We start from the raw sequence: 55,450 nt of genomic DNA on the forward strand, positions 1-55,450 counted from the left end.
CGGCGTGTGGCGCAATACGGTGCAAATGGAGCGCCGCAGCCCGAGCGTGGGCGTCGCTTAACCTCTTTTTTTCATGACTATGCTTCCCCAATCACTTTCCGCGCCGCTCCCAACGGCTATCGCCCAGAAGAAGCTCTCGGGCCTCGACCGGGGGCTGACGCTCTGGATTTTTCTGGCCATGGCCCTGGGAGTAGGCCTGGGCTATTTCGTGCCCGGCATCAACGACGCCGTAAGTTACTTTTCGGTGGGCACGGTGAACGTGCCGCTGGCCCTGGGCCTGATTCTGATGATGTACCCGCCGCTGGCTAAGGTCAAGTACGAGCAACTGCCCACGGTCTTTAAAAACACGCGCATTATCGGGCTGTCGCTGGTGCTGAACTGGCTAGTGGGGCCGCTGCTCATGTTTTTCCTGGCTATCTGGCTGCTGCCCGACAAGCCCGAGTACATGATGGGGCTGATTCTCATTGGCATTGCCCGCTGCATTGCGATGGTACTCGTCTGGAACGACCTGGCCGACGGCAGCCGCGAGTACGCGGCCGGCCTGGTGGCCCTCAATTCTATCTTTCAGGTGCTGTTTTACGCCGTGCTGGCCTGGCTCTTTATCACGGTCCTACCCCCGCACTTCGGCCTGAGAGGCTACGCCGTGAACATCAGCATGGGTGACATTGCCCCGAGCGTGCTGATTTACCTGGGCATCCCCTTCGCGGCCGGGTTTCTCTCGCGCCTAGTGCTGCGCCGTCTCAAAGGCAACGAGTGGTATGAGCGGGTGTATATCCCGGCCATTAGCCCAATTACCTTGGTTGCCTTGCTATTAACCATCGTGGTCATGTTCAGCTTGAAAGGCGAAACCATCGTGCGGATTCCCCTCGACGTGCTGCGCATTGCCCTTCCGCTGGCCCTCTATTTCGGTATTATGTTCGTGCTCAGCTTCGCGGCCGGCAAGTACCTGGGGGCTGACTACGCTGAAAACGCCAGCATCGCCTTCACGGCCACCGGCAACAATTTTGAGTTGGCCATTGCCGTAGCCATTGGGGTCTTTGGGTTGAACTCAGGGCAAGCCTTTGCCGGCGTCATCGGTCCGTTGATTGAGGTGCCAGCCCTGATTGCCCTAGTAAACGTCGCCTTCTGGTTCCGCCGCCGCTGGTACACTAGCCAGTAGCTTCAACGCGCCGGGGCCCGACAGCAGAAGTTTACGCTTCCTGTCGGGCCCCATAGTATCTGCGTTTTAGACGCCACCAGCTACGGAACAGCCAAATAATCAGGTTTGGCCTTGGTCTTTATGGTCGTAGATGCCGGTAGGTTCAAGTCAAAGCCCCGCCGCATGACTTCCAGTAGTACGGCCGTCCGCGTAACTAATAAGTGACGCAGGCGGCCACGGCTACTCTTCACTTCCTCGGTGATGATGCCCGCCAGCTTTTTCTCCTGGGCCGGGTCGCGCAGCAGGTAGTTGCAGGTATCCCACACGCCGCCGCCGCTGACGCCTTCCAGTTCCGGGGTTTTGTGAGGGTTGGGGTTGGTAGCGGACACTACCAGGCCCGTAGCGTTGAGCACGAGGTGGGCAGCGCGTTGCAGACTTTTGCTAGCAAGGTTGAAGTCGGTTGCCTCCGGCGCTTGCAGAAAATAGGGCTTCGGATGCACCCCGCCGCCGTAGACCCTAGTCTTGGTGGCCGGATAGCCCACCAGCAGGTAGTTGCCGGTAAGGCTTTCCAGCTTCAGGGTCAGGTCATCCAGCGTCAGGAATCGGTAGGCCTGCTGCAACTCCGCTATTTGCGGCGCGTCGCTCAGCTCCAGCACGGCTAGGTCATTGACGATGGTGCTTGTGGAGCACCACCGGCCAGCCAGTTTCATTTCGTAGCCACCCAGCACCACGTAGGTGTTGGCGGTAGCACCCTTCATGACGTGGGCGGCCGTGGCCACGAAGTAGCGGCTCTCAACAGTCAGCAGCACGCCGCTGCCGAGCGCCTCAAACTGGTCGTCGGCGTTGTACCAGTAGAACTGGATGGTTGATTGCAGTATCGCATCGGTAGCGATACCAAGTCTTTGGGCTTTCTCTTGTAAAAGCCCCAGCATTTTTGGCGTAGTTGCCATAGGTAAAAGGGGTAAAAAATAAAGTTATTGATTGGGGCACCAAGAATCAGGTCCTGATAACCCCGCTCACCAATGAATACGAAATCCACCCCACCGCTTGGAAAAAGGCTAAAATTTATTTTCGAAGCCCTGCGGCATTATCAGGCAGTTACCAGCGACATGCTTATAAAATCACGTCACATACTTGCATAATTTTGCACTAAGTACTCACCCGACGCTTGGCGGCTGCCTCAGCAAAACGCCCTAGGGCACTCACGGAGGCCTTTTTACTCCTGCATCTCCATAAGCCTGACCTAGCTGCCGGAACCCTTTTGCGGCTTCGCGGGTAAGGAAGCAGCCCATTTCCTCTCGGGAGAAAACCTAATTTTGCGGCTGCTTAGCGCCCGTTATGTTCCGTAGCCTGTACCCTTTCCGCCGTTTGCTGGCGACGAGCTTCCTGCTCGTCTTCGTCAACGTGTTCGTGGGGCAGTGCTGGTGCGCGACGGTAAATCTTACCTTGCTGGCACCGCCGATGGCGGCCATGCGCCACCACGAAGCCCAGAAGCCGGCGCACCCCGGCTGCCACGGGCACGGCGCGGTAGCCGAGCACCAGGTCAAGCACGATGGCCACCCGGCCAAGTCGCCCCGCAGCCACGACTGCTGCAAGGATAAGTCGGCTTCGCTGCTGTCCTCGCTGACCACGCCCGCTCAGAAGCACCTGCTTATCCCTGCCCCGGCTGTGCTGCCGGCGGCAATCGAGTTTCATTTTCGGCCCCTGGCTGGCAAGTGGGACCGCACGGCTACCGTTGTCCTGGTTTCGCCCCGGCAGCTCAAGCCCAAAATACCTGACATCCGCATTTTCATCCAGTCGCTGACTGTCTGATTCTTCCGACGCGCTAAGGCTCGCGCCGGCATAGCTATGCTATGTCCGGGGCGGGCCTTTTCGTTTGCTCGTCCGCGTGGCTAGGCCGCGCCCCCTCCCCCCATTTTCCTGGTTTTTCCTCCTCCGCAATGAAGAGTTGCTGTCAGGAGGCCGGCGCGCTGCCCCCCCGTGGGCCGGGCCGCCGCTGGCTGTCCTACCTGCTCTACGCCGGGCTGGCTGCCGCGCTGGGCTTCGTGCTCTGGCAGCAGTGGCAGGCGTAGGCCCCAACGGCCTTTTCGGCCCCGCATTTCCCATCCCATACCCGTTTTCATGCATCGCATTCTTGTTCCGCTGCTGGCCGCTGCCAGCATTTTCGCCGTTGCCGGCTGCTCCTCGGATTCGTCCAGCAGCAGCGCCACCAACACCGTTACCACGCCCACCGGCACCGCGCCCGACAGCACCGCTGCCCACGCCGGGGGCCACACCTACGCCTGCCCCATGCACCCAGAGGTGACCAGTACCAAGCCCGGCGAGAAGTGCCCCAAGTGCGGCATGGAGCTAGTCCACAACGACCAGGTAAGCAATGGCAAAAGCTACCAGATGAAGTTCGAGCCCCAGCCTATGCAGCTGGTGGCCGGCCAGCCGGCGACGCTCACCTACACCCCGCAGGAACTCGGCAATGAAAAGGCTCCGGTACCGCTGGCCGTGGTGCACGAGAAGAAAATCCACCTCATCATCGTCCGCAAGGACCTCTCGGTGTTCGACCACGAGCACCCCGAGTTCACGGCCGCTGGCAACTACAAGGCCGCCTTCACTTTCCCCAAGGGCGGCGACTACGTGCTGTTTCAGGACTACACGCCCGCTGGCAGCGGCCACCAGCTCGGCCGCCAGGTGGTGAGCGTGCAGGGCCCCAAGTACACACCCGTCAAGTTCAGCAAAGACCAGATGCAGTGGCGCCAGGATGGCTACCAGGCCACCCTCTCCTTTGACAAGGCGCTGAAAGTCGGGCAGCTGCTGGGCATGAAAATCAGCCTTAGCAAGAACGGCCAGCCCGTGACGGACCTCGACAAGTACCTAGGGGCGCTGGGCCACGTCGTGGTCATCAGCGAGGACACCGAGCGCTACCTGCACGTGCACCCCAACGACCAAGCCGACAAGGGCCCCGTCATCGGCTTCAATACCAACTTCGAAAAGCCCGGCCTCTACCGCGTGTTCCTGCAATTCAACCACGGCGGGCAGATTCACACCAGCGACTTCACCATTAACGTGCAGGCCTAACCGGCATCGTCACCCCCCCCCTTTTTTACCACCACCTCTTACCCAAACCCCATGAACAAGTCCGCTTTTTTCCTCGCCGCCCTGTGCTCGGGCACCCTGCTGCTAGGCAGCTGCAACGCCGATAAATCAGCTGATAACACGGCTACCGAAACGAGTTCGGCCAAGGCCGATACCACTGCTGCCGCTGGCGATATGGCCGGCATGGACCACTCCAAAATGGCGGATGGCGCGGCCGGCACCTCCCCCCTGATGGCGTCTATGAACGACATGATGGCCAAGATGAACGCCATGAAGATGAAGGGCAACACCGACCACGACTTTGCCCACATGATGCTGGAGCACCACAAGGGGGCGGTGGCCATGGCCGACATCGAGCTGCGCGACGGCAAGGATGCCACCATGCGCCAGATGGCCGAAAAAATCAAGGCCGACCAGCAGAAGGAAATCGGCGAGCTGGAGCCCATCGCCGAGCGCCTGGACTCGGCCCCGACCAACTACAAGCCCCAGGACCCGGCCGACCCTTTCACTGCCCAGATGAAGGCCTCGATGGATGGCATGATGAAAAACATGCCCCAGCTGGTGGCCGACCCGGACATGAACTTCAATATGATGATGACGGTGCACCACCAGAGCGCCGTGGACATGGCCAAAGCGGAGCTGGCCCACGGCAAGGATACCAAGCTCAAGGAGATGGCCAAAATGATGATTGATGCCCAGCAGCAGGAAATCCAGCAGTTCAAGGACTGGCACGCCAAGAACGAGGGCAAAATGAAGACGACCGCCGCCGCCTACGTGTGCCCGATGAACGACGGGGGCCAGGGCGACGCGCCCGGCAAATGCCCGAAGTGCGGCATGGACCTGAAAAAGGCTTAATCCTGCTCCTACCCCCTCTAGCTCAGCCCTTCCCAATGCTTCGCACCTTCCTCGCCGCGCTGGCCCTGCTGGCCGCCGCGCCTCTTGCCCACGCCCAGCACGCTGAGATGGCGGCGGGTGAAACCCACGCCCACGTCGCCCCCCACGGCGGCGTGGTGCGCTCGGCCAGCCCCTACCACCTCGAACTGGTCGCCCAGCCCACCGAGCTGGCTTTCTACCTGCTTGGAGCCAAGATGAGCGCCGTGCCCAACAAGGGCATGAGTGGCTCGGTGCTGGTGCAGCTGACTACCAACGCGACCGTAACCGTGCCGCTCGCCCCGGCCGGTGAGGACCACCTCACGGCCAAGCTGCCCGCCGGGGCCAAGGTGCGCACGGCCATCGTGACGCTGAACACGGCCGACGGCAAAGCCCTGACCGTGCGCTTCGACAAACTGGACGAGGCCCATCCCCACAAGACGGTGGGCGCAGCCTTCGCCTGCCCCATGCACCCGGCAGTAGCCGCCACCGAGCCCGGCAAATGCCCGCAGTGCGGCATGGCGCTGGTCAAGAAATCCTAGCTGCTGGTGGTCCGCGTTCGGGCCGCCCCTGTGTACCGCTCCCCTCCGCTGGCCGCTGCCGGCGGAGGGGACAAGCGGCCTAACCAATGCCTATGAATCACCTTCCCATTTTCCATCGCCTGCCCGGGCTCTTGCTGCTGCTGTTGCTGGCGGCCGGGCCGGCGGGCGCGCAGCAGGTCGTGGTGCGCCTGGATAGCGCCGAGCAGCAGGCCCTGCGCCGGCACCCGCGCCTGCGCCAGTCGGCGCAGGAAATCGCGGAGCAGCGCGCCCTGAAGCGCGGCAGCTTTTCGCCCACCAACCCAGACTTTCTGTTTTCCGCGCCCACGGGCGAGCGGTGGGCGCCGGGCGTGGTGCAAACCATCGACTTCCCCACCGTGTACCGCCGGCAGGCGCAGGCCGCGCAGGCCGGCATCACCCTGGCCGAGCGGGGCCTCGACGTGAACCGGGCCACCGTGCGCCGCGATGTGCGCCAGGCCTTTTTGAGCCTGCAATTTGCGGAAGCGCAGGTGCGGCAGCTCACCTACCAGGACAGCTTGTTTCAGACGCTGCAAGTGGCTACCGACCGCCTGTTTAAGGCCGGCGAGGTAACGGCCTTGCAGCGGGTGAGCACCGAGGCCGAAGCCCGGCAGGTGCGCAACCAGCTCGACCAGGCCGTGGTAGACCAGCGCTCGGCCCAGCGGCGGCTGGGGCTCTTAGTAGGAGCGCCCGAGGCCAACCTGACGGCCGACACCGACCTGCGCCAGACTGGCCCCGAGCTGGCCCGCGCTGGTGCGGAGCTGCTGGGCACGCTGCCCACCCAGGACAGCGCCGCCGTGGCCCTGAGCCCCACCCTGGCCTACTACGGCCAGAGCGTGGCCCTGAGCCAGTCGGGCATTAGCCTGGTGCGCGCCCGGCGCACCCCGGCCCTGACGGTAGGCTACCAGAACCAGGCTTACGGCGACTCGCCCACCCGGTACCGCTTCCAGTTTGGCGCGTCGATACCCATCTGGTTCTGGACCTACCGCGCCCAGCTGCAAGCGGCCACGGCGCGCAGCAAGGCCGCCCAGGCCCAGCTGCAAGTGCAGCGCCTCGACCTGGGCACCCAGTACCAGCAGGCCCTGGCCGACACGCGCAAGTTTGCCGCCTCGCTCACCTACTACGAGCAGACGGGCCTTCCCCAGTCGCGGGCCATTATCAGCCAGTCGCAGCGCCTGTTCAAGGCCGGTGAAATCAGCTACCTGGTGCTGATTCAGAGCCTCAACCAGGCCTTTACCATTCAGAATACCTACCTGACGACCATCCGCGACTACCGTCAGGCCATCGTGGCACTTAACTACCTGCGGGGACAATAATGAAGAACCTTCTCCTGCTTTTGCTGGCCCTGCTGCTGGCCACCGGAGCCCGCGCCCACGGCGGCGAAGACCACGGCGACGCGGCCAAGCCCTCGGCCGGGGCGGTAGCTACCACGTTTTCGGTGGCCGCGCTCTCCGAGAGCTTTGAGCTGCTGCTGCGCTTCGAGCCCCTGACCAAGGGCAAAGACGCGGACATGCGCCTTTTTATCTCGGACTACGCTACTAACGCGCCCATCAAGGGGGCTAAGCTGACCGTGACCTGCCCGGAAGCGGCCGACCTGAAGTTTGCCGTCAGCGAAAAGTCGCCGGGGGCCTACCTGGTCGAGGGCGTGTTTCCGGCCAATAAGAAATACAGCCTGGCCGTGAACATCGTGGCCGGCGACAAGGCCGATTTGATGCTGCTCTCGGGCATCGAAGTCGGCAAGCTGCTGCCCGTGGCGGCGGCCCCGGCCGCCTCGGCTCCCGCCCTCATCAGCTCCTGGAAAACCGTGCTGCTCCTCTTCGGAGCCTTCGCGCTGGGCATCGCCGCCACCGCTTTGGTTATGCGCCGCCGTCGCCCAGTAGCGGCCGTCCCCACTTCAACGCCCGCTGTTTATGAAAACCACGCATAAGTTTCTCGCCGCCACGGCCGCCCTCAGCCTATCCTTTTCCGTGCTGCTGCCCCCGCCCGCCGCGCTGTGGGCCCACGGCGGCGAAGACCACGGCGGAGCCGCACCGGCTTCGACCGGTGTGGCCCTGACCGATGCCGTAGCTCTGCCCAAGGAAAGCCAGTTCCTGTTTGGGGTGCGCACGGCCCTGGCCGGCTACTCCGACACCTACAACCGCCTCACGCTCTACGGTACCGTATCGGCGGCGGCGGGCGGTGAGGGCCGGGTAGTAGTGCCCCAGACCGGGCGCATCGTGAGTCTGGCGGCCAAAGTGGGCCAAGTGGTGCGCGCCGGGCAGGCCCTGGCCGTCATCGACCAGACGCTCGACGCCACCCAGCAGATTGGCCTCAGCACCGAGCGGGCCAACGCCCAGGCCGAGCTGCGCGCCGCCCAGCAGGACTACGCCCGCCTGCAAACCATCGCCGACATCGCCGCCCGCAAGGACGTAGTGGCCGCCGAGCTGCGCCTACGCCAGGCCCGTCAGAACGCCGGCATTCTCAACGGGCAGGCCCGCACCCGCCGCGTCACGATTACCTCGCCCATCAGCGGCACGGTGGACGTGTTTACCCTCGCCGTGGGCCAGCAGGTGAGCCAGGGCGACGAGCTATTCCGGGTGCTCAACCCCGGCAAGCTGCGGGTCGAAGCCCAGGTGTTCGCCCAGGATTTGGACAAGATTCCGGCCGGGGCCCAGTTTCAGGTCGAAGGCCTGCAGGGGCAGACCGGCAGCGCCCCGGCCCGGCTGGTGGTATTCAGCAACGTGGTGAACCCGGTGAACCAGGCCCGCCAATTAGTACTTGAACTCGACAACACGGGCACCAACCTGTTCCGCGCCGGTCAGGCCGTGAACGTGCAGGTGCTGGGCCGCAGCGGCGGCAAGAAGCAGCTGGTCATTCCTACCTCGGCCCTGACCGATTTGAATGGCAAGCCGGTGGTCTTCGTGCACACCGACCCCGAAACCTTTAAAATCCACTACGTGCAGCCGGGTTCGGCCAACGGCGAGCAGACGGTGCTGCTGGGTGGCGACGTGAACGAGAACGACCGGGTGGTGAGCGTGGGCACCTACCAGCTCAAATCCATCTACCTCAACCAATAGCGGATGCTCGATAAAATCATTCGTTTTGCCCTGCAAAACCGCCTGCTCATGCTGGCCTTTGCCGTGGGCCTGCTCATCGCCGGCACCTACACGGCGCGCCAGCTGCCCGTGGACGTGCTGCCCGACCTGGACCGACCCCGCGTGACCGTGTTCCTGGAGGCCGCCGGCATGGCCCCCGAAGAAGTGGAAGCCCTGGTGACGCTGCCCGTGGAAACGGCCCTGAACGGGGCCACCGGCGTGGCGGCCGTGCGCTCCAACTCGGCCATCGGCCTGGGCATGGTATTCGTGGAGTTCGACTACGGTACCGACATCTTCACCGCCCGCCAGATTGTGGCCGAAAAGCTGCAAACCGTCAGCGGGCAGCTGCCCACCGGCATCACGCCCGTGCTGGGGCCAATTTCCTCGGTCATGGGCCAGATAATGCTGGTGGGCCTCTCGGGGGGCAGCCAGACCAACGCGGCCGACCTGCGCACGCTGGCCAATTACACCGTGCGCCAGCGCCTGCTCAGCATTCCCGGCGTGGCGCAGGTCATTCCCATCGGCGGTGATAACCTACAGTACCAGGTGCTGCTGGACATGCCCCGGCTGAACGCCACGGGCCTGACGGTGACGCAGGTAGAGGAGGCGCTGCGCCGCTCCAACCTCAACACCACCGGCAACTTCTTCGACCGCAACGGCTCGGAGGTACTCATTCGCAACCTGGGCCGCCTGCGCTCGGTGGCTGACATCGAGAACATCATCGTCGGCTACCGCGAGGGCTCGCCCATCAGCGTCAAGCAGGTAGCCAACGTGGCCTTCGGGGCCCGCTTCAAGCGCGGCGACGGTAGCGTAAACGGCAAGCCCGCCGTCATTCTGAGCATCGAAAAGCAGCCCGGCACCGCCACCGTGGGCCTGACCCAGGCCGTGGAAAAAGCACTGGTCGAGTTGAAGCCCTCGCTGCCCAAGGATGTGCAGGTGAACACCCGCCTGTTCAAGCAGGCCGACTTCATCGAGTCGTCGATTACCAACGTCGAAGAGGCCCTGCGCGACGGGGCCATCCTGGTGGTCATCGTGCTGTTTGCCTTTCTGCTGAACGTGCGTACCACCTTTATTTCGCTGGTGGCCATCCCACTATCGCTACTGGTCACGGCGCTGGTGTTCCGCTTCGCGGGCATTTCCATCAATACTATGACCCTAGGGGGGCTAGCCATCGCCATCGGCGAGCTGGTCGATGACGCCATTGTGGACGTGGAAAACGTGTTCCGACGACTGCGTGAAAATCAGCACTCCCCGAACCCTAAGCCAGCCTTGCAGGTGATTTACGCCGCCTCTTCGGAAGTGCGCAACTCGATTGTGTACGCCACGATTATTGTCGTGCTGGTCTTTCTGCCGCTGTTCGCGCTCGAAGGCATGGAGGGGCGCATTTTCGCGCCGCTGGGCATCGCCTACATCACCAGCATCGTGGCCTCGCTGTTCGTGTCGCTCACCGTGACGCCGGTACTGTGCTACTACCTGCTGCCCAAGATGAAGCAGATTCGGGCCGCCGAGCAGGAGGGTGGCCTCGTGCGCTGGCTCAAGCGCAAGGACACGGGCCTGCTCAACTGGGGCCTGACCCACCCGAAAGTAGTGCTCACGGTCACCGGGCTGCTGTTTGCGCTGGCGGCCTCGCTGGTGCCCTTCTTCGGCACTGAGTTTCTGCCGCCCTTCAACGAGGGCTCGCTCACGGTCAATTTCTCAGCCCCGGCCGGCACCTCGCTCACCGAGTCCAATAAGCTGAGCACCCTGGGAGAGGAGCAGATTTTGCAGCTGCCGGAAGTGGCCTACACGGCCCGCCGCACCGGCCGCGCCGAGCTGGACGAGCACGCTGAGTCGGTGAACAACTCCGAAATCGAGGTGGCCTTCAAAACGGAGGCTGAGTTGAAACAAGTGGGAAAAAAGATGCGCAGCCGGGAGGAAATCCTCTCCGACCTGCGCCAGCGCCTGGCCCTGATTACGGGCGTTAACGTCAATATCGGCCAGCCCATCAGCCACCGCCTCGACCACCTGCTGAGCGGCGTGCGGGCGCAGGTAGCGATTAAAGTATTTGGTAACGATTTGCTGGAATTGCGCCGCTACGCCAACGAAATCCGCACGGCCGCCGGCGCGGTGCCTGGTGTAGTAGACCTGCAGGTCGAAAAGCAGGTCCAGATTCCGCAGCTGCTGGTGCGTCCCCGCGACGCCGCCCTGCGGGCCTACGGTCTGGAGCGCGGCCAGGTGGTGGCCACGCTGGAAACGCTGTTTCAGGGCGACGTGGTGTCGCAGATGCTCGACGGCCAGAAGCGCTTCGACCTCATCGTAAAGCTGCCCGAAGCCCAGCGCAACGACATCGCCACCATCGCCCAGACCCGCATCGAAACGCCCTCGGGGGCCCTGATTCCGGTAAGTCAGGTCGCTGACGTGAGCTACGAGCCCGGCCCAAACACCGTCAACCACGAAAACACCCAGCGCCGCATTACCATCTCGATGAACGTGGCCGGGCGCGACCTGGGCAGTACGGTGAAGGAAGTACAGGCCCGCATCAACCAGCAGGTGAAGCTGCCGGCGGGCTACTACTTGACCTACGGCGGGCAGTTCGAAAGCCAGCAGTCGGCCTCGCAGAAGATACTTTGGCTGAGCCTATTCTCGCTGGCCGGCATCTTCCTGGTGCTGTACGCGCACTTCAAGTCGGGGCTGCTGGTGGGCCAGATTATGCTCAACATTCCGCTGGCCCTCATCGGCTCGGTGGTGGCGGTCCTGCTCACGGGCGGCACGTTCAGCATTGCCTCGCTGGTGGGCTTCATCACGCTCACCGGCATTGCCTCGCGCAACGGCATCATGATGATTTCGCACTACATTCACTTAGTAGAGCACGAAGGGGAGCAGTTCAGCAAGGAAATGATTATCCGGGGCTCGCTCGAACGGCTGGTGCCGGTGCTGATGACGGCCCTGGTGGCGGCCCTAGCCCTGGTGCCGCTCACGCTGGCCAAAGACGCGCCGGGCAAGGAAATCCTCTACCCGGTGGCCACCGTCATCCTCGGCGGCCTGCTCAGCTCCACTTTCCTCGACATCGTGGTGACGCCGGTCGTGTTCTGGCTTTTCGGCGCTAGGGCCCTGGCCCAGTACCAGCGCGGCCACCACGAGGTCAGCCTCGAGGCCCACCCGCCGGAGCTGGATGCCCAGCCCCTGACGCCGCCCGCCGACCTGAGCCCAGTAGGCCGGACTTATTAAGCTATTAGCCAACCCTTCACGCTCACTACTATGTCCACGTCGAATGCGCAGCAGCACTGGGAAACGGTGTATGCCACTAAACAGCCCGACCAGGTTAGCTGGACCCAACCCGTGCCGGCTACCTCGTTGGAATTCATTCACTCGTTCCCACTTGACAAGCAGGCCCGGATTATTGACGTGGGCGGTGGCGACAGTTGCTTGGTGGACTTTTTAGTAGCGGAGGGCTACCAGAATATTACCGTGCTGGACATCTCAGCCACGGCCCTGGCCAAAGCGCGCCGACGCCTAGGGGCCCGCGCCCAGCAGGTAACGTGGGTGGTATCGGATGTGCTGGCCTTTACCCCCAGCGTGCCGTTCGATGTGTGGCACGACCGGGCGACGTTCCATTTTCTGACGACGGCCGACCAAATCGCCCGTTACCTCTCCCTGGCTCAGGCGGCTATCCGGCCGAATGGCTACCTGACCATTGGCACTTTCTCGACGGCGGGCCCCACGAAGTGCAGCGGCCTGGAGGTGCACCAATACGACGAGCAGGAGCTGGCAGCGACGCTAGCACGCGGATTTACGAAAATCCGATGCCGGACCGAGGACCATGTTACGCCTTTTGAAACGACCCAAAACTTCCTTTTCTGCTCCTTCCGGCGGCTTGTATCGCGCCTGGCAGCTTAGCCCATCCGATACTATGCGGCTTCCCTTATCCACCCTTCCTGAAGATGCCGGCTGTGTGCTCTACATCAAGCACATGGTCTGCGCGCGGGGTATTCGGGTAGTACGGCGGGAGCTGGAAAGCCTGGGGCTGCAGGTAGTGGAGGTGCGGCTGGGCGCCGCAATGGTTATGGGCCCAGCCGAGCAGCTCGACTGGGCCCGCATTCGCCAGGCGCTGGCCACGGCTGGCTTTGCCCTGCTGGAAAGCCCCACGCAGGCGCTGGTTGACCGGGTGAAGCTGGCCGTGGCCCAGCTGCTGCGGCAATCCGGCAACACGCTGCGGCACCGCGAGTTCATTCCCGCCCTGGCCCTGGAAATAGGCCTCAGCCGCCGCCGCCTGCATACGGCCTTTGCCCAGCTGCCCGGCCACGAAAGCCTCCTCAGCTACATCACCTGCCAACGGCTGGCCTATGCCCAGGAATTGCTGGCGACTTCCCGGCTCGACATCGGGCGCATAGCCCGGCAGCTGGGCTACGGCAGCCTGGCGCACTTTTCCGGGCAGTTCCGGCGGTTTGCGCAGTGTGCTCCGTCAGCCTACCGCCAGCAGGTGGCAGTCGGCCTCCAGCCCGAAACCGAAGCCCCAGCGCTAAATGATGCAAGCCTTGAGGCAATTGATATAAAACCAGGCCAAGCACGGCGGGTATAAGCAAGAATAGCTGCGGCTTACCCTGCTCCACTTTAACGTTTTTACTCATGCACGCTCAAAACCAATCTCTCCTCGACGCCCTCAACGCTTGCATTGCCGCCTGCGAGCACTGCGCTACCGCTTGCCTGCAGGAAGACGATGTAAAGATGATGGCCCGCTGTATCAGCCTCGACCGTGACTGCGCCGACGTGTGCGCCCTGACGGCCCGGCTAGTGGCCCGCGGTTCGGAGCACGCTGCTCATTTGCTGCGCGAGTGCGCCGAAGTGTGCAAGGCCTGCGGCGACGAGTGCGCCCAGCACACCCACATGCCGCACTGCCAGGCGTGCGCCGAAGCCTGCCGCCGCTGCGAAGAAGCCTGCCGCCAGGGGCTGCAAGCGGCCTAGGCTGGTGATAGTGGCGAACGGCCGCCGGAAATCATGCAAGCCAGGAGCGCAATTCTACACCCTTTGAGGGCCACTTTGGCCACCGCTTTGCGTGTTGTATTGCCATGGGCCCGGTTCGGGTACCCTCACCCCACTTCGTCATGAAAACCCTGCGCTTCACCACCAATATCAATTGCGGCGGCTGCCTCAAGGCCGTTACGCCGGCTCTTAACCAGCAGGTCGGAACCGGCAACTGGCAGGTCGATACGGCTAACCCCAGTAAGATTCTAACCATTACCTCGGCTACGCTCACGCCAGAGGAAGTAGTGCACGCCGTCGAGCAGGCCGGTTTCCGGATTCAAGCTGCGTAAGCTTGGCACCTAGTTCATTACCGCGCCCGGCAGCATTTTGCCGGGCGCTTTTATTTCCAGCACCGATGAAGAAAAGCAGCTATACCACCTTTTTCCTGATGCTGGCCGCCTCCTTCGTGGTCATGCACGTCATCACGTACCTGAACACCTACGAGTGGGACCATATCTACCCCAGTATCAACCGCTTCTACATGACCACACTCATGGTGTCGGCAATGGGGCTGCTAATGCTGGGCTTTATGCGGCACATGTACCTGGAACCGGGCAAAAATCGGCTCATTGCCGCTGGCTGCGTGGCCGTATTCCTGGGTACGCTGGCCCTGCTGCGCAGTCAAGCGCTGGTCAATGACACGCGCTTTATGGAATCCATGATTCCGCACCATTCCATTGCCATCCTGGTCAGTAAGCGCGCTACCATCCAAGACCCCGAAGTACGTACGCTGGCCGACAGCATCATCAGCGCCCAGCAACGCGAAATTGGCCAAATGAAGCGTATGTTGGCCCGGTTAAAGCACAAGCAGTAGCATCGTGCAGGTAAGCCCCCAATAACATCGAAGCAGTCGGGCCGGAACCCGTCGAGCTACCAGGCCCAGGCCATGGAGAAGAGATGAACAGCTCCCCGTACACGGCGTAGGTTTTGCCAAACGAGGTGGGCTGCCAGGTAGCCACGCCGCCTATCACCGAGCGCCAGCCCGCCGTTTGAGGGGGCTAGCTACTGATTACAGACGATGAGTCGCCGAGAAGTAGAGCGAGCGATTTGTAATGTTTTGCAGTAAAAAAACTTTACACCTTTGCTATCTTTACCGGCCGCGACCAATGCCAGAGCCAACCAGACCGACAACTGCCCGCCAGAAGATGCTCAACCGCTTGCAACAGCTTGCGCCGGGCTCGCTCGTGCGCTATAGTGACTTTGCCGGCCTGGGTATTGCGCCGGGCACCGTCGCCGTGAATCTGAGCCGGCTGCGCCAGCAAGGGGTGGTGCAACAGGTTACTAAGGGTACCTATCGCCTACCCCTGCAAAGCCGGTTCGGACCGGTGCCGGTTTCCGAGCAGCAGGTGCTGCAAGTACTCCTGCAAGCGTCCAACAAGAAACTACGGGGCTACCCGACCGGGGTAGCCGCCTTTAATCGATTGGGCTTGACTACGCAGGTGACCCAGGAAATCGAAATCGCTACTTCCCGGCCGGGCCGACCCAAAAAAGTCGGGAACGTGCGCGTGCGCTTTGTGCAGAGTCGGGGCGAGGTGAAGCTGGAGGAAGTGACGCTGCGCCAGCTGCTCGACGCCCTGCGGCAGCTCAAACGCCTACCCGACACCTCGCCGGCGACGGCCCTGCCACGCCTGCGCGAGCAGGTAAACCAGCTGCCCCCAGCTGACAAAACCAAGGTGGTTCGCCTGGCGCAGGGCTATAACCCCGCCACTCGAGCCATACTGGGCGCGCTGCTGGAAGGGCTGGGCGAAAACAAGCTGGCCACCAAGCTAAAAGCTGGTTTAAATCCCCTAACCTCCTACAAGCTTGGCCTGTCTGAGCAGGTATTACCTAACCGTGCGCCATGGCGAATCCAATGACCCTGCATACCCAAGAGCAGGACTTTCGCAACCTGATTACCATTACCGCGACGGCGCGGGGCATGCGGCAAAGCTTTATTGAGAAAGACTACTGGGTGACGTGGGTGCTGCGCAACCTTGCCGATTCGACCGTTGCCGAGCAGGTCGTGTTCAAGGGCGGCACGTCGCTTTCCAAGGCCTATGGGCTAATCGAGCGGTTCTCGGAAGACGTAGATTTGGCCGTCATCCTACAGGAGCAGCAACGTGACGGCGCGTTGAAAAAGCTCATCCGAGAAATTCATAAAACCGCAGCCGGCGACCTGCCGGAAGTGGAGCTAGCCGGCTTGACCAGCAAACGCGGCCACAACCGGCTGGTGTATCACCAGTATCCGCACCTGTTCACCGACCCGGTGCCGACCACTACGGAGCACATCTTGCTGGAGATAACGGCCTTCGGCGAGCCCGAGCCGCACAGCAAGCGCCCGCTGCTATCTTACCTGGGGCAGTACCTGCTCGACCAGGGGCAACCGGAAGCCGTGCGGGAATACGGCCTGGAAGCATTCGATTTCAACGTACTAAGCCTCGCGCGCACGTTTGCCGAGAAAATAATGGCCCTGGTGCGAGTTTCCTACGAAACAGACCCGGTCGCGGCGGCCGGCCGCAAGGTGCGCCACCTCTACGACTTGCAGCAGCTGGCCAGCCACCCCGAGATAGTAGCCCTGCTAGCTGGCCCCGGCCTGGCCCAGCAGCTGGCGGCCGTACAGCGCGACGATGCGCGAGCCGGCGTCATTGGCCCCACCCGGGAATGGAAAACCCAACCCCTGACAGCCTGCTGGGCCTACACCGAGCAGGCGGCGAACCTACGCCAGCTTCAACAGCCTTACGAGCGGGATTTACCGGGGCTGCTGCACAGTCAACTTCCCGCCTTTGACCAGATGCTGCTCACCATGCGGCGGATAGCTCAGCTGCTGCGCAGCTACGACGGGCTATAAGCTGTCGCAAAACAAACCCAGCGCCTTTTACAGCTCGGGCCACCTGCGCATCAGCCACCGGCACCGGCACGGCCAGCAGATTGGTCGCCTGCTAAGATTTTTTTTGGCGCGAATTGTCCCGCTATTGTTCCGGCAAGCTGCGGGCGACTTCCCACTGCTCCACCGGCCGAAACACCACGACTTTGCCCCGCAGCAGTTCTTGCTGCTGCTGGCAGAAAGCGAGTAGGCGCGTGCGCTCGTCGAGCAGTTCCACGCACAGGGCCAGCTGGCCCGCTTCTACTTCGAGGTGGCGGGCGCGCACGGCCCCGCCCAGCGCGTAGCCGTAGCCGCTGGTGTGGGTAGTAGCTTGTAAGATGCCGAAGGCGTGCGCCTTGTCGACCAGCGCGTGGGCTAGCGGGTCGGGAAAGAGGCGGCCGCGCAGGCCCGGCGCGGCGTGCTTGTCGGCCTGGGTGAGGTAGATGCGCAATTCGCCCAGCTCGCGCACGGCGGGCAACGGGGGTGGGGTAGGGGCCATTAGTCAATACTTAATAATGCGCGGCTTGTACTTCGGTCAGCGTGAGTAGCCCGCCGCTGCCGGCCTCGCTAAACAGGCGCTCGACTTCGGGCAGGAAGCGGGCGATGGCAGCCGGGCTGTCCACGAAGTCCAGCACCAGGGGCAGGTTTTCGGCCAGGGTCAGCAGCTTGGCCGATTCCACCTGGCCCTGCGCCCCGAAGCCCAGCACGCCCTTGGTGACGGTGGCCCCGGCCAGGCCCGCCTGCCGCGCCGCGTATACCAGCGCCTCGTAGAGCGGCTGGTGCTGGTGCTTGTCCTGCTCGCTCACGTAGAGGCGTAGCAGCTGCGCCGGTTGCAAAGTAGCCATGCGATAAAAGGGTTAAGAAGAGAAGTTTATAAAAAGCGCACCGCCACCACGCCCGCAAACGTGGCCCCCAGCCCCAGCAGCACGCTGCCGGCCACGTAGAGCGCCCCGTAGGCGTATTCGCCGTCGGTGAGCAGGGCGATGGTTTCGTAGGAGAAGGTCGAAAACGTGGTGAAGCCCCCGCAAAAGCCCGTGGTGAGCAACAGTCGCAGCTCGGGCGAGCCGATGGTGCCCCGCTCGGCCGCCGCGTAGAAGAAGCCGATGAGCAGGCAGCCCAGCACGTTGACCAACAGCGTGCCCAGCGGAAAAGGGTGCACGAAGTGCCGCGCCACCAGCAGCTGCAACAAATAGCGGCCCACGCTGCCCAGGGCCCCGCCCACGGCGATGATGGCTAGCAATCGAGACATAAGGTGCACGTGAGAAGTCAGCCCCGGCGGACTACTGGCGCCAGTAGCCCACCGAGGCGACCGCCGTCATTTATTGATTCTTAAAGGCCTTGATGCCCGCAAAGCGCCCCGCGCCGCCCAGCTCGCGCTCGATGCGCAGCAGCTGGTTGAACTTGGCGATGCGCTCGGAGCGCGAGCCGCTGCCGGTTTTGAGGTGGCCCGCGCCGGTGGCTACCGTCAGGTCGGCCACGAAGGTGTCCTCGGTTTCGCCCGAGCGGTGCGAGACGAACTGGTTGTAGCCGTTGGCCTGCGCCAGGCGCACGGTGGCGAGCGTTTCGGTGACGGTGCCGATTTGGTTGAGCTTGATGAGCACCGAGTTGGCGATGTGCTGGTCAATACCGGCTTGCAGGATGGCGGGGTTAGTGCAGAAAATATCGTCGCCCACCAGCTCGATTTTACTCCCTAGGGCCTGGGTGTGCAGCTGCCAGCCGGCCCAGTCGTCCTCGCCCATGCCGTCTTCGAGCAGGATGATGGGGTACTGGCTTACCCAGCTCACCCACAGGTCGTTGAACTGCGCGGAAGTGAAGGTTTGTTGGGTCGATTTGAACAAGCGGTACTGGCCCGGCTGGCCATCCTTGCCCTTCTCCCACAGCTCGCTCGACGCGGGGTCGAGGCAGAGCGAGATGTCGGTGCCCGGCCGGTAGCCAGCCTTCGTGATGGCTTCGAGCAGCAGCTCCACGGCCTCCTCGTTCGACTTCAGGTTGGGCGCGAAGCCGCCCTCGTCGCCTACCCCCGTGTAGTAGCCCTTCTGCTTAAGCAGGGCCTTGAGGGCGTGAAACGTCTCCACGCTCATGCGAATCGACTCGGCAAAGGTGGGCGCGTTGTGCGAGGCAATCATGAATTCCTGAAAATCCACGTTGTTATCGGCGTGGCGGCCGCCGTTGAGCACGTTCAGGCAGGGCACAGGCAGCACGTAGCTGGCCTGGTCGGCCAGCTGCCGGTAGAGCGGTTTTCCGTTAGCGGCGGCCAGGGCGCGGGCGTAGGCCATCGACACGGCCAGGATGGCGTTGGCCCCGAGGCGGCTCTTGTTGGGGGTACCGTCGAGGGCGATGAGGCGGTGGTCGAGGTCGGCCTGGTCGGTAAGGTCTTGGTTGAGAATAGCCTGGCTGATTTCACCCTGCACGTTGGCCACGGCCTTTTGCACGCCCAGGCCGCCGTAGCGCTGGGGGTCGCGGTCGCGCAGCTCCACGGCTTCTTTCTCGCCGGTGCTGGCCCCGGCGGGCACCAGGGCGCGGCCGGTGGCCCCGCCTTCAAGGGTAATGTCGGCTTCGACGGTGGGGTTACCGCGCGAGTCGAGCACTTCGAGGGCGGTTAGGGAGGTGATTTTCATAGGGGATTGAAAAAATGAAGTAGGATAAAATGGCCGGACCAACTTGGTCAGGGCTAGGCGGGGGGTGAATCGGGGGCGTTGGCTTGCGCCAGCAGCTGGTTGGCTAACTCGGTGAGGCGCAGCACACGGGCATCCCAGTCGGGAGCCAGGGCCGGGGGTAGGGCCCCATAGCTGCTGAACTTGGCGGCCGGCGCGTCGCCCAGGATTTCCCAGAGCTGGGCGGCGCGGAAGGCTACCTCGTGGCGGGGCGAGCGGGTCTGCGTGTCGAGGCGGTAGGCGGCGTGCAAGGCGGCCAGCTCGGCGTGAAACGCCTCGGCCGTGGCGGCCAGGGCGGCGCGGTCGGCCGCGGGCAAGTCGGCAGCCCAGCGCTGGGCAATGCCGGGCGCGGGCGGCCCCAGCACCGCCCGCAGGCTGGCCAGGCGGTCTTCGAGCAGGAGCATCAGCGAGCTGAGCACCCGCTGGTGCGTGGCCGAGAGCGGGAACCCGGCCGGCGGGGTGGGCAAAGGACTAGGCATCAGACAACTGGTGGGGAAGAAGCGGGGGAAAGTGGCACATAGCGCGCGATAATCCAGGTATAGAGCCAACTCACGCCGTAGGCCAGGGGCAGGCTCAGCAGCGCGGGCACCAGCACGTCGGAAGGGTAGTGCACACCCAGGTACACCCGGCTGTAGGCCACCAGCGCCGCCCAGGGGAATAGCACCCAGGCTAGCCCCGGCAGCCGGTGCCGGGCCGTGAAAAACAAGTAAAACGCCAGCGCAAACACATTGCCGGCGTGCGACGACACGAAGCCGTAGGGGCCGCCCCGGTAGCCGTGCAGCAGGTGCAGCTGCCCCACCAGACCGGGCTCGTGGCTGGGCCGCAGCCGGTGCGCCCAGGGCTTGAGCAGCCCGGATGCCAGCTGGTCGCTGGCCAGAATTAGCACCGCAATCAGCGGCACCAGCACCCAGGCCCGCCGGCCGAAGCTGCCCACCAGCACGGCCAGCAGCGCGGCGTAGAACGGCACCCAGGTAAACGTCTGGCTCGCCCACCACAGCAGGCCGTCCCAAAAGGGCGCGTGGTGGCCATTAACCAGCAGTAGCAGGCGCGTGTCTAGGGTTTGCAGCTGGTCGAGCATGGCGAGGAAAAGGAGGGTGGTGAAGAAAAAGGCCGCGGCCTGCCCTAGGGCCGCCGGTCGGCCGGCTGGTGCAGCGCCCCCAGGCGGCGGCCCCGGTGGCGGCCCAACAGCGGGTGCTTAGGCTGGCCCACCTGCTGAGAGGAGTAGATGCCGCTGTGGCCCGAAAACAGGTAGGCCACCACGCAGCTCAGCCCCAGGTAGATGCCCGCGTGGGTACCAAATAGCTCCAGGCCCATGAACAGGCAGGCCAGTGGCGTATTGGCCGCACCCGCAAACACGCCCACGAAACCCATCGCCGCCAGCAGCGCCACCGGCAGCGGCAGCACTACGGCCAGCGCCGAGCCCAGCGCCGCCCCGATGAAAAACAGCGGCGTGACCTCCCCGCCCTTGAAGCCCGCCCCCAGCGTGAGGGCCGTCAGGGCCAGCTTCCAGGCAAAATCCTGGGGCGGCAGCGGGTGCTGAAATGCCTCCACGATGACCGGCACGCCCAGGCCAGCGTAGCGCATGGTGCCCAGCGCCCACATGATGCCCGCTACCAGCACGCCGCCCACCACCGGCCGCAGCGGCGCGTAGGCGATGCGGGCAAACTGCTTACTTATCCAGTGGGTGAGGGTAGCGAAGCTGCGGGCCGTGAGGCCAAACAAGGCCCCCACCAGCAGGGTGCAGCCCAGCCCTGGGGCCGTGAGCGGCAGGGCCGCTAGCGCGGGGTAGGCGGTGTGGCCCACGCCCCAGGCCCGCGTGACGGCATCGGCCACCATAGCGGCCAAAAAGCTGGGCAAAATGGCCTCGTAGCGCATCGAGCCGAGCAGAAACACCTCCAGCCCGAACACGGCCCCGGCTAGCGGCGTGCCAAACACGGAGGCGAAGCCCGCGCTCATGCCCGCGATGAGTAGCAGCTGCCGCTCGCGCCGGGGCAGCCAGCGCGAAAGCTGGTCGGCCAGCGCCCCGCCCATCTGCACGGCCGTGCCCTCGCGGCCCGCCGAGCCGCCAAACAGGTGCGTGAGCAGCGTGCCGCCCAGCACCAGCGGCACCAGCCGCAGCGGAATTACTTCGCTCGGGGCGTGGATTTCGTCCAAAATCAAGTTGTTGCCCTTCACCACCCGGTTGCCAAAGCGGTGGTAGGCCAGCCCCACCAGCAGGCCGCCCACCGGCAGCAGCGCCAGGGCCCAGGGGTGGGTTTCGCGCCAGCGCGTCACCCATTCCAAACTCACTAAGAAGCCGGCCGAGGCAGTGCCGGCCAGCGCGCCGACCAAGCTGGAGAGCAGCAGCCAGCGCCCCACAAACCAAGCCGTGGGGGTAGGCGAGAGGGCCCGTAAACGGGCGGGTACTAAGCGGGAGTAAAGGGGGTGATAAGCCACGGGAGCGAACGCTAAGATGAACTACTCGGCGTAGCCACCAGGGCCAGCCGTCTCGTAGGAATCATCAGCGCAGCGCACCAGGCGCCGGCGGTTCGCGGTGGAAATCCATCACCGTACTGCGCCCTTATACGAGGCGACGACGGGCGGGTTGTGATAATTGGGCAGCCTGCCGGCTATTATTGCTAAAAACCTGTGGCGGGCCCGGCCGTTAAGGAGGCTTCTTTGCCTGCTGCCATGACCAGTTTCCCTTTCTTGTCTGCGGCCCGGCGGTGGCGTGCGGCGGCCGGGGCCGGCTTTGCCCTGCTGGCCTGGCTGAGCGGCTGCGTGGTAGCGCAGGTAGGCGCTTCGCGGGCGCTGGACGCGCCGGCGGCTGCCGTGGCGTGTGCCCCCGCCGAGCTGCCTTACGCGCTCCCCGGCCCGGTGCTGACGGCCCCGCAGCTAGCGGCCGATACCCTGCTGCGCCGCCACTTCACGGCCCCCACGCTGGCCGCTGCCAACCGCTACGGCCTGGCGCCGGCCCTGCATCAGCTGGTGGCGGCCCCACTTGGCTCGCTGGCCCGCCTGAGCGCCCGGCAGCGCGTGGGCGAGCAGCTGGCGGCCCTGGCCCTGCTGGTGGGCAGCACCACCGCCGAGCTGGACTGCGAGGAGGAGCGCGCCGACCAGGTGGCCGATTACCTGCTCGACCAGGCCGCTCGCCGCATCCGGCGCTACACGCTGCTGGCCATCGTGCTCGGGGCCCTGGGCACGGTCGTCACCGGCGGGCTGGCGCTGCTGGAAGTGCGCAAATCAATTTACCGCCCGGTTGGCATCGCGTTTGGCCTGGCCGGGGCGGCGCTGGGGTTGCTCAGTCTCTACGCCCCCGATGCGCGCATTTCCTACGCGCACCGCCGCAACGCGCTGGCCAACATTGGCTTAGTGGACCTAGGGCCGGTGACTACGCAGCCGCGCACCCTGGCCGCGCCGGTGTGGGCCTACCTCACGGCCCCCGCTGGCGCGACGGGCGCGCTTTCGCGGCGCGAAGCCCTGCTGCACCGCTGGCAAACCACCGGCGAGCTAGGGGCTAGAAGTTCCGCTGACCGGCAGCGCCTGCTGCACCTGCTCTTCGGCCGCGGCGGCACCTACGCGGCCAGCGAGCTGCAAATGCGGGCCAACTTCTACGACCAGCTCGAATCCAGCGTGGCGCTGCTAAAGCAGGAGCTAACCCAGCTGGCCGCGCAGGTGGCGGCGCTGCCGTAGCCCTATTCCGTTAGCAAATAATGGTTTACCCGCTCCAGGTTGTCATTGAGCTGGTACACCATCGGCACGCCGGTTACGATGTCGAGCTGGGTCACCTGCTCGTCGGTGAGCTTGTCGATGTACTGCACTAGGGCCCGCAGGCTGTTACCGTGGGCGCAGACGATAACTTTTTGCCGCTGGCGCAGGGCGGGCATTACCGTCTCGGTCCAGAAGGGCAGGACGCGGGCCAGCGTTTCGCTCAGGTTCTCGGTCAGGGGCAGCTCGCGGTCGGTGAGGTGCTGGTAGCGCGGGTCGTGGCCGGGGTAGCGCGGGTCGGCGGGCGTGATGGCAGGCGGGTGCGCGTAGGGGTCGCGCCGCCACAGCAGTACCTGCCCGGCCCCGTACTGGGCTTCGGCGGCGGCCTTGTTCTGGCCCTGCAGCGCCCCGTAGAAGCGCTCATTGAGCCGCCAGGTCTTCTGCACCGGAATCCAGAGCAGGTCCAGCTCTTCCAGCACGATGTCCATCGTTTTGATGGTGCGCTTGAGGTAGGAAGTGTAGCCCACGTCGAAGCGGAAACCGTGCTTGTGCAGCAGCTGGCCGGCGCGGTGGGCCTCGGCCACGCCCTGGGGCGTGAGGTCCACGTCGGTCCAGCCGGTGAAGACGTTGGCCAAATTGGTGGTGCTCTCGCCGTGGCGAAGCAAAACGATGTCGGGCATGGGGTAGGGAAAAGTAGTAGGGTTGTTAGTGACTGATAGCCAGCAGCCCCAGCATACCCAGCGCATATAGCGCGAGCACTGCCAGCGAGTCGAGGCCCATGCGGGCCACCTGCCGCTGCGGCCGGAAAACCAGCCCATAGACGTACACGCAGGTGAGCAGCATGCCCAGGCCTGTGAGGTAGAGGTCAGCCTTGCCGGCGTGGGGCAGCGCGGCCTGGCCCGAGAGCGCGCTGGCCACCACAAACAGCACCGGCAAAAAGGCGTTGCCCCCAAAAATATCGCTGACGGCCAGCTCATACGCGCCCGCTTTCATCGAGGCCAGGCCAGTCGATACCTCGGGCAGCGAGGTAGCCGCCGCCAGCACCGTGGCCCCAAACAGCAGGCCGCTCAAACCCCAGTGGGTGGCCAAGGCGTCGCCGCTGCGCTCCAGCACCACGCCGGCCACCAGTGTCACCACGGCCGAAGCCAGGAATACGAGCCCCGTGCGCCCGGTGCTGGCCGGGGGCTGTGGTTGGGCCGGGGCCGGGGGCTTAGGCGGCGGGCTGCCAGTTGGGGCCGCGTCGTGCGCCTGCCAGGGCAAGCCTTTTTGCGCTTTCCCAATCAGCCACAGGCCCACCACCCAGAGCCCTAGGATGAGCAGGCCCGCCGGGGTCGCGCGGGCCACGATAACGGCGGCCGGCAGTTGGCTGCCCACCAGCACGGCCGCCAGCACGGCCAGCACCAGCACGCCTTCCAGCGCCAGCGCCAGCGAGGCGGCCCGGTAAGTGAGGGCCGCTTTTTTGCCCAGGCCAAATACGTCGAGCACCACCAGCACCAGCGTCTGCATCGCAATGCCGCCCAGGATGTTGCCGATGGCCAGCTCCAGGTGCTGGCTCAGGGCGGCGCTGACCGTGATGGCCAGCTCGGGCAGGTTGGTGACCACGGCTAGCAGCAGCAGGCCGCCCAGCGCCTGGCCCAGCCCGAAGCGCTTGGCCAGCACCGAGGTGGCATTGGCCAGGTAAATGCCGGCCACCCAGACGGCCGCCCCGGCCGCCGCAAAGGCCAGCAGCAACAGGGGAATAGATAAGTGTGCGAACATGCGGGAGCAGGTAAAGTAGGAGGCCCATACGGCCCGCCCGCCCTTTTTGCCGGAAAATCCGCGCTACGGCCCCGACCTTCGCGCCCATGTCCGATTTTCGCTTGCGCGTATTCGCCGCCGTGGCGCGGCACCTGAGCTTTACCAAGGCCGGCCAGGAGCTGTTCGTGAGTCAGCCAGCCGTCACCAAGCACATTCGGGAGCTGGAGGCCCAGTACGGCCAGCGCCTGCTGGAGCGGCGCGGCAACCGCGTAAGCCTCACCGAGGCCGGCCGCCTGCTGCACGCCCACGCCGAGGCCGTGGCCGCCTCGGCCCAACAGCTCGACGAGCAGCTGGCCGGCTTGCGCGACCCCGAAGAAGCCGCCGGCCGCCTGCGCCTGGGGGCCAGCACCACCCTGAGCCAGTACGTGCTGCCGGGCTGGCTACCGGCCTTTCAGGCCCGCTACCCGCAGGTGCAGCTTACCTTACTTAATGCTAATTCCGAGCGCATTGCCGACGCGCTACTGCGCGGCGAGCTGGATTTGGGCTTCGTGGAGGGCCGCACCAAAAGCCGCGACCTGCACTACGAGCTGCTGCTGCCCGACGAGCTGGTGGCCGTGCGCCGGGCCACGCCCGCCGGGCCGCCCGCCAAAGCCCTGCCCCTGGCCGAAGCCCTGGCGAGCCCGCTGGTGCTGCGCGAGCGCGGCTCGGGCACGCTGGAAGTGCTGGAAATGGCCCTGCGCGAGCGCAAAATCAAGCTCTCCGACCTGACAGTAGCTATTTACCTAGACAGTACGGAGGCCATCAAAAGCTACCTCGAAGCCGCCCCGGCGGCCCTGGGCTTCGTGTCGCGGCAGGCGCTGACGCGCGAGCTAGCGGCGGGCCTGCTCGAAGTGGTGCCCATTGCCGGGCTGGCGCTGCCCCGGCAGTTTGAGGCGGTATGGGTGCAGGGCCAGCCGCTGCCCCGCCCGGCCCAGCGGTTCTGGCTCTTTGCGCAGGCCCAGGGTAGCGTTTCCATAACCAAAGGGAATAAGCGATAACTAATCAACTGAACGCCGGGCGAACAACCGGCGTAGGTGGAAGGGTTACGTAGCAGCTACTTATCAGCGGCAAAGCCCGCTATTTCCCCTTTCACCATGCAAAACCACCCTGCCCCCGACGCCGAACAGCCCACGCCGGAAACCGCCCAGCCTGCCGCCGACAGTGCCCACGCCGGCACCCCGCACTACGGTACCTTTGGCGACCCGGCCACCGTGCCCGCTACCCCGGAGCACCACCCTAACCGCCAATACGTGGGCGGCTACATGGACCCCGAAGGCACCCACGGCGGCTGCGAAACCGGCCCCTACGACCCTGCCCAGCAGCGCGGCCACGCCGACCAGAACCGGGCTACCGACGCCGTGCTAGCCGCCCAGGGCAAGGACGAAGATGTGGAGCGCGCCGCCTTTGCCGAGGACGACCCGCGCTATGCGGGCGGCGACAAATTCGACTTACAGGACGAGCAGACGGGCTTTTAGGACAAGCCTATGCTACGCCTAGACACTAGCCGTCCCCCGTTTCCCGTCTGCCTACGCGCAGAACCGGAGGCGGGTGACGACTGGTTTCTGGGCGCTGAGCTGTCAAGAGGCTGCTCAAAATGGTTATTCGCAATAACTATTTTGAATAACCTGACCACGTAGTTCGTCCGCTACTTTTGAGTTCGTCAGCCCCTGTCAGTGCCCGCTGGGCGATTCGGCGGCGCGGCTACAACGTGGCTACTCACTTCTTCCAATCACCTCTTTTTCTCTTTTCACGCATGAGCCAGCACCCCGAAAACCCCGCTACCCCCGCCGACGAAGCCCACGCCGGCACGCCCCATTACGGCGACTTCGGCCACCCCGCCGACCCCCACGCGCCCCGCACCTACCGCGAAACCAGCTACGACGGCTCCAACGATAACCCCGACGAGTTCAGCGCGTTTCGCGGCAAGCACGCCGCCAATACGGAGCACTACTGCATGAGCGATGCCCAGGCCGACCCCGCCCAGCAGGTTGGCCACGTGGAGCAAAACCAGGACACTGCCGCTATCATCGCCGCCCACGGGGCCGACGACGACGTGGAGCGCGCCGCCTACGCCCTCGACGACCCCCGCTACGCCGGTGGCGACGTGTATGACCTGAAAAACGAGCAAACCAGCCTGTAAGTCCGGCTGGCCGCGTGCCCCAGGCCCCTGCCCGGTTGCCGCTGGTTTGGCCAGCTGGCAGCCGGGCAGGCGGCATTTAGGGGCCGGGGGCAAGCGGCTGGCAGGCGCCTATCCATAATTTTTGGTTATGCTGAATAAGTATTTGGAATACACAAGGTGCGGGGTAGTCAGGTAATTTTGACGCACAATCAGCGCCGGCCGCCTGGTACTAGCGGGCTGGCTGGCAGTTGATTGGCCGGGCGGAACAGGCCGCCCGGCTACTTTTTACCACCCGCCCCGATGTCATCCGATTCCTTAGTGCTGCGCCTGGGAGCCAGCGCCACGCTGAGCGGCTACGTGCTGCCCGTTTTGCTGGCCAGCCTGCAACGGCAGCTGCCCGGCCTACAGGTGCAGCTGCGTCACCTGCCCACCGGCCAGGTGGCCGACTGCCTGCGCCGGGGCGAGCTGGATTTGGGCTTCGTGGAAGGCCTGGAGCGCTGCCCCCGCCTGCGCTACGAGCACCTGCTGCACGACGAGCTGGTGGCCGTGCGCCAGGCTACCCCGGGCGGCCCCCCGCCGCGCCCGTTGCCGCTGGCCCAGGTGCTGGCCGGGCCGCTGGCGCTGCGCGAGCCGGGGTCGGGTACGCTGGCCTGCATCGAGCAGCACTTGCGGCAGGCGCACGGCGTGGAGCTGGCCGCGCTGCCGCAGGTGCGCTACCTGCCGCAGCTGGCGGCCATCAAGGAGCGCCTGCTGGCCGCGCCGGGTACCATCGGGCTGCTGCCGCGCCGGGCGGTGGCCCGCGAGCTGCTGGCCGGCGCACTGGAAGAAGTATGGGTGCTGGGGCTGCGCCTGACGCGCCCGCTGGTGAGCGTGCGCCGCCCCGACCAGCCGCTGCCCCCGGCCGCTGCGCGGCTGCTTACCCTGTGCCGGGAGCGCTATGGCTTCCTGTTATAACCAGTAGTTATTCAACATAACATTTTGAGATAAACTAGCAAGGGGTAAGCGCCGTAAATTTGCTCCAGATAACAAGCACTTCCCCATGAGCCACCTCACCACTCCCGCGCCCCCCACGCCGCAGCCCGAGCACAGCGCCGAGCCGATGCTCTTCGCCTCGCCGGCCGAGCAGGACCACGCCGCCGCTACCCTTGATGAAGGGGTAAATACCACCGGCATCTTCCGCCACCTGCACACGCCCCGCGTGGCCTTCGGCCAGGATTTCACCTTGCGGCAGGTGGTGTTCGGGCTGTTTCTGGTGTTTTGCCTCACGCCCTGGGCCTCGCCGCCCATCGCCCTGGCCCTCGGGCTGGTGCTGGCCCAAACGGTGGGTAACCCCTTCACCACGCACACCAAAGCCTTTACGCATAAGCTGCTGCAATTCTCGGTTATTGGCCTAGGCTTCGGCATGAACGCCCACGCCGCCGTGCAGGCCGGCAAGGAAGGCATTCTGTTCACGGTCGTCTCCATCTTCGGCACGCTGTTTTTGGGCTACTTCGTGGGCAAGTGGCTGGGTCTGGGCAAGCACGTGGTGCACCTGATTTCGTGCGGCACGGCTATCTGCGGCGGCTCGGCCATCGCGGCCATCGGGCCGGTGCTGCGGGCCAAAGACGAGGAGATGTCGGTGGGTCTGGGCACGGTGTTCGTGCTGAACGCTATCGCGTTGTTCGCCTTCCCGCCCATCGGCCACGCCCTGCACATGAGCCAGAACCAGTTCGGATTGTGGTGTGCCATCGCCATCCACGACACCAGTTCGGTAGTAGGCGCGGCGGCGGCCTACGGCAACCAGGCGCTCGAAGTAGCCACCACCGTGAAGCTGGCGCGGGCGCTCTGGATTATCCCGGTGGCCATCGGTACGGCCATGATTTTCAAGCAGAAGGGTGTTAAAATCAAGATTCCCTACTTCATCTTCGGCTTCATCCTGGCCATGCTGGTCAACACCTTCGTGCCCGCCGCCAAGCCCCTGGGGCCGGTGATGGTGAACCTGGCCAAAATCGGCCTCACGGTCACGCTGTTCTTCATCGGCGCGGGGCTGTCGGCTAAGGTCGTAAAGTCGGTAGGCATCAAGCCCTACGTGCTGGGCGTGCTGCTGTGGGTAGTGATTTCGACCGCCTCGCTCTACGTCATTCTGCACGCCGTCTAGGCTGGTGCGCCGGGCCGGTGGCAAATGCTGCCGGCTCGGCCAATACGGGTGCCAGCCCGCTGATAAACAGGCTCTTTTAGCAATCCTCTCCGCCATGGCCACGCCTCCTGACCCTACTCCCCGTCTGCAACCCGAAGACAAGCAGGTGTTTGTGAAAGTGGCCGGCCTGCTGACCTGGCTCACCGGCCTGCTGGTGCTGGTAGTGGCCGTGACGGCCTACCTGCTGGTGTTTCCGCCCCGGCCTGCCGCGCCGCTGGCCGCTACGGCGGCCGCACCAACTGCGGGGGCTGGCTCGGCCCCGAAGCAGTCCGCCAATTTCTTCGCCCCGGCCCGGTTCCTGCTCGACAGCGTAAAACACAACCCCGAGGGCGAGCTGATTCGCTACGGTCACGAGTTGATTGCCCACACCCCGCAGTACCTGGGGCCTCAAGTGAAAGACCCGCTGCTGCGCCTGGCGGGCAGCAACCTGGCCTGCCAGAACTGCCACCTGCAAGCTGGCCAGAAGGCCTTTTCGGCCCCCTATGTGGGCATCTGGGGTATTTACCCCACCTACAAAGGCCGCGAGAATGCCATTAGCACCCTCGAAGACCGCATCAACGGCTGCATGACCCGCAGCCTCAACGGCCGCCCGCTGCCCCTCGACGGCAAGGAGATGAAGGCCCTGGTGACCTACATGAAGTGGCTGGGCCGCCAGGTGCCGGTAGGGGAAAAAGTGAAGGGCCAGAGCTTCGTAAAAGTCACGTTTCCGAACCGGGCGGCCGACCTGGGCCAGGGCAAAGTACTGTATGCCCAGCAGTGCGCCAGCTGCCACGGGGCGGGCGGTCAGGGCCAGCGCGCCAGCTCCGACGCGCAGTACCAGTACCCGCCCTTGTGGGGCCCCGACAGCTACAACGACGGGGCCGGCATGCACCGCCTGCAAACGGCGGCCCGCTTTATCAAGGCCAACATGCCCTTCGGGGCCACCGCCGAGCACACCATTCTCTCCGATGCCGATGCCTACGACATCGCGGCCTACATCAACTCGATGCCCCGGCCCCGCATGGCCCACCTCGAAAAGGACTACCCTGACCTAAGTAAGAAGCCCGTCGACTGCCCCTACCCCCCTTACGCCGACCAGTTTACCCAGCACCAGCACCAGTTCGGGCCCTACGCGGCTATGAGCCAGGGCAAAAAGGGTGCGGAGTAACCGCGTCGTAGCAAACATTTTAGCACAAATTCCTGCCCATGAAAACCCTGCTGCTGACCGCCGCGCTCGCCGCCGGCCTCGCCTTTTCCAGCCACGCCCAAACTCCCGCTGCCATGCACGACGCCGAAGCCTTTCAGAAAGGCACCTTCGCCGGGGCCACCGCCGACCTGGCGCACTATAACGCCATCTACCAGCTCGACAGCGACGACCCCAAGCTGATTCAGCAGACGCTGCGCAACATCAGCAACGCGCTGGCCGACACCCGCTTGAAGGGCAAGGTGACCATCGAGCTGATTGCCTTTGGCAACGGCACCACGCTCTACCGCAAGGACCAGCCCTACGAGGCGCAGCTCACGGCCCTCAAGCAGCAGGGCGTTATCCTGGCGCAATGCCTGAATACGCTCAAGGAGAAGAAGATAAGCAAGGACGAGCTGCTGTCGCTCATTGCCTACGTGCCCAGCGGCAACGGGGAGTTGATAATCCGGCAGGCCCAGGGCTGGTCGCTGGTGCACCCCTAAAGCGCTCATTCGCCCCTAGCCACGCCCATGAAACGCCTCCTTCACCTGCTCGCCCTGGCCGCGCTCGCGCTGGCCCCGGCCGCCGCGTTCGCCCAAGCCATGCCCATTCAAAAGCCCGCCCCGCCCGATGCCGCCCACCGCTTCGACCCGCCCTGGAACGCGCCGTTTCAGACCGGCGAAGCCTTCACGGTGCCCGGCATCGACAACGTGCCCGACCTCTACGGCGACGTGGTGGACCCGCAGCTGGTGGTGTTTTTCGGCGGCAACCAGTTTATGGTGCTCGATGACTTGCTGCGCGAATTTCGTAAGGCCTACCCCCAGTACCAGCGCATTTTCGTCGAAACCCTGCCCCCCGGCATCCTGGCCAAGCAGATTGCGCAGGGCGGGGCGCTGGTGGTGGGCAACCTGCGCATCGCCCTGAAGCCCGACGTGTACGCGGCCGGTAAAAGCCGGATGGACATGACCCCCGAGTGGTTTGCCCGCACCAGCAGCTACGCTCAAAACCGGCTGGCCATCCTGGTGCGCCAGGGCAACCCCAAAAAAGTACAGAGCCTGCGCGACCTGGGCCGCCCCGAGGTGCGGGTAAGCATGCCCAACCCCGAGTGGGAAGGCATCGGCAAGCGCATCGAGGAATCGTACGAGAAGGCCGGCGGTGCGGCGCTGAAAACGGCCGTGATGACCACCAAGGTAAAAGCCGGCAGCACGTTCCTGACCCAGATTCACCACCGGCAGTCGCCCATGCGCGTGCTCTATGACCAGTCGGATGCCGCCCCGGTGTGGTACACGGAGGCGTTTTACCAGAAAATGCTGGGCCACCCGGTGGAGAACATCGAGATTCCGGCTAAGGAAAACATCACGGCCAACTACGTGGCCGGGGTGATGAAAGCCGCGCCCCACGCTCAGGCCGCCGAGGACTTCGTGGCCTTCCTCACCAGCCCCGCCGGGCAGGCCGTGTACCGCAAGTACGGCTTCCTGCCCCCGGCCAACTAACCGCTTTTTTCGTCATGCAAACCCTGTTTCGCTCCCGGCTCGGCCGGGTAGCCCGCTGCCTTATGCTCACTACGTTATTAGCCGCGCCGGCCCTGGCCCAGTCGGCCCCGCCGCTTTCGGCTCCCCCGCTGCGCGTGTACGGCCCCGGCGGCCCGGCCACGGCCATGAAGGAGTGCGCCGCCGCTTTCACCAAGCAAACCGGCATCGCGGTGGAAGTAACCGCCGGCCCCGAGCCGCAGTGGCTACCCCAGGCCGGCAGGATGCCGACCTGGTGTACGGCGGGGCCGAGTACATGCTCACCCAGACCGCGCTGGCCCACCCCGGCCTGGTGGACGAGGCCAGCCGCACCAGCCTCTACGCCCGCGAGTCGGCGGTGCTGGTGCGCACGGGCAACCCCCTGCACATCAAGCGCCTCGAAGACCTGACCAAGGAGGGCGTGCGCCTGCTCGACGTGAACGGGGCCGGCCAGATGGGCATGACCGAGGACATGGCCCGCACCCCGGCCCTCATCGCCAATCTCCAGCACAACACCCGCACCTCCGTCAAGACCAGCGCCGAGGCCGTGGCCCTCTGGCAGCAGCAGCCCCAGGGCTACGATGCCTGGATAACCTACGCCTCGTGGCAGCCGCGCCTGCCCGGCTCGGCCCTGGTGCGCCTGCCCCGCGCCCAGCGCGTGAGCCGGGGCACGCCCATCGCTCTCACCCAGCGCACCACCCAGGCGGCCACGGCCCGGCAGTTCGTGGCCTTTCTGAAGTCGGCCGAGGGCCACGCCATTTTTCGGCGCAATGGGTGGGAATAGGGGTGAGGACCTGGTCTGTGCGCCTCACCCCCTAGCCCCCTCTCCGAAAAGGAGAGGGGGAACTAGTTCTAGTTTTAGCTCTACTTCTAGTTATAAGAATCTGTTTTACAAAATTTTAAAGCTAAAAACTAAAGCTAGTCCCCCCTCTCCTTTTCGGAGAGGGGGCTAGGGGGTGAGGCGCACGCGCAAGGCGACACTACCCCTCAACAGCATATTTCTTTCTTCCCACTCACCCATTCACTCCTTTCCTAACATGACTATTCTCTCCACCTCTACCCGCGCCCCGCGCCGGCTGGCCCTGAGGCTGGCCACGGCCCTGCTGGGCGGCGCTACCCTGCTGGCTGGGTGCAAAAAAGACGATACCCAGGCCGCCGATACCTCGCCGCTGTTGCACATCGTGTCGCCCGTGGCAAGTGCCGTGGTAGCCCCCGGCGTGGGCCGCACCGGCGCGGGCAGCTTCGATGGGGCGGGTTTCCTAGTGAACCTGGAAATCGTGACTCAGGACACGGTGACCATCCCCACCAAGGAAGGCCTCAACATCCGCAACGCCGCCGCCGTGGGCAGCCCCAACGTGAACCTGCCCGGCTTGACGGTGAGCCTCGACGTGGACCTGACCAACCCGGCGGGCGTGGTCATCGCCAAGGGCACCAACCTGGCCTCGCTCTTTAACATCGCCGGCACCGACGACACGCCCGGCCCCGGCGTCACGACCTGGGTGAGCTGGCACGTGCTGGAGTCGCTGCCCGCCGGCACCACCAGCTTCAACCTCACGGCCGCCATCAAGGACCGCGCGGGGCGCGTCACCACGACCACCCAAAAAGTAAGCGTGGGCACCGGCCCCGGTGGGGTGGCCAGCGGCCAGGCCCTCACGCCGGCCCCCCTCACCACCGCCCTCACGCCCGGTGCCGACGACCCGGCTGGCCCCACCGTGACGCTGCTGGCCCCGCGCGCGGGCAGCAGCATCAGCCCCGGCATCCAGACGGCGGGCGTGCTGCCCACGCCGCCCAGCCAGGGGGCGCTGTTCTTCGTGCAGGTGTCGGCCCTCGACAAGTCGAAGAACGGCATCGGGGTGAACGAGAACGCCCTGGGCAAGGCCGATGCCGACCGCGGCACCATCGTGGACGGCACCCAGTCGTCGAAGGGGCCGAACCGCTACGCGCCGGGCCTGGTGGTGACCTTCGACGTGCCACTGCTGCAACCCAACGGCAACGTCATCGCGGCCGGCGGCAATCTGGCCCCGGTATTTAACACGGCCGGCAGCGAGGTGGACCCCAGCGGCTTCGTGCGCACCACCTTCGGCTGGACGGTGGGCGGCACCCTGCAGCTGCCAGCCGGCAAAACCAGCGTCACGGTAAAAGCCGCCGTGGTGGACAACGCGGGCAAGACCGGCAGCGCCACCCAGGTACTGCAAATCAGCCCCGTGGCCAACGGCCAGCTGCTGACGCCCGCCCCCTAGGGGGTAGGCCCTGGCGCGCTATTCCACCAACTCCCCTCCCCATGAACCCCACGACCCTTCCCTTGCTCGACTGGCGGGTGTGCCCCACTGGGCGGCCCGACGAGCCGCTGCGGATGCAGCGCCTCGAAGCGCTGGCAGCTCGGGCGCCGGGCGTGGCCCACGCCCACCGCTTCTGGCTGCTGCTGCACGTGGCGCGGGGCGCGGGCGTGCTGCACCTGCCGGGGCAGGCGCTGGCGCTGCAACCGGGGCAGCTGGTGCTGCTGCCGCCGGGGCCGGTGCTGGGCTGGGCGCTGGCGGCGGGCTGCCGGGGCGAGGTGGTGTGCTTTCTGGCCGACTACTACCTGGCCAGCTTTCCCGCGCCGGGGCTGCCGGTCGGGCCGGGGCCGTGGGCGCAGGTATTGCCCCCGGCCGAGCGGGCCGAAGTGCCGGCCCTGCTGCGCGGCCTGGCCCGCACCCTGGCCGAGCCGGCCGCCGACCCCGCCCAGGCCCGCGCCTACCTGCACCTGCTGCTGGCGCTGGCTTTTCCGGCCGCGCCGGCCCCGCAGGGGGGTAGGGGGGCGGCGGTGGCCCGGCAGTTTGCGCAGCTGCTGGAAGCGCACTTTCGCACCCTGCACGCGGTGCGCGACTACGCCGCCCGCCTGCACCTGAGCCCCGACCACCTCTGCGCCTGCTGCCGCCAGCACCTGGGCCGCCCCGCCCGCCAACTCATTGGGGCGCGGGTGCTGGCCGAGGCCCGGCACCTGCTGGGCACCACGGGCCTGTCGGTGGCTGAGGTAGGCTACGCCCTAGGCTTCGAGGAGGCCTCGCACTTCGGGCGCTTCTTCCGCCAGCACGCGGGCTGCTCGCCCCGGGCCTACCGCCAAAACCCGGCTTTGTACCAGAAAAACCTGGAAAACGACCAGTTGCCCGGTAGACCGGGCGGGTAAGTTTGCCTTGGGCCAGTTGCTGTAGCGTGGGCTTGGTAGTCCGAGCGCTTGCGTAGCGAGCATCTGGCATCGGAAATCGTCTGCTCGCTGCGCTTGTGCTCGGACTACCACGTCCAAGCTACCCCTCCCTAGGGCGCCCCTTTATTTCCACTCCCTGGCGCGGGCCGCTGGCCGGCCGGGGGCAATTTGCACTACGCTATGGCTACTGAGTTCACGGCCTCCTCGCAGGCGCAGGGGGGCATCGGCACGGCCGCCGCCCCGGCCACTACCCACGCCGACCACCTGGCCGGGCCCGACCACCACGAGGCGCAGCACTGGCTGTTCAGGTACGTTTTCAGCCAGGACCACAAGATGATTGTCCGGCAGTTTTTGCTCACGGGCATGTTTTGGGCGCTGGTGGGCGGGGTGCTCTCCACGCTTTTCCGGCTGCAATTGGGCTGGCCCGAGGCCACCTTGGAGTGGCTTAAGCCGCTGCTGGGCAAGTGGATTGAGGGCGGCAAGCTCAACCCCGAGTTTTACCTGGCCCTGGTGACGATGCACGGCACCATCATGCTGTTTTTCGTGCTCACGGCGGGCCTCAGCGGCACGTTTGCCAACCTGCTCATTCCCTTGCAGATTGGGGCCCGCGATATGGCGTCGGGCTTCATGAACATGCTCTCGTACTGGTTCTTTTTCCTGTCGGGGGTCGTCATGTTCACCTCGCTCTTTATCGAAACCGGCCCCGCCGCCTCGGGCTGGACGGTGTACCCGCCGCTCTCGGCCCTGCCGCAGGCCATCGACGGCTCGGGCCTAGGCATGACCCTGTGGCTGGTGAGCATGGTGCTGTTCGTGGTGAGCACGCTGCTGGGCGGCGTCAACTACGTGACCACCGTGCTCAACCTGCGCACCAAGGGCATGAGCATGACCAAGCTGCCGCTCACGGTGTGGGCGCTCTTTATCACCGCTATTCTGGGCATTCTCACGTTTCCGGTGCTGTTTGCGGGCTTGCTGCTGCTGGTATTCGACCGCTCGTTTGGCACCTCGTTCTACCTCTCTGATATCTACATTGCCGGGCAGGCGCTGCACAACCAGGGCGGCTCGCCCGTGCTGTTTCAGCACTTGTTCTGGTTTTTGGGCCACCCCGAGGTCTACATCGTCATCATGCCGGGCATGGGCATCGTGTCCGAAATCCTGGCTACCAATGCCCGCAAGCCCATTTTCGGCTACCGGGCCATGATTGGCTCGCTCTTCGCCATCCTCATTTTGTCGTTCGCCGTGTGGGGCCACCACATGTTCGTGACGGGCATGAATCCCTTCCTGGGGTCGGTGTTCATGTTTCTGACCCTGGTCATCGCCGTGCCCTCGGCCGTGAAAAGCTTCAACTGGATTGCGACGCTCTGGCGGGGCAACATCCGGTTTACGACGGCCATGCTTTTCAGCATCGGGTTCGTGTCGCTCTTCATCGCGGGCGGCCTCACGGGCATCGTGCTGGGCAACGCGGCGCTCGATATTCAGCTGCACAACACGTACTTCGTCATCGCCCACTTTCACCTGGTGATGGGCTCGGCAGCGTTCTTCGGCATGTTTGCCGGGGTGTACCACTGGTTTCCGAAGCTGTTTGGGCGGATGATGGACGAGAAGCTGGGCTACGTGCACTTCTGGCTCACCTTCGTGGGCGTCTACCTCATTTTCATGCCCATGCACTACCTGGGCATTGCCGGCTTCCCGCGCCGCTACTACTCCTGGACGGGCTTCGACGCCTTTTCGCAGTTTGCCGACCTCAACCGGCTGATTTCGCTGGCGGCCATCGCCGTGTTCTTCGCGCAATTTGTTTTCCTCTTCAACTTCTTTTACAGCATCTGGCGGGGCCGCCGCGCCACCCAAAACCCCTGGAATTCCAACACCCTGGAGTGGACCACGCCCATCGACGTGCCGCACGGCAACTGGCCCGGCGAGGTGCCCACCGTGTACCGCTGGCCCTACGACTACAGCAAGCCCGGTTCCGACGCCGACTTCATCCCCCAAACCGTGCCCTACTCGGCCACGCCCGAGTCGAACCTGCTCGGGGAGGAAGTGCAGCTGGGCCAGGCCAGCGGCGAGTAAGTTTAGAAGCTATGTTTGCCCCAGCTTGAAGCTACCGCAGCGCTGCATCGTAAGCTACCCTGGTACCCGCAGCCCCGGCTGGCTACGCGCCGGCCGGGGTTGTTTCGTTTCGTAGGCTCATACACTTGGAACGTAGTCTGCCATCAGTGCCTTGAACTGGTCAAAATAATATTGCCCCTCTCTTAGCATATCATCAAAGCGATGTTGCCGGACAGTTTCATTCGTTGCGGCTTGGTAGAGTTCTGCTGGTTGAATGTTGTCAAAATAACGATGGTTCATATATCGCCAAGCCAGCCAATTACTATCAGACTTCAGTTTGGGGATAGTGAGGGCTAGCGCAACCAACGGTTGCAAAGCAACTTCTTGACTTGCAAGCACCTCCTGCCCATCCTTTAGCGCCCGGAATCCATAACTGACCTCATGCAACTGGAAATAAATAGTGTACTCAGGCAGAGGGGATAGATTCTCGCTAAACCTCGCATACCATACTGCTTCAAACTTCTCAATCAAATCTTCGACGTAAAGTGCTTGCCGCTCAGAAAAGGCTTGCCCCAAAGCGGCGGCGCTCACAAAATTTTCCTCACTTTGTGCGACAATTTGCTGCATTTCCATCCTGATGTAGTCGTTAGAAGTTCTGCCGGTGAGATAGTTAATGAGGTGTTGGTACTGCACGATGGTTTCCCGCACGAGCGGATAGGCAGCGGCGGCCTGACGGCACTTTTCCAGCCAGTTCGCGATGCCCTCTTTGTATGAAATTAACTCGTACTGGTCTGGCCGCAAGTTACCAGCGCCCCCATCGGAAGGCTTGGCCCCGTCAAGCGTAAGGTAGAGCAGCCGAGCTTGTTTGCGGTAGGTATGATAACGCCCGAGCTGATTCTGCTGGTCGTTGGCGTAAATCTTGTTCTCGATAAAGATGTACTGCCCGGCCGATTCCAAATAAATGTCGATTCGCCCCCCTTGCTGATAGTCGGAAGTAATCCGGCCTATGTCATACTCGACCACCAGCCGGGCGGTATCTGTTTTAAAGTCGTCAAACTTGATTGTTTGGGTAAATAGTTTTAGAAACGTATCCCGCAAGCCGTGGCTCCCGGCCGGATTAAGCAATTCTCCGAGAAAGGCTGAGTGCATCCGTACCTCTCTGGTTTCCAAGCCAAGAATCCGAAAGACGTTGAAGTTTTCGCCGCTTAGCTGTACCAGTTTCTCTTGCGTCCGGCGCAAAGCCAATACTTGGTTCAGCAGGCCATTAATTAGCATCTCGGCAGCGTAAAAAAATGAATAGTAAGCCCGCAGGAAACAAACATACGTTGCACGGGCCACCTCTAAATCGTCCGTCACTGCCCGTGGCCTACACCACCGTGGCGGGCCAGAATCTGCGCCGCATCGAGTCGCTGAGCGACGGCGTGTTTTCCATTGCCATGACCCTGCTGGTACTCAACTTGCGGGTGCCGGCCGCCGCCCTCGTGCGCACCGAGGCCGACGTAGGGCCGGCCTTGCTGGGGCTGTTGCCCAGCATCGGGGGCTACGTGCTGGGGTTTCTGTCGCTGGGCATCTTCTGGGTGTGCCAGAGCACGCAGTTCACGTACCTGGAGCACAGCGACCGGCGGCTGGCCTGGTGGCACATTGCCTTTCTGCTGGTGGTGGGCCTGCTGCCGTTCTCGACGGCCTTTCTGACCACGCACTTCCCGCTGCGCGGGGCGGTGCTGGTATACTGGGCCAACCTGCTGCTGGTGGGCGCGGCCCTGCTGGGCAGCTACCGCTACGCCCAGCGCCACAGTATGCTGCGGGCCGTGGATGCGGCCGTGAGCCAGGCGCTGGTGCGGCGCATCGTGCTCATGCAGGTGCTCTACGCGGCGGCGGCGGGAATGTGCTTTCTGAGCGTGTACGCCGGGGCCATCCTGCTGCTGCTGGTGCAGCTCAACTACGCCCTGGGCCTGGTTGCCGACCGCTGGCTGGGCGACTGAACTTACTGGCATCATCCTGCATACCAGAATTTTACCCCTACCCCCCATGCGCATTACCAAGTACATCCACTCCTGCCTGCTGTTTGAGCTAAACGGCCAGCAACTGCTGTTCGACCCCGGCAAATTTTCCTTCAACGAGGGGCTGGTGAAGCCCGACGTATTCAAGGGCGTGAACACGGTCATCATTACCCACGACCACCCCGACCACCTCGACGTGGATGCCCTCCAGCGCATCGTCGAGCTGGGCGGGGCCACCCTAATTTCCAATGGTGAAGTGGCCGCCAAGCTGAAAAAGCAAGGGCTAGCCGTGCAAATTCACGAGGAAGGCCCGCTCGACTTGGGTGCGTTTCAGCTGCAAGCCCTGCCGGTGCGGCACGAGGCCATTCTCGACAGCCCGCTGCCCCAAATGACGGCCTGGCTGGTGAACGGCAAGGTGTTGAACCCCGCCGATTCCTTCGCCGAGAACCTGCTCCAATTTGCGGGGGTGGAGCTGCTGATACTGCCCGTCACCGCGCCCTTCCTCACAGAGTTGGTAGTGGCTGACTTCGCCCTGAAGATGCGGCCCAGGCAGATTTTGCCGGTGCACGACGGGTACCTCAAACCTTTTTTCGTGCAGCAGCGCTACGACAACTACGGGCCATATTTCGAGAAACACGGCATCAAGTTTCTGCGTTTGGCCGAGCCGGGTGCGGCCGTGACGCTGGCCTGAAAACCAAGTTTCCTTATGCCCGCTTCCACCCCCAAGCCTGCCCTACCACTGTCCGACCGGCTGGCCCTGCAACGCACGCGCCTGGCCAACGAGCGCACCCTGTTTACCTACGTGCGCACCAGCCTAGCGCTGGTGGGCTTTGGCCTGGCGCTGTTGCAGCTGCACCCCGAGCGGGGCGGGCGGCTGGGCTACACGGCGCTGGCCGTAGCGGCCGTGGTGCTGGCGCTGGGCGGGTGGCGCTTTCGGGTGCACCGCCGCCAGCTATTAGCCAGCGAAGCGGCTGGCTAATAGCTGGCGGCTAGCTGCGTGGCGGCCAGGACGCGGACTTGGCAGCCGCAAAAAGGCCCCTGGCGCAGGGTGCGGCAGGGGCCTTCGGCAGGAGTGGCGGCGCGGGCTTTAGGATACGATTACCTCCACGGCCCCGATTTTATTGACCATGTAGGTGCGGCGGTCGGGGTCGTGCGCGGTGGGCTGGGTGTGGCCGGCGCGGTCGGTGGCGCGGGCCTGCAAAGTGTAGCGGCCCGGCGCGGCAGGCGGCGTCCAGCTGAACTCCCAGAAGCGCCAGGCGAAGGGCACGGCGGCTTCGAGGAGCTGGGCGGGCTGCCAGCTGCCGCCGTTGTCGGTGCTGACTTCCACGCGGGTGACCTCGCTCTCGCCGGTCCAGGCCGCGCCGTACACGCGGTAGGGCTGGCCGGCGGGCACTTCTTCGTGCAAGGCGGGGCGGGCTATTTCGGCTTTTACCAGCATTTCCGTCACGGGCGTGAGGGTGGGCAGGCCGCGCTCGCGCTTCCAGTAGGCGTATTCCAGGGTTTGCCAGTAGCCGTCGTAGGGCACGGCGCTGACCATGATTTTGCTGAGCCATTTCACCGAGGCCATGCCGTACCAGCCGGGTACCACCAGCCGCACCGGGAAGCCGTGCTCGGGGGGTAGGGGCTGGCCGTTCATGAGGTAGGCCACCAGCACCTCGGGCTGCCGGGCCTTGGCCAGCGGCAGGCTACGGGCAAAGTGGATGGCGCCCGGCGACTTGGGTTCTTCGGTGACTTCGCCCTGGTCGGTACCTTCGAAGATGATTTCCACGGCCCCCGGCTTCACCCCGGCCCGCTCCAGCAGCGCCGAGAGGGGTACGCCCGTCCAAGTGGCGTTGCCCACGCCGCCCTGCTCCCAAAGCAGGCCCTTGACCTTTGGGGCGAGCCGGGCACGGCCGTTGCCGGCGCATTCCAGGGTAGCCGTCACGGTTTTAGAGGGCATCTTGCGCAGCTCGTCGTAGCTGATTTTTAATAAATTGCGCACCTCGCCCTCGACGCTGAGCTGCCAGCTTGCCGCCGCTATCGTGGGAATGTGGAAGTGGCTGCGCACGTAGAAACGGTTATTGGACACCAGCCGGTCTTCCAGCGTGGGGAAGGGCAATTCCAGGTTCAGCGGCTCTTTCTCGCGGGTGATGAGGCCCGGGAACGTGCCGCGGCCCAGGGCGGCCGGGGGGCTGGCAACAGGCGCGGCGCTGGCCCAGGCCGACGAAGTACCGGCCACGGCCAGGGCCGGTACCAAGCCACTCAAAACGGCCCGGCGGCTCAGACCCTGGCCCGGGGTATGCGTAGTCTTTTCCATAAAGCAGTTCGTAAACAATCCGTAATAGCGCACCACGCGCATCCCGAACGGGAGGCATCGCCTACTAGTACTTCAACGGGGCACGGGCGTCAGCAGTTGGCCGCGGGGCTGATTGGCACCACTTGGGTAGCGCGGCCGGTTTTGCTTGCGTTGTCCACCACGGCAGCCTGGAGGATAAAAGTCCGCATTATGGCCTGAAAAACCCGTCTACTCGCTCACCAGCGCCGGTGGGCCGTCGGTTGCTTTCGGGGCCACCACCACTCGCGTAAATGCCTTGCCGGCCGGGTGCAAATCGCCGCTGGCGATGCGCTGCACGGGGCCGAGCGCCTGGCCCATGGCGCCGCCCTTGGCATCGGTGTGCACGGTGGTGAGGGGATAGTCGCGGGCGTAGGGGGCCTGGGCGGAGTTGGTGAGGAAGATGTCGTAATCGGTATTCGGGGCCAGGGCGCGCAGGTTGAAGGTGGCCAGGTCCACGAGGCCTTCCGAGCGCAGGTTCATGGTGCCGGCGGCAGGGCCGGGGGTAGGGGGGCGCAGGTTGCGGATGACGGTGGGCTGGTCGATGAGCTGCTGGCCGAGGTTGGCCGCGCTGGCCACGCCCGAGGGCACGGCATCGGGCACGTACATCAGGGCCATGGGGGCCTGGCCGACCTTGATTTTGCCCAGCACCCGGTTGGTGGCCGTGCTCACGGCCACGGCCGAATCGCCGTTTTCGAGGCCCACGTACACCCGGCTGCCATCGCCCGCGGGCCAGATGCCGTGCGGATTGGCCCCCACCGCAATGGTCGCCAGCTGCTTGAAGCCCGGCTCGCGGCTGTACACTTTCACCACGTCTTCGCCGCCCACCGTCACGTAGGCCAGCTTGCCGGTGGGCAGGTCCACGGTGGTCACGTGGTTGGTGATGGGGCCGGTAGTTAGTACCCCGCTGATGGTCAGTGTTTTGGTATCGAGCACCGACACCTTGCCCACGTCCTTGTGCGTAAACCAGATTTGCTGGCCGTCCTTGCTGGGGAAGATGTTGGGCGAGAACGGGCTGACGACGGGTATTTTCTTGATAACCTGGTAGGTAGCCACGTCAATCACCGCCAGCTCGGGCGAGAAGCTGGAGCACACGAAGGCCCGCTTGCCATCGGGGCTGAATGCGATTTGGCCCGGCCCGTTGGGCACCTGCACGCGGCGGGTTTCGCGCAGCGTGGCGGCATCAATCACGGAGAGGTAGTCCTCGCCGCGCACCGTCACCCACACTTCCTTGCCATCGGGCCGGAAGGTGGGCTCGTGCGGGGCGCGGCCCACGTACACGCTGCCCTTGATGGCGTTGGTGGCCGTTTCGATAAACGTGACGTTGTTGGAGCCCACCGACACCACGGCCAGCAGCCGATGGTCGGGCGAGGCGCCCAGGCCGTGCACCAGCGCCTGCCCCCGGTAGAGGGCCGACGTTAAATCGGGCTGCGGCTTGCCCAGTATCACCTGGCCCAGCAGCTTATTATCGGCCGGGTCAATGACGGACACCGTGTTGGAAATCTGGTCGGCGGTGTACACCCGGTCGCGGTGGCTCACGGCCTGGGCGCGGGCGGCGGTGCCGGCCAGCAGCAGGGCGGGCAGGAGAAGATATTTCATGGACAATAAGAATGTAGCGTGGACTCTGCAAGTCCGCGCGTAGGGTAATCGGGCAACGCGCGGACTCACAGCGTCCGCGCTACACTCCACCTAGGGCTTGGCCGGGTGCTGCTTGAGCCAGGCCTGCATCTGCTGAATCTCGACCTGCTGCTCGGCGATGATACTCTGGGCCAGGCGGCGCAGGGCCGGGTCCTTGCCGTAGAGTAGCTGCAGGCGGGCCATATCCACGGCCCCTTGGTGGTGCGGTACCATCATGGCCGCAAAGCTGGCGTCGATGTCGGCGGGGCTAGCCCCGTCCATGCGGCGCATGCCTTCGTCCATCACCACCATCACCGAGTCCATGCCGTGCTGGAAGGCGGCCACCGGGCTGCCGGGTTTGGCGGCGGGCATCGCCATGCCGGTCATGCCGGCGTGGCTCATGCCGGCCATGTGGTGCTGGGCCTGAACGGCGGAGGTAGCCCCGAGCAGGAGGCCGAAAAACAGGAGGATATTTTTCACGGGGGTTGGTAGCGTTTGCGTGGTCAAACCTACGGGCTACGTGGCGCGGGCGGTGGGGAGGCGGGGTGGGATGGCCTTATTGGAGGCCGAGTTGGCTTTTTTGGTCCCCGGTAGCTAAGCAAAACGCTTTAAGAACTGCTGAATAGCCGCGTTGTAGCTGCGTGAGGACGTGACGTGCAGCCCATTGGCCATTCGAAACACATACTCGCCGTGCGCCCACGGCTTAAACTCCACAATGTGCTCGGTGTGAATGATAACCGAGCGGTGGATGCGCAGGAAATGGGCCGGGTCGAGGCGCTCGGCCAGCTGGGCCAGGGTGGCCCGCAGGGGGTGGGCGGTCCCGGTCAGGTGCAGCAGCACGCCGCTGCTGGTGGCTTCGAGGTAGCACACGTCGGCGGCGGGCACGAAAAACTGCCGCTCCGGCTGCTTCACCAGGAAGCGGTCCTGGTAGGCGGGCGGCGGGGTAGGGGCGGCCGGGGGCCAGGCGCGGAGCAGGGCCGCCAGGTCGGCCCCGGCGGCGTGGCTGTCGCGCTGGGCTAGCTGCTGCTGCACCCGGCGCACGCAGTCGGCAAAGCGGTCGGGGTCGAGGGGCTTGAGCAGGTAATCGACCGCGTGCAGGCCGAAGGCGGCCACGGCGTACTGGTCGTAGGCGGTCACGAACACCACCAGCGGCAGGGGCTGGCCAGCGGCCCGCAGCTGTTGCAGCACCTGCACCCCGTCGAGGCCGGGCATCTGCACGTCCAGAAACACCACGTCGTAGCCACCGGCTTGTAGGGCAGCCAGGGCCTCGGGGCCGTTGGCACACTCGCCGGCCACGACCAGGGCGGGAAAGTCGGCCAGTAGCTCGCCCAACAAGTGGCGGGCCAGCGGCTCATCATCGACCAGCAGGGTGCGGATGCTCGGGCTCATGCAGGTACGCTAGGTTGGGCGGCCGGCGCGGCGGCCACGAAGGGCAGCGACAGCCGCAGGCAGTAGCCCTGTCCGGGGGCCGTGTCCACGGTCACGGCGTAGTCGGGGCCGTAGCGGGTGGCCAGGCGGCTTTCGAGGTTGCGCAGGCCCAGGCCGCGGGCGGCGGTGTCGGCGGTGCCCCGACCGTTGTCCCGCACCTGCACCAGCAGGCGGGTGCCGGCCCGCCGGGCACTGATGGCCAGCTCGCCTGCCCCCGCTTGCGGGGCCAGGCCGTGGCGCACGGCGTTTTCCACCACCGGCTGCAAGAGCAGGGCGGGCAGCAGCGCGCCCTCGGTGCCGGGGTCGATGTCGTACGCCACGGCCAAGCGGTCGGGGAAGCGGGTTTGCTCGATTGTGAGGTAGAGGCGCGTGAGGTGCAGCTCCTGGGCCAGGGTCACCTCGTGGGCATCGGCGCCGTCGAGCACCAGTCGCAGAAACTGGCTGAGCTGGGCCAGCATCCGGCGGGCCGCCTTCACGTCGGCGCTCATCAAAGCGGATACGGCGTTGAGCGAGTTGAACAGGAAATGGGGCTGAAGCTGCATTTTCAGCGCCTGCAGCTGGGCCTGCACCAGCTGGGTTTCAAGCTGGGCCGCTCGCAGCTGGCCCTCCCGAAACCGCTCGCGGTACTGCACCGCATAGGCAATGCAGAGCAGCATCCAGTAAATGGGCACCCAGTTATTAGCATTGGCCACCACGCTGGCCAGCGAAAAGCCGCCCGGCAGGGCTCCGGCTGCGTCCATCGCCCCGGCATACACGAGGCGATAGGTCAGGGTGAGCCCGTAGCTGGCCGCCGCGTGCGCCAGCAGCTTGGGCAGCCACCGCCGCCGCTCGGTGAGGTCGAAGCGGGCCGCCAGCGCAAACACCACCGGCGTGAGCAGTCCCCAAATCAGCCCGTGCAGCAAGCGCCCGCCCAGCGCCTCACCCCAGTTGGTAGGCGTGCCGGCCGAGAGGTTTTGTACGAAAATCAGCAGCACCATAAAGCCGCTGAACAGCAGCCAAGCCAACGCAATCACTGGCCCCGCCACCAGGGGCCGGGCGGATTGGTTTGCTGAAAACGGCCGACCGGTACGCATGGGCCAAAGGTAGGGCCAGGGCTAGGGCAACCGGAGAAAGGCCGACCGAAGAAGGATTTTTTGGTAGCTCAAACGGCCTTTTTCGTGCTTGCTACGCGAACAGCTAACGGGTTAAACAGGCTTCTCTCAACGTAGTTGCCGGTGCGCCGCGCCAATTTCAGCCACCCGCCCTTCGGCTACGCCGGCAGCGGCGGCAAACGCCGGCCAGTGGGCTACCTGCGCCAGTATCTCATCCACCAGCTCATCTGCCCGGCGCACGTTCATCTCCCTGGCTACATGGCGCAAATCCGCCCGCGTGAAGTGGTCGCGCTTGCCGTTGGCCGATAGCTGGTGTTGCATCAGCCAGCGGTTGCCGGGCTTGTAAGAATACGCCACATCATACGCCGGAGCCAGCTGCCACTGGCCCGCCGCATCCATCAGGAACGAAATATTCTTGGTGTGGTCGTCCTGGTTGCGGGCCACAATGTTGAAGACCATTCGGCGAAACAGCTGCTCGGCGGCCGGGTAGGGCAGGCGCAGTTGGCGTAGCACCTGAAAGGCCTGCTCGTAAGAGTAGGTGGCGGGCTGGTTGTAGTCGAAGTGGCCGAGGGCGCACAGCGTCTGGGCGTGCAGCTTTTCGCCCGTCGCCGTGCGGTCAAAGCGGCGCGTCATGAAGTGTGCCCGCTCATTCTCCTCGTACAGGCGGCACTCCGTCATGTCGAGGCCGCTGGCGATGGCCATGTGGTAATAGGCGTATTCCACCCGCCCAAAATCTTGAGGGTCAGCTACTACCTGGTCACGCACCCCATCCAGCTTCAGCAGCCAGTAGCCGAAGTCTGCCGGGGCCGTCACCTGGCCCGAGCGCACTTCGCCCGTGGCGTCGTTATAGGCAATCAGCGCCTTGGGGCGGGCGCCGCCGGCCGATGTACCCACGGCCAGCAGGGCGGCCAGCGCCTCGGTCGACTCGTGGCGCAGGTTGACGTGCAGGCCTTCCCGCTGGTCAAGCACTTGCTGCGCCAGTTCAACGAGGGCCGCTGTTTCGACCGCTTCCGAGCCGGTAGTCGCCCCGCTTTTCAGCGCCGGCTCAAATTCCAGCGCGCCCATGCCCCGGTTGGCCGTGTAGCACAGACGCTCCACCGGCGAAAAGCCTTCGGGGCTGCGGCCTTGTAGGGCCAGCCAGGCATCAATCAACTGGTTGCCAAAGCGGTCGGGTAGCGAATCGGCCAGCAGGCCCGGCAAGCCGTGGAACGTCTCGGGGTTGAGGCGCGGAAAGGCGTACACTGTATCGGCCCCGCACGTCAGCGGCATTTGTAAAGGCGCCACCTCTAGCCGCGACCGAATGAAGGCGGGCTCGTAGGCGAACGTGGCGCGGGCCCGGTCGGCATCCCAGCTGACTACCCCTACCGGCTGCCCCACAGGCTGAGCGTGGCCCGGTCGATGCCCGCCGCCGTAGCACGGCCTGCTGAGACTGGTTGCGATTGAGCCGAATCTGCCGCAGGCTGGTGCCGACTTCCCGCAGGATGGCCGTATCAGAAAGACTATACCAATTTATGTTGTACAAACGCAATAAACCGGCCTGAAATTAGGCAGTATGTTGCGTTTACACAACATAAAAGGGGAAATTTTAAGTAAGCGCCGATTCTTGTTTACTGGCCATTATAGACAATTTCCTGCTTCTGGTTGCCTCTCCCCAGGGCCGTGCGGCCCGCGTTGCCATCGGCACCGCGCTGATTGGGGCCGGTCTGGTGCAGGCCCGCAAAAACTGGGGTCTGGCCGCCTTGGGGCTGTTGCCGCTGGCGATGGGCGGGGCTGACCTATGCCTGCTCGACCCGCTGCAAGGCCTGCCTTTCGATGGTCCCAAGCTGCGTGAAACGCTGGGGCCGGTCCCATATCCGGGCCATGCGCTCATTGGCAAACTCCACCACGTGCGTGGGGCCTTGCAGCAGGGCCAGGGCCAGCGGGGCCTGCTCAAACACCGCCCGCCGCTCGCGCTGCCGGGCTTCGGCCTCGGCGCGAGCGGCCTGCTCGCGGGCCTGGGCCTGGCGCAGGGCCTCTTCCACCGCCGGGCGGGGCTGGTTGTTGGTATCGGTAAAGCTGACGACCAGCAGCGCCCCGCTGCGCCGCGCCGCCAGGTAGAAATAGGCGTCGAGCCCGTCGTGCGGGTAGTTGAGCTGGTGCGGCTGGCCCTCACGCGACCGGAACGCCTGGCAATAGAAGTCGAAGACGCCGGTGGGCGGGGCATCGGGGTAAAGGTCCAGAAACGACTGCTCGGGCCGCTCGGGCAGCTGGAGCATCTGCTGCGCGGCGGCGTTGAGCCGCACGTAGGTAAAGTCCACGATTTCAACTCCGTCGGCCGCGAACACGGGCTGGAAGAAGATAACACCCGTCATCGAGACGTTGAACAGCACTTCCAGCAGGTCGTCGGAAGCCGGCATAGCAGCCGGGTGCGCCGGAGTAAAAGCAGACATAAGGCGCGGAAAACGAGAAATAAGGCACTAAAATACGGCCCCTGAACAGGTGCCTGGCCCAAAAGCAAGCAGCTTGCTTAACAGGTCGATTGGTTAGGTGTTCAAATTTGGAAAGCGTGTCCGCTATTAGCTTGTTTTTGAGGGTACTGCTTTAAAATACGGTTTGCTTTTTATTTCGCCAGCGCCTGGTGAGCGCTCCCGGTAATAGGGAGCACTTCTAGGCGTTTTGGCTCCCATTCATTAGCGGAAGTGCTGTGCTTATTGGGCATTCCCGCGCTTGGCTTGCCCCACCTTTGCCCGACGTAGGGCTTCCCTGTAGACGCTGCTGATAGCCAGCGGCAGCGCGTGAGCCAGGATAGGGCCGGAATTGACTAGTGAAAGCAGAATTTTGTTTCGTTTATTTCGTTTGGCAGGTTTGCACCTGATTCTTTACGCTGCTATTATGAAAGCCATTCTTGAAACCCTATCCTTGCAGGACCAGCGCGTAGCCAGGGATTCTTTGTTTAGCTTCACCCGGGCCATTGCGGCCGAAGGAACGGACCGAGTTAAAATCCGGCTGCCAGGGCGTGACGAGGACATTACCATTCCGCGCAAGGCCCTAGAGCTACTCAGCTTCATTCTGTCGAGCATGGCCGAGGGGAAAGCTATTGCGCTTGTTCCTTCGGCTGCTGAGCTGAGCACGCAGCAGGCTGCCGACATGCTCCACGTTTCCCAGCCCCACTTGGTCAAAATGCTGGAGCAGGGCGTGCTGCCCTTTAAAAAGGTGGGTAGCCATCGGCGGGTGCTGCTGCAAGACCTGTTGCAGTACGAAGCCCAGCAGGCCGAGCAGCGTCGGCAGCAGCTCCGGTTTTTAGCGCAGCAGGCGCAGGAATTGAGTCTGGGCTACGAATGATTCCTTCCCCCGGCTCATTGCCTTGCTGGATGCGTGCGCCCTGTACCCAGCGCCCATCCGGGGCCTGCTCCTACAGCTGGCTTCCTTCGGCTTGTACACGCCCAAATGGACCGCCCGCATCCCGGATGAATGGACGCGCCACCTGCTTAAAAACCGTGCTGACCTCAACGCGGGGCAATTGCAAAAAACTGTCGCGGCACTGCGGGCGGCTTTTCCAGCTGCCGAGGTTAAGCAGGATGAGCCACTCCTTGCCGCGCTGGATTTACCTGACCCGGACGACCGACATATTCTGGCTGCCGCCATGCGGTGCCAGGCCACAATAATCGTCACGGCCAATCTCAAAGATTTTCCGGCGCACCAGCTGGCCCAGTTCGATATCGGGGCCCAGCATCCCGCTGTTATTACCACCAATCTAATCGACCTGAATCCAGAGCCGGCGCGGGTCGCTTTCCGGCAGCAAGTTTCTTTTCTAAAGAATCCGCCCCGAACGGTCACCCAGGTCTTGGACAACTTCCGGCAGGTTCAACTGAAGGCCAGTGCCGATAAACTGGCAGCCCTGCTATAGATGGCTTCGGGGCAAAAGAGCCCGGTCTATAGCAACCAAACCAGACGGCCGGGTCCACATCGGCGCACTCCTTATTATAAGGAGTAAAAAAAGCCCGCGAGGCATTTTCAGGCTGAGTCGGATTTTTCAGAGTTTAGGAACCATAAGACTTACCTCCTTTCCGTACCTTTGCCCCAATGCGCGTCCTGGCTCTACTCTTTGCTCTTTACTTTTCGGTGCTCGGCTGCCTGCCCTGCTCCGATGTGGAGCCGAGCGCCACGCTCGTGCAGGGGACTATCGTGCGGGCCGCGCACCACGACGGAGGCACCTCCCAGGGGGGCATCGATTGGTGCTCGCCTTTGTGCCAGTGCCACTGCTGCGCGGGCTTCGCCATGCCCGCCGTTCCGGCCCTGGCCTTCATCGCCCGGCCGGTAGCGCCCTACTCGGCGCAGCGCTTCAGCGTGCGGAACGTGCCTGCCGTGCAGACCCGCGCCCCGGTCACTCCGTGGCAGCCGCCCCAGGGGGCCTAACCATTTCTTGCTTTCCGGCTCTTGCGGCCGGCCCTGCCAAACGCGGGGCTGGCTGCCGTGCGTTCGCGTGCTATTCACTTGGTAGCCAAGGCTGAGCGCGCCGGAAAGTCTTTCCTATGGTCAGGCTTTTTACTCCCCAGCGGCTTCATGTTCGACCGGCTGATTCATTTCTCCATCCACAATAAACTACTTATCGGGCTGTTGACCCTGGCCCTGGTGGCCTGGGGCGGCTACTCGCTCACGCACCTGCCCATCGACGCGGTGCCCGACATCACCACGAATCAGGTGGTGGTCTACACGGTGGCTCCTTCGCTAGCAGCCGGCGACATCGAGCGGCTCGTGTCCTTTCCCATCGAGCAGAGCGTGGCCACCATTCCTGGCCGCCAGGAGGTGCGCTCGTTCTCGCGCTTCGGCCTCTCGGTCGTAACCATCGTTTTTGAAGATAAAACTGATATTTACTGGGCGCGCCAGCAAGTCAGCGAGCGGCTGTTGGAAGCCGAAAGCCAGATTCCGGCCGGCATCGGGCGGCCCGAGCTGTCGCCGGTTTCCACCGGCCTGGGCGAGGTCTACCAATACCTGGTGCGGGCCGAGCCGGGCTACGAAAAGCAGTACGACGCCCGCGAGCTGCGCACCATTCAGGACTGGATAGTGCGGCGGCAGCTGCTGGGTACGCCCGGCGTGGCCGACGTGAGCAGCTTTGGCGGGCTGCTCAAACAGTACGAAGTAGCCCTGGACCCCCAGCGCCTGCAAGCGGCCGGGGTGACCGTGGACCAGGTGTACCAGGCCGTCAGCCAGGGCAACCAGAACGCGGGCGGGGCCTACATCGACCGCAGTCCCACGGCCTACTATATCCGCACCGAGGGGCTGGCTCAAACCCCGGCCGACATCGGCAACATCGTGGTGCGCACCACCCAAAACGGCCTGCCCGTGCTGGTGCGCGACGTGGCCACCGTGCAGCTGGGCTCAGCCGTGCGCTATGGGGCCATGACCCGCAACCAGGAGGGGGAAGTAACCGGAGGCATCGTGCTCATGCTAAAAGGGGCCAACGCCAACGACGTGATTAGAGCCGTCAAGCAGCGCATGGCCACCATCCGCCAGACGTTGCCAAAGGGGGTAACAGTGGACGTATACCTGGACCGGTCGGAGCTGGTGGGCCGCGCCATTCACACGGTCCAAAAGAACCTGCTCGAAGGCGCGCTCATCGTCGTATTCGTGCTGGTGCTCTTCCTGGGCAACTGGCGGGCCGGGCTGGTGGTGGCCTCGGTCATCCCGTTGGCCATGCTCTTTGCCATCAGCCTGATGCGCCTGTTCGGCGTCTCGGGCAACCTGATGAGTCTCGGGGCCATTGACTTCGGGCTTATTGTGGACGGAGCCGTCATCATCGTCGAGGCCATTGTGCACCGCCTGCACGGCGGCGGGGCCGGGCTGACGGGCCGGCTCTCGGGCGAGCAGATGGACGAGGAAACCTACCAGGCCGCGAGCAAAATCCGCTCCTCGGCCGCCTTCGGGGAAATCATCATCCTTATCGTATACCTGCCCTTGCTGGCGCTGGCCGGCATTGAAGGGCGCATGTTCCGGCCGATGGCCCAGACCGTGGCCTTCGCCATTCTGGGGGCCTTTATCCTCTCGCTTACCTACGTGCCCATGATGTCGGCGCTGGCGCTGAGTCGCAACGCGGACCCGAAAGCCACCATCTCCGACCGGCTGCTGGGCTGGCTTACCCGACGCTACGACCCGCTGGTGGCGGGCGCGCTGCGTCACAAAACCATCGTCCTTGGCTCGGCCGTCGCCCTGTTAGTAGGGGCGTTTCTGCTATTCCGCACCCTGGGCGGGGAATTCATTCCTCAGCTGGCGGAGGGCGATTTCGCAGTGGAGCTGCGCACGTTGCCCGGCTCGTCGCTGGAATACACCGTCGAGAAAAGCCAGCAGGCGGCCGGCATTCTCAAGCGGCAGTTTCCCGATGAGGTCAAGGAAGTAGTGGCCAAAGTCGGCGCGGCCGAGATTCCCACCGACCCCATGCCGGTCGAAGCAGCCGACGTAATGGTTATTCTCCGGCCCCAGGCTAAGTGGAAAAAAGCCGACAACCAAGCCGACCTAGCCGAGCAGATGGCCGCCGCCGTGGGCATCATTCCCGGCGTCACCTTCGGCTTTCAGCAGCCCATCCAGATGCGCTTCAATGAGCTGATTTCGGGCGCTAAGCAGGACGTGGTACTCAAGATTTTCGGCGAAGACCTCACCCAGCTGGCCGACTACGCCCGCCAAGCCGGGGCCGTGGTGCGCCGGGTGCCGGGGGCCGAAGACGTGTACGTGGAGCAGGTCACCGGCCTGCCCCAAATCGTGGTGCGCCTCGACCGCGCCCGCCTGGCTCGCTTCGGGCTGAGCGTGGGCGAAGTAAACCGCACGGTGCAAACCGCCTTCGCTGGCCAGACGGCCGGGCAGGTATTTGAGCAGGAGCGGCGCTACGACTTGGTGCTGCGCCTGCGCAGTGACCTGCGGCGGGACATCAACAGCGTGCGCCAGCTCTTTATCGCAACCCCCACCGGCCAGCAGGTGCCATTGGAGCAGGTGGCCACCGTGGCCTTGGTCGAGGGGCCAAACCAGATTCAGCGCGACGATACCAAGCGCCGGGTGTCGGTGGGCTTCAACGTGCGGGGCCGGGACGTGGAAACGGTGGTGCGGGAAGTGCAGCAGCGCTTAGGCCAGCAAGTCCGGTTCGCGCCGGGCTACTACACCACGTACGGCGGGCAGTTCGAGAACCTGCGCGAGGCCACCGACCGGCTCAGTATCGCGGTGCCGGTGGCGCTGGGACTCATTTTCGTGCTGCTCTTCTTTACGTTCCACTCGGTTAAGCAGGCGCTGCTGATTTTCACGGCCATTCCGCTCTCGGCCATCGGCGGGGTTCTGGCCCTGTGGCTGCGGGGTATGCCGTTCAGCATCCCGGCCGGGGTGGGCTTTATTGCCCTGTTCGGGGTGGCGGTGCTCAATGGCATCGTGCTCATCGGCTACTTCAACCAGCTCAAGGTGGAAGGAGTAACCGACCTGTACGAGCGCATTCGCAAGGGCACGGAGGTGCGGTTGCGGCCGGTGTTGATGACGGCCACGGTCGCCTCCCTGGGTTTTTTACCGATGGCGCTGGCTACCTCGGCGGGGGCGGAAGTGCAGCGGCCCCTGGCCACGGTGGTTATCGGCGGCCTGGTCACGGCCACGCTGCTGACGCTACTGGTGCTGCCAGTGCTGTACGCCCTGAGTGAAAAAGGAGCGACCAAGCCGATGGCACCCCCGGCGAGCACGCCGCGCCCCACTATTGCGCAGACCGTATGCCTACTGCTGGTCATGGGGCTAGCAACCCTGCTGCCGGGCCGGGTGCAGGGTCAGGATGTGCAGCTGCCCCCGGCTGGCTCGCCCCTGAACTCGGCCCAGGCCGTGACGCAGGCCTTGGGCGCGGGGGGCACCGTACAGACCGCCCAGCGGGCCGTGCAGGCGCAACAAGCCTTGCGACGCGGGGCCGTGGATTTCAGTAAAACGACCCTTAACGGCTCGGTCGGCCAGTACAACACCTACCGGGTAGACAATCAGTTTTCCATTGTGCAGCCCTTGGCCCTGCCCGGCGTGTACCGCAACGCGGCGCGGGTAGCGGGGCAACTACTAACTGGGCGGGAATTGCAACTCGCCCAGGCACGGGTAGAACTACGCCGGCAGGTGCGCCTGGCCTACGAGCAGGCCGTGTACGCCCGCCATCGACTGCGCACCCTGCGCGGGCAGGACAGCCTGTACGCGGAGTTTCTGCGGGCGGCCAACCTGCGCTTCAAAACCGGCGAAGTGGCCCGGCTCGAACCCGCCACGGCCCTGGTGCAGCAGGGTGAAACCCGCGTCTTGGTGCGGCAGGCCCGCACGGACTACGCCGTGGCGCGTCGGCAATTGCAAGCCCTGCTCCAACAAGCCGGCCCCGTGACGGTGGCGGACAGTGTATTGCGCCCCCTAGTGCCAACTGCTGCCGTAGCACTGGATACGGCTACGGCAGCGGCCCCGGCCCTGGCCGATACGGCGTTACTCCAAACCAATCCCCAGGCGCGGGTACTGGCCCAACAGATTCAGGAGCGCCGGGCGGAAACCCGCCTGGAACAAGCGCGGGGCCTACCCGACTTCACGGTGGGGTACTTCAACCAGTCCTTGAAGGGTCCCCAAACTGTCGGCGGTATCGGCGGCACTGAGCGCGATTACGGCCCTGGGGACCGCTTTCAGGGCGTGCAGGCCTCCGTGGGGATGCCCCTGTACCGCCGCCCCCAAAAGGCGCGGGTGCAGGCCGCCCGCTTGCAGGAGCAAACGGCTCAAATCAGCTACGCCCGCTACCGCGCCGAGCTGGCTGGCCGCCTGGATGAGTTGCTGGCCCAGCGCCGCGAGCAGATTGAGCGCCTGCGCTTCTACGAGCAGACGGGCCTGCCGCAAGCGGCCGTGCTTGTGCGCCTTAGCACGCGGGCATTCAAGGCCGGCGAAACCGGCTATGCGGAATATCTGCTCAACCTGGAGCGCGCCCTGCGCCTGCGCACCGACTACCTGAGCGCCCTGCTGGCCCATAACCAAACCGTCATCGAACTGGACGCGCTGCTGGCCGGCGACGCCCAATAATTCAACGCTTTATCACCTGATGCTTCCATCATTTAATCAAGTTACTCCCCTGCTGTTGTCACGACTCGGGCGGGTGGGACTTCCCCTGCTGACCGCGCTGCTGCTTACTGCCTGCGGGTCGGGCGGCGAAGAGAAAACGGCGGAAAAGGCCGAAGCGGCTACTGAAAAACCTGAGGCTGATGCGCCGGCCGATGTCGTGCGCCTGTCGGCCCTTGAGCAGCAGGCCGCGGGCCTGGTGCTGGGCCACCTCGCAGAACGCCCCCTGGGCACTGGCCTGGCCGTCAGCGGCACGCTGGACGTGCCCCCCGAAAGCGCGCTGGCCGTGGCTGCCCCCCTGGGCGGCTTCGTGGAAAGCACGAGTCTGCTGCAAGGCTCGCGGGTGCGCAAGGGGGAGGTACTGGCCATCATCCGCAATCCTGAGTTCGTGCAGCTGCAACAGGACTACCTCGAAGCCACTAGCCGCCTGCGCTACGCCCAGGCTGACTTGGACCGCCAGCGCGAACTCTACCAGCAGGAAGTAGCGCCCCAAAAGAATTTCCAGCGGGCGCAGGCCGAATACGATGCCTTGCGGGTGCAAACCCAGGCCCAGGCCGCCCGGCTGCGGCTGGCCGGCCTGCCGGTCGGGGGCCAGCTCGTGAGCACGGCCGCCGTGCGGGCCCCGCGCAGCGGGTTCGTGCGGGCGGTGAACGTGACGGTAGGCCAAAGCGTGACGGCCGCCGATGCGCTGTTTGAGCTGGTAGACCCCACCCACCTGCACGTCGAGCTATCGGTGTTTGAGAAGGACGTGCCGCGCATTCAGGCCGGCCAGCTCATCCGCTTCGCCCTGCCCAGCGACTCGGCCGCGGGCCGCGAGCGCACGGCCCGCGTCTACCTTATCAGCCGCGCCATCAACGGTCCCGACCGCACGGTGCGGGTGCACGGCCACCTCGACCAGGAGAACGACCCGGCCTTGCTGCCGGGCCTCTACGTGCGGGCTACCATTGAAACGGGCCGCAACACCGTTCCTACCCTGCCCGAGGCGGCCGTGGTACGCTACGCCGGTCAGACGTACGGCTTCATACCGGTTAGCCCGGCCGGCTCCTACCGGATGATAGCCCTGCCTAC

General features: G+C 64.6%; 56 protein-coding genes and 1 riboswitch (1 of these 57 cut by a window edge). Of the genes, 38 read left to right on the plus strand and 18 right to left on the minus strand.

All coding sequences use genetic code 11. The features are described 5' to 3' along the window. Positions 1–73: 73 nt before the first annotated feature. Complete coding sequence (gene arsB / locus GO988_RS22035; protein WP_317164951.1) at positions 74–1,159, plus strand: ACR3 family arsenite efflux transporter; 1,086 nt, start codon at positions 74–76, stop codon at positions 1,157–1,159. Positions 1,160–1,239: 80 nt separating this feature from the next. Here the strand turns inward: arsB and GO988_RS22040 are convergent, their stop codons facing one another. Further along, on the minus strand, positions 1,240–2,088 hold the full coding sequence (locus tag GO988_RS22040) for a hypothetical protein (RefSeq protein ID WP_157569732.1): 849 nt from the start codon (positions 2,086–2,088) through the stop codon (positions 1,240–1,242). Between the two features lie 388 nt (positions 2,089–2,476). Here GO988_RS22040 and GO988_RS22045 point away from each other — a divergent pair, with 388 nt between their 5' ends. The 16 genes from GO988_RS22045 (at position 2,477) to GO988_RS22115 (ending at position 16,554) form a co-directional block, all read left to right on the plus strand. After that, positions 2,477–2,950 carry a hypothetical protein gene (locus GO988_RS22045; RefSeq protein ID WP_157569733.1) on the plus strand — a complete coding sequence of 158 codons (474 nt, stop codon included), beginning with the start codon at positions 2,477–2,479 and terminating at the stop codon, positions 2,948–2,950. Between the two features lie 128 nt (positions 2,951–3,078). After that, on the plus strand, positions 3,079–3,210 hold the full coding sequence (locus tag GO988_RS24515) for a hypothetical protein (RefSeq protein ID WP_262885720.1): 132 nt from the start codon (positions 3,079–3,081) through the stop codon (positions 3,208–3,210). 49 nt (positions 3,211–3,259) lie between these two features. Continuing rightward, positions 3,260–4,207 carry a heavy metal-binding domain-containing protein gene (locus GO988_RS22050; RefSeq protein WP_157569736.1) on the plus strand — a complete coding sequence of 316 codons (948 nt, stop codon included), beginning with the start codon at positions 3,260–3,262 and terminating at the stop codon, positions 4,205–4,207. 51 nt (positions 4,208–4,258) lie between these two features. Next, positions 4,259–5,080, plus strand: a complete 822-nt coding sequence (locus tag GO988_RS22055) for a DUF305 domain-containing protein (protein ID WP_157569738.1) — start codon at positions 4,259–4,261, stop codon at positions 5,078–5,080. Between the two features lie 35 nt (positions 5,081–5,115). Continuing rightward, a complete protein-coding gene (locus GO988_RS22060) occupies positions 5,116–5,637 on the plus strand; it encodes a heavy metal-binding domain-containing protein (protein WP_157569740.1) in 522 nt (173 codons plus the stop codon). 92 nt (positions 5,638–5,729) lie between these two features. After that, complete coding sequence (locus GO988_RS22065; protein WP_198172996.1) at positions 5,730–6,968, plus strand: TolC family protein; 1,239 nt, start codon at positions 5,730–5,732, stop codon at positions 6,966–6,968. Next, positions 6,968–7,579 (plus strand): hypothetical protein, encoded by a 612-nt coding sequence (locus GO988_RS22070; RefSeq protein WP_144853255.1) that lies wholly within the window; start codon positions 6,968–6,970, stop codon positions 7,577–7,579. Before GO988_RS22065 ends, GO988_RS22070 begins: the two co-directional genes overlap by 1 nt. Further along, positions 7,563–8,708 (plus strand): efflux RND transporter periplasmic adaptor subunit, encoded by a 1,146-nt coding sequence (locus GO988_RS22075; RefSeq protein ID WP_144853253.1) that lies wholly within the window; start codon positions 7,563–7,565, stop codon positions 8,706–8,708. The genes GO988_RS22070 and GO988_RS22075 overlap by 17 nt, the downstream gene beginning before the upstream one ends. A 3-nt stretch (positions 8,709–8,711) precedes the next feature. Continuing rightward, positions 8,712–11,933 (plus strand): efflux RND transporter permease subunit, encoded by a 3,222-nt coding sequence (locus tag GO988_RS22080; protein ID WP_157569744.1) that lies wholly within the window; start codon positions 8,712–8,714, stop codon positions 11,931–11,933. Positions 11,934–11,963: 30 nt separating this feature from the next. Beyond that, positions 11,964–12,602, plus strand: a complete 639-nt coding sequence (locus GO988_RS22085) for a class I SAM-dependent methyltransferase (RefSeq protein ID WP_157569745.1) — start codon at positions 11,964–11,966, stop codon at positions 12,600–12,602. Positions 12,603–12,615: 13 nt separating this feature from the next. Further along, positions 12,616–13,284, plus strand: coding sequence for a helix-turn-helix transcriptional regulator (locus GO988_RS22090; protein ID WP_198172997.1), 669 nt, complete (start codon positions 12,616–12,618; stop codon positions 13,282–13,284). Positions 13,285–13,331: 47 nt separating this feature from the next. Then, entirely contained in the window at positions 13,332–13,667 is a 336-nt protein-coding gene (locus tag GO988_RS22095; RefSeq protein ID WP_144853244.1) for a four-helix bundle copper-binding protein, read from the plus strand. 140 nt (positions 13,668–13,807) lie between these two features. Continuing rightward, positions 13,808–14,017, plus strand: coding sequence for a heavy-metal-associated domain-containing protein (locus GO988_RS22100; RefSeq protein ID WP_144853242.1), 210 nt, complete (start codon positions 13,808–13,810; stop codon positions 14,015–14,017). A 65-nt stretch (positions 14,018–14,082) separates the two neighbouring features. Further along, a complete protein-coding gene (locus tag GO988_RS22105) occupies positions 14,083–14,541 on the plus strand; it encodes a DUF305 domain-containing protein (RefSeq protein ID WP_144853241.1) in 459 nt (152 codons plus the stop codon). Between the two features lie 292 nt (positions 14,542–14,833). Then, positions 14,834–15,583, plus strand: coding sequence for a type IV toxin-antitoxin system AbiEi family antitoxin domain-containing protein (locus GO988_RS22110; protein ID WP_198172998.1), 750 nt, complete (start codon positions 14,834–14,836; stop codon positions 15,581–15,583). Further along, the gene (locus tag GO988_RS22115) at positions 15,568–16,554 is read left to right on the plus strand and encodes a nucleotidyl transferase AbiEii/AbiGii toxin family protein (protein ID WP_157569747.1); all 987 of its coding nucleotides are present in this window, start codon (positions 15,568–15,570) and stop codon (positions 16,552–16,554) included. The genes GO988_RS22110 and GO988_RS22115 overlap by 16 nt, the downstream gene beginning before the upstream one ends. Before the next feature lie 121 nt (positions 16,555–16,675). Here GO988_RS22115 and GO988_RS22120 read toward each other — a convergent pair whose 3' ends face one another. The 7 genes from GO988_RS22120 to GO988_RS22150 form a co-directional block, all read right to left on the minus strand. After that, positions 16,676–17,068, minus strand: a complete 393-nt coding sequence (locus GO988_RS22120) for a DUF190 domain-containing protein (protein WP_144853233.1) — start codon at positions 17,066–17,068, stop codon at positions 16,676–16,678. Positions 17,069–17,078: 10 nt separating this feature from the next. Further along, positions 17,079–17,414, minus strand: coding sequence for a DUF190 domain-containing protein (locus GO988_RS22125; protein WP_157569748.1), 336 nt, complete (start codon positions 17,412–17,414; stop codon positions 17,079–17,081). Positions 17,415–17,440: 26 nt separating this feature from the next. Next, a complete protein-coding gene (gene crcB / locus GO988_RS22130; RefSeq protein ID WP_144853228.1) occupies positions 17,441–17,818 on the minus strand; it encodes a fluoride efflux transporter CrcB in 378 nt (125 codons plus the stop codon). Between the two features lie 70 nt (positions 17,819–17,888). Further along, a complete protein-coding gene (gene eno, locus GO988_RS22135) occupies positions 17,889–19,187 on the minus strand; it encodes a phosphopyruvate hydratase (RefSeq protein WP_157569749.1) in 1,299 nt (432 codons plus the stop codon). 53 nt (positions 19,188–19,240) lie between these two features. Then, positions 19,241–19,702 (minus strand): hypothetical protein, encoded by a 462-nt coding sequence (locus GO988_RS22140; RefSeq protein WP_157569750.1) that lies wholly within the window; start codon positions 19,700–19,702, stop codon positions 19,241–19,243. Beyond that, positions 19,702–20,301 carry a phosphatase PAP2 family protein gene (locus GO988_RS22145; RefSeq protein ID WP_157569751.1) on the minus strand — a complete coding sequence of 200 codons (600 nt, stop codon included), beginning with the start codon at positions 20,299–20,301 and terminating at the stop codon, positions 19,702–19,704. The genes GO988_RS22140 and GO988_RS22145 overlap by 1 nt, the downstream gene beginning before the upstream one ends. A 44-nt stretch (positions 20,302–20,345) precedes the next feature. Beyond that, positions 20,346–21,659 carry a voltage-gated chloride channel family protein gene (locus GO988_RS22150; protein ID WP_233636204.1) on the minus strand — a complete coding sequence of 438 codons (1,314 nt, stop codon included), beginning with the start codon at positions 21,657–21,659 and terminating at the stop codon, positions 20,346–20,348. A gap of 48 nt (positions 21,660–21,707) precedes the next feature. Beyond that, a riboswitch (Fluoride riboswitch) is annotated at positions 21,708–21,781 on the minus strand. Positions 21,782–21,893: 112 nt separating this feature from the next. Between GO988_RS22150 and GO988_RS22155 the strand changes: the two genes are divergently transcribed. Then, on the plus strand, positions 21,894–22,895 hold the full coding sequence (locus GO988_RS22155; RefSeq protein ID WP_144853220.1) for a hypothetical protein: 1,002 nt from the start codon (positions 21,894–21,896) through the stop codon (positions 22,893–22,895). Positions 22,896–22,897: 2 nt separating this feature from the next. Here GO988_RS22155 and gpmA read toward each other — a convergent pair whose 3' ends face one another. Both gpmA and GO988_RS22165 read right to left on the minus strand, forming a co-directional pair. Continuing rightward, positions 22,898–23,590, minus strand: coding sequence for a 2,3-diphosphoglycerate-dependent phosphoglycerate mutase (gene gpmA / locus GO988_RS22160; protein ID WP_144853218.1), 693 nt, complete (start codon positions 23,588–23,590; stop codon positions 22,898–22,900). Between the two features lie 25 nt (positions 23,591–23,615). Further along, positions 23,616–24,668 (minus strand): sodium:calcium antiporter, encoded by a 1,053-nt coding sequence (locus GO988_RS22165; RefSeq protein WP_144853216.1) that lies wholly within the window; start codon positions 24,666–24,668, stop codon positions 23,616–23,618. 86 nt (positions 24,669–24,754) lie between these two features. Between GO988_RS22165 and GO988_RS22170 the strand changes: the two genes are divergently transcribed. The 12 genes from GO988_RS22170 (at position 24,755) to GO988_RS22225 (ending at position 36,899) form a co-directional block, all read left to right on the plus strand. Next, positions 24,755–25,684 carry a LysR substrate-binding domain-containing protein gene (locus tag GO988_RS22170; RefSeq protein WP_144853214.1) on the plus strand — a complete coding sequence of 310 codons (930 nt, stop codon included), beginning with the start codon at positions 24,755–24,757 and terminating at the stop codon, positions 25,682–25,684. A gap of 96 nt (positions 25,685–25,780) precedes the next feature. Then, positions 25,781–26,161: a hypothetical protein gene (locus GO988_RS22175; protein WP_157569752.1), complete on the plus strand. Its 381-nt coding sequence runs from the start codon at positions 25,781–25,783 to the stop codon at positions 26,159–26,161. 278 nt (positions 26,162–26,439) lie between these two features. After that, entirely contained in the window at positions 26,440–26,826 is a 387-nt protein-coding gene (locus GO988_RS22180; protein ID WP_157569753.1) for a hypothetical protein, read from the plus strand. 279 nt (positions 26,827–27,105) lie between these two features. Beyond that, positions 27,106–27,759 (plus strand): LysR substrate-binding domain-containing protein, encoded by a 654-nt coding sequence (locus GO988_RS22185; RefSeq protein WP_157569754.1) that lies wholly within the window; start codon positions 27,106–27,108, stop codon positions 27,757–27,759. Positions 27,760–27,844: 85 nt separating this feature from the next. Continuing rightward, positions 27,845–28,942: a YeiH family protein gene (locus tag GO988_RS22190; protein WP_232341662.1), complete on the plus strand. Its 1,098-nt coding sequence runs from the start codon at positions 27,845–27,847 to the stop codon at positions 28,940–28,942. 94 nt (positions 28,943–29,036) lie between these two features. Continuing rightward, on the plus strand, positions 29,037–30,128 hold the full coding sequence (locus GO988_RS22195) for a c-type cytochrome (RefSeq protein ID WP_157569755.1): 1,092 nt from the start codon (positions 29,037–29,039) through the stop codon (positions 30,126–30,128). Between the two features lie 38 nt (positions 30,129–30,166). Next, positions 30,167–30,646 (plus strand): DsrE family protein, encoded by a 480-nt coding sequence (locus GO988_RS22200; RefSeq protein WP_144853201.1) that lies wholly within the window; start codon positions 30,167–30,169, stop codon positions 30,644–30,646. 27 nt (positions 30,647–30,673) lie between these two features. Next, positions 30,674–31,636 carry a molybdate ABC transporter substrate-binding protein gene (locus GO988_RS22205; protein ID WP_144853199.1) on the plus strand — a complete coding sequence of 321 codons (963 nt, stop codon included), beginning with the start codon at positions 30,674–30,676 and terminating at the stop codon, positions 31,634–31,636. A 238-nt stretch (positions 31,637–31,874) separates the two neighbouring features. Then, positions 31,875–32,435, plus strand: coding sequence for a substrate-binding domain-containing protein (locus GO988_RS22210; protein ID WP_198172999.1), 561 nt, complete (start codon positions 31,875–31,877; stop codon positions 32,433–32,435). A gap of 253 nt (positions 32,436–32,688) precedes the next feature. After that, positions 32,689–33,891, plus strand: coding sequence for a hypothetical protein (locus GO988_RS22215; protein WP_198173000.1), 1,203 nt, complete (start codon positions 32,689–32,691; stop codon positions 33,889–33,891). A gap of 41 nt (positions 33,892–33,932) precedes the next feature. After that, positions 33,933–34,817 (plus strand): AraC family transcriptional regulator, encoded by an 885-nt coding sequence (locus tag GO988_RS22220; protein ID WP_157569758.1) that lies wholly within the window; start codon positions 33,933–33,935, stop codon positions 34,815–34,817. 198 nt (positions 34,818–35,015) lie between these two features. Further along, positions 35,016–36,899 carry a cytochrome c oxidase subunit I gene (locus tag GO988_RS22225; RefSeq protein WP_157569760.1) on the plus strand — a complete coding sequence of 628 codons (1,884 nt, stop codon included), beginning with the start codon at positions 35,016–35,018 and terminating at the stop codon, positions 36,897–36,899. A 117-nt stretch (positions 36,900–37,016) separates the two neighbouring features. Here GO988_RS22225 and GO988_RS22230 read toward each other — a convergent pair whose 3' ends face one another. Further along, positions 37,017–38,234: a PDDEXK-like family protein gene (locus tag GO988_RS22230; protein ID WP_198173001.1), complete on the minus strand. Its 1,218-nt coding sequence runs from the start codon at positions 38,232–38,234 to the stop codon at positions 37,017–37,019. Positions 38,235–38,239: 5 nt separating this feature from the next. Here GO988_RS22230 and GO988_RS22235 point away from each other — a divergent pair, with 5 nt between their 5' ends. The 3 genes from GO988_RS22235 to GO988_RS22245 are packed head-to-tail and all read left to right on the plus strand — an operon-like array spanning position 38,240 to position 39,857. Beyond that, positions 38,240–38,860: a TMEM175 family protein gene (locus tag GO988_RS22235; RefSeq protein WP_198173002.1), complete on the plus strand. Its 621-nt coding sequence runs from the start codon at positions 38,240–38,242 to the stop codon at positions 38,858–38,860. Between the two features lie 46 nt (positions 38,861–38,906). After that, positions 38,907–39,569, plus strand: a complete 663-nt coding sequence (locus GO988_RS22240) for an MBL fold metallo-hydrolase (RefSeq protein ID WP_157569766.1) — start codon at positions 38,907–38,909, stop codon at positions 39,567–39,569. Between the two features lie 15 nt (positions 39,570–39,584). Then, positions 39,585–39,857, plus strand: coding sequence for a DUF202 domain-containing protein (locus GO988_RS22245; protein ID WP_144853185.1), 273 nt, complete (start codon positions 39,585–39,587; stop codon positions 39,855–39,857). A 108-nt stretch (positions 39,858–39,965) separates the two neighbouring features. Here GO988_RS22245 and GO988_RS22250 read toward each other — a convergent pair whose 3' ends face one another. The 7 genes from GO988_RS22250 to GO988_RS22280 all read right to left on the minus strand — a co-directional run bounded on the left by GO988_RS22250 (position 39,966) and on the right by GO988_RS22280 (position 47,754). Next, positions 39,966–41,174, minus strand: a complete 1,209-nt coding sequence (locus GO988_RS22250; RefSeq protein WP_144853183.1) for a sulfite oxidase — start codon at positions 41,172–41,174, stop codon at positions 39,966–39,968. Between the two features lie 207 nt (positions 41,175–41,381). Further along, positions 41,382–42,788: a YncE family protein gene (locus GO988_RS22255; protein ID WP_144853181.1), complete on the minus strand. Its 1,407-nt coding sequence runs from the start codon at positions 42,786–42,788 to the stop codon at positions 41,382–41,384. Between the two features lie 90 nt (positions 42,789–42,878). Next, positions 42,879–43,286, minus strand: coding sequence for a CopM family metallochaperone (gene copM / locus GO988_RS24690; RefSeq protein WP_198173003.1), 408 nt, complete (start codon positions 43,284–43,286; stop codon positions 42,879–42,881). A 114-nt stretch (positions 43,287–43,400) separates the two neighbouring features. After that, positions 43,401–44,195, minus strand: a complete 795-nt coding sequence (locus GO988_RS22265) for a LytR/AlgR family response regulator transcription factor (protein ID WP_144853179.1) — start codon at positions 44,193–44,195, stop codon at positions 43,401–43,403. Then, the gene (locus tag GO988_RS22270) at positions 44,192–45,307 is read right to left on the minus strand and encodes a sensor histidine kinase (protein ID WP_157569768.1); all 1,116 of its coding nucleotides are present in this window, start codon (positions 45,305–45,307) and stop codon (positions 44,192–44,194) included. The genes GO988_RS22265 and GO988_RS22270 overlap by 4 nt, the downstream gene beginning before the upstream one ends. 126 nt (positions 45,308–45,433) lie before the next feature. Continuing rightward, positions 45,434–46,702: a type II toxin-antitoxin system HipA family toxin gene (locus GO988_RS22275; protein ID WP_317164954.1), complete on the minus strand. Its 1,269-nt coding sequence runs from the start codon at positions 46,700–46,702 to the stop codon at positions 45,434–45,436. Between the two features lie 398 nt (positions 46,703–47,100). Further along, on the minus strand, positions 47,101–47,754 hold the full coding sequence (locus GO988_RS22280) for a PAS domain-containing protein (protein WP_157569772.1): 654 nt from the start codon (positions 47,752–47,754) through the stop codon (positions 47,101–47,103). Between the two features lie 442 nt (positions 47,755–48,196). On the opposite strand from GO988_RS22280, the gene GO988_RS22285 reads away from it, so the two are divergent. The 5 genes from GO988_RS22285 to GO988_RS22305 all read left to right on the plus strand — a co-directional run. Continuing rightward, on the plus strand, positions 48,197–48,646 hold the full coding sequence (locus GO988_RS22285; protein ID WP_144853171.1) for a helix-turn-helix domain-containing protein: 450 nt from the start codon (positions 48,197–48,199) through the stop codon (positions 48,644–48,646). 22 nt (positions 48,647–48,668) lie between these two features. Then, complete coding sequence (locus GO988_RS22290) at positions 48,669–49,211, plus strand: PIN domain-containing protein (RefSeq protein ID WP_157569774.1); 543 nt, start codon at positions 48,669–48,671, stop codon at positions 49,209–49,211. Positions 49,212–49,387: 176 nt separating this feature from the next. After that, positions 49,388–49,720: a DUF6660 family protein gene (locus GO988_RS22295; protein WP_144853167.1), complete on the plus strand. Its 333-nt coding sequence runs from the start codon at positions 49,388–49,390 to the stop codon at positions 49,718–49,720. A gap of 147 nt (positions 49,721–49,867) precedes the next feature. Continuing rightward, positions 49,868–54,346: a CusA/CzcA family heavy metal efflux RND transporter gene (locus tag GO988_RS22300; RefSeq protein ID WP_157569776.1), complete on the plus strand. Its 4,479-nt coding sequence runs from the start codon at positions 49,868–49,870 to the stop codon at positions 54,344–54,346. Positions 54,347–54,401: 55 nt separating this feature from the next. Further along, on the plus strand, positions 54,402–55,450 hold the 5' portion of the coding sequence (locus GO988_RS22305) for an efflux RND transporter periplasmic adaptor subunit (protein WP_198173004.1). 127 nt of this gene lie beyond the right edge of the window; only the first 1,049 of its 1,176 coding nucleotides appear in the window; its start codon is at positions 54,402–54,404; the stop codon falls past the right edge of the window.

Source organism: Hymenobacter ginkgonis, assembly GCF_009755225.1.
Classification (GTDB): domain Bacteria; phylum Bacteroidota; class Bacteroidia; order Cytophagales; family Hymenobacteraceae; genus Hymenobacter; species Hymenobacter ginkgonis.

Coding starts and splice junctions, on each gene's coding strand:
- GO988_RS22170 (WP_144853214.1), top strand. CDS start 24,755: ATGTCCGATTTTCGCTTGCGCGTATTCGCCGCCGTGGCGCGGCACCTG.
- GO988_RS22070 (WP_144853255.1), top strand. CDS start 6,968: ATGAAGAACCTTCTCCTGCTTTTGCTGGCCCTGCTGCTGGCCACCGGA.
- GO988_RS22215 (WP_198173000.1), top strand. CDS start 32,689: ATGACTATTCTCTCCACCTCTACCCGCGCCCCGCGCCGGCTGGCCCTG.
- GO988_RS22295 (WP_144853167.1), top strand. CDS start 49,388: ATGCGCGTCCTGGCTCTACTCTTTGCTCTTTACTTTTCGGTGCTCGGC.
- GO988_RS22165 (WP_144853216.1), bottom strand. CDS start 24,668: ATGTTCGCACACTTATCTATTCCCCTGTTGCTGCTGGCCTTTGCGGCG.
- GO988_RS22055 (WP_157569738.1), top strand. CDS start 4,259: ATGAACAAGTCCGCTTTTTTCCTCGCCGCCCTGTGCTCGGGCACCCTG.
- GO988_RS22200 (WP_144853201.1), top strand. CDS start 30,167: ATGAAAACCCTGCTGCTGACCGCCGCGCTCGCCGCCGGCCTCGCCTTT.
- GO988_RS22185 (WP_157569754.1), top strand. CDS start 27,106: ATGTCATCCGATTCCTTAGTGCTGCGCCTGGGAGCCAGCGCCACGCTG.
- GO988_RS24515 (WP_262885720.1), top strand. CDS start 3,079: ATGAAGAGTTGCTGTCAGGAGGCCGGCGCGCTGCCCCCCCGTGGGCCG.
- GO988_RS22285 (WP_144853171.1), top strand. CDS start 48,197: ATGAAAGCCATTCTTGAAACCCTATCCTTGCAGGACCAGCGCGTAGCC.
- GO988_RS22080 (WP_157569744.1), top strand. CDS start 8,712: ATGCTCGATAAAATCATTCGTTTTGCCCTGCAAAACCGCCTGCTCATG.
- arsB (WP_317164951.1), top strand. CDS start 74: ATGACTATGCTTCCCCAATCACTTTCCGCGCCGCTCCCAACGGCTATC.
- GO988_RS22140 (WP_157569750.1), bottom strand. CDS start 19,702: ATGCCTAGTCCTTTGCCCACCCCGCCGGCCGGGTTCCCGCTCTCGGCC.
- GO988_RS22075 (WP_144853253.1), top strand. CDS start 7,563: ATGAAAACCACGCATAAGTTTCTCGCCGCCACGGCCGCCCTCAGCCTA.
- GO988_RS22095 (WP_144853244.1), top strand. CDS start 13,332: ATGCACGCTCAAAACCAATCTCTCCTCGACGCCCTCAACGCTTGCATT.
- GO988_RS22110 (WP_198172998.1), top strand. CDS start 14,834: ATGCCAGAGCCAACCAGACCGACAACTGCCCGCCAGAAGATGCTCAAC.
- GO988_RS22120 (WP_144853233.1), bottom strand. CDS start 17,068: ATGGCCCCTACCCCACCCCCGTTGCCCGCCGTGCGCGAGCTGGGCGAA.
- GO988_RS22270 (WP_157569768.1), bottom strand. CDS start 45,307: ATGCGTACCGGTCGGCCGTTTTCAGCAAACCAATCCGCCCGGCCCCTG.
- GO988_RS22250 (WP_144853183.1), bottom strand. CDS start 41,174: ATGGAAAAGACTACGCATACCCCGGGCCAGGGTCTGAGCCGCCGGGCC.
- GO988_RS22175 (WP_157569752.1), top strand. CDS start 25,781: ATGCAAAACCACCCTGCCCCCGACGCCGAACAGCCCACGCCGGAAACC.
- eno (WP_157569749.1), bottom strand. CDS start 19,187: ATGAAAATCACCTCCCTAACCGCCCTCGAAGTGCTCGACTCGCGCGGT.
- GO988_RS22300 (WP_157569776.1), top strand. CDS start 49,868: ATGTTCGACCGGCTGATTCATTTCTCCATCCACAATAAACTACTTATC.
- GO988_RS22205 (WP_144853199.1), top strand. CDS start 30,674: ATGAAACGCCTCCTTCACCTGCTCGCCCTGGCCGCGCTCGCGCTGGCC.
- GO988_RS22180 (WP_157569753.1), top strand. CDS start 26,440: ATGAGCCAGCACCCCGAAAACCCCGCTACCCCCGCCGACGAAGCCCAC.
- GO988_RS22100 (WP_144853242.1), top strand. CDS start 13,808: ATGAAAACCCTGCGCTTCACCACCAATATCAATTGCGGCGGCTGCCTC.
- GO988_RS22280 (WP_157569772.1), bottom strand. CDS start 47,754: ATGTCTGCTTTTACTCCGGCGCACCCGGCTGCTATGCCGGCTTCCGAC.
- crcB (WP_144853228.1), bottom strand. CDS start 17,818: ATGTCTCGATTGCTAGCCATCATCGCCGTGGGCGGGGCCCTGGGCAGC.
- GO988_RS22155 (WP_144853220.1), top strand. CDS start 21,894: ATGACCAGTTTCCCTTTCTTGTCTGCGGCCCGGCGGTGGCGTGCGGCG.
- GO988_RS22050 (WP_157569736.1), top strand. CDS start 3,260: ATGCATCGCATTCTTGTTCCGCTGCTGGCCGCTGCCAGCATTTTCGCC.
- GO988_RS22220 (WP_157569758.1), top strand. CDS start 33,933: ATGAACCCCACGACCCTTCCCTTGCTCGACTGGCGGGTGTGCCCCACT.
- GO988_RS22240 (WP_157569766.1), top strand. CDS start 38,907: ATGCGCATTACCAAGTACATCCACTCCTGCCTGCTGTTTGAGCTAAAC.
- GO988_RS22190 (WP_232341662.1), top strand. CDS start 27,845: ATGAGCCACCTCACCACTCCCGCGCCCCCCACGCCGCAGCCCGAGCAC.
- gpmA (WP_144853218.1), bottom strand. CDS start 23,590: ATGCCCGACATCGTTTTGCTTCGCCACGGCGAGAGCACCACCAATTTG.
- GO988_RS22065 (WP_198172996.1), top strand. CDS start 5,730: ATGAATCACCTTCCCATTTTCCATCGCCTGCCCGGGCTCTTGCTGCTG.
- GO988_RS22265 (WP_144853179.1), bottom strand. CDS start 44,195: ATGAGCCCGAGCATCCGCACCCTGCTGGTCGATGATGAGCCGCTGGCC.
- GO988_RS22245 (WP_144853185.1), top strand. CDS start 39,585: ATGCCCGCTTCCACCCCCAAGCCTGCCCTACCACTGTCCGACCGGCTG.
- GO988_RS22125 (WP_157569748.1), bottom strand. CDS start 17,414: ATGGCTACTTTGCAACCGGCGCAGCTGCTACGCCTCTACGTGAGCGAG.
- GO988_RS22225 (WP_157569760.1), top strand. CDS start 35,016: ATGGCTACTGAGTTCACGGCCTCCTCGCAGGCGCAGGGGGGCATCGGC.
- GO988_RS22045 (WP_157569733.1), top strand. CDS start 2,477: ATGTTCCGTAGCCTGTACCCTTTCCGCCGTTTGCTGGCGACGAGCTTC.
- GO988_RS22085 (WP_157569745.1), top strand. CDS start 11,964: ATGTCCACGTCGAATGCGCAGCAGCACTGGGAAACGGTGTATGCCACT.
- GO988_RS22060 (WP_157569740.1), top strand. CDS start 5,116: ATGCTTCGCACCTTCCTCGCCGCGCTGGCCCTGCTGGCCGCCGCGCCT.
- GO988_RS22115 (WP_157569747.1), top strand. CDS start 15,568: ATGGCGAATCCAATGACCCTGCATACCCAAGAGCAGGACTTTCGCAAC.
- GO988_RS22105 (WP_144853241.1), top strand. CDS start 14,083: ATGAAGAAAAGCAGCTATACCACCTTTTTCCTGATGCTGGCCGCCTCC.
- GO988_RS22040 (WP_157569732.1), bottom strand. CDS start 2,088: ATGGCAACTACGCCAAAAATGCTGGGGCTTTTACAAGAGAAAGCCCAA.
- GO988_RS22255 (WP_144853181.1), bottom strand. CDS start 42,788: ATGAAATATCTTCTCCTGCCCGCCCTGCTGCTGGCCGGCACCGCCGCC.
- GO988_RS22145 (WP_157569751.1), bottom strand. CDS start 20,301: ATGCTCGACCAGCTGCAAACCCTAGACACGCGCCTGCTACTGCTGGTT.
- GO988_RS22195 (WP_157569755.1), top strand. CDS start 29,037: ATGGCCACGCCTCCTGACCCTACTCCCCGTCTGCAACCCGAAGACAAG.
- GO988_RS22090 (WP_198172997.1), top strand. CDS start 12,616: ATGCGGCTTCCCTTATCCACCCTTCCTGAAGATGCCGGCTGTGTGCTC.